Annotated in this window: 51 protein-coding genes and 1 tRNA gene (1 of these 52 only partly in view); 22 read left to right on the top strand and 30 right to left on the bottom strand. The window is 63.5% G+C overall.

What is annotated here, in order from left to right; translation table 11 throughout:
- The 5 genes from HWX09_RS25660 to HWX09_RS25640 form a co-directional block, all read left to right on the top strand.
- Positions 1–594, top strand: partial view of a glycosyltransferase gene (locus tag HWX09_RS25660; protein ID WP_027783718.1) — the 3' end only. Its footprint begins 1,797 nt before the window's first position; only the last 594 of its 2,391 coding nucleotides appear in the window; its start codon lies off the left edge, out of view; its stop codon occupies positions 592–594.
- Positions 595–1,197: 603 nt separating this feature from the next.
- Entirely contained in the window at positions 1,198–2,133 is a 936-nt protein-coding gene (locus HWX09_RS25655) for a GDP-L-fucose synthase (protein WP_027783719.1), read from the top strand.
- Between the two features lie 84 nt (positions 2,134–2,217).
- A complete protein-coding gene (locus HWX09_RS25650) occupies positions 2,218–3,639 on the top strand; it encodes an FkbM family methyltransferase (protein WP_034185405.1) in 1,422 nt (473 codons plus the stop codon).
- A gap of 2 nt (positions 3,640–3,641) precedes the next feature.
- Positions 3,642–5,852 (top strand): glycosyltransferase, encoded by a 2,211-nt coding sequence (locus HWX09_RS25645; RefSeq protein WP_027783720.1) that lies wholly within the window; start codon positions 3,642–3,644, stop codon positions 5,850–5,852.
- Between the two features lie 87 nt (positions 5,853–5,939).
- Positions 5,940–6,686 carry a sulfotransferase domain-containing protein gene (locus HWX09_RS25640; protein ID WP_155257342.1) on the top strand — a complete coding sequence of 249 codons (747 nt, stop codon included), beginning with the start codon at positions 5,940–5,942 and terminating at the stop codon, positions 6,684–6,686.
- 282 nt (positions 6,687–6,968) lie between these two features.
- Here the strand turns inward: HWX09_RS25640 and HWX09_RS25635 are convergent, their stop codons facing one another.
- The 3 genes from HWX09_RS25635 to gmd form a co-directional block, all read right to left on the bottom strand.
- Positions 6,969–8,093: an acyltransferase gene (locus HWX09_RS25635; RefSeq protein ID WP_080681319.1), complete on the bottom strand. Its 1,125-nt coding sequence runs from the start codon at positions 8,091–8,093 to the stop codon at positions 6,969–6,971.
- A 294-nt stretch (positions 8,094–8,387) separates the two neighbouring features.
- Positions 8,388–9,284 (bottom strand): NAD-dependent epimerase/dehydratase family protein, encoded by an 897-nt coding sequence (locus HWX09_RS25630; RefSeq protein WP_027783722.1) that lies wholly within the window; start codon positions 9,282–9,284, stop codon positions 8,388–8,390.
- 6 nt (positions 9,285–9,290) lie between these two features.
- Complete coding sequence (gene gmd / locus HWX09_RS25625) at positions 9,291–10,325, bottom strand: GDP-mannose 4,6-dehydratase (RefSeq protein ID WP_027783723.1); 1,035 nt, start codon at positions 10,323–10,325, stop codon at positions 9,291–9,293.
- Between the two features lie 319 nt (positions 10,326–10,644).
- On the opposite strand from gmd, the gene HWX09_RS25620 reads away from it, so the two are divergent.
- The 5 genes from HWX09_RS25620 to HWX09_RS25600 all read left to right on the top strand — a co-directional run bounded on the left by HWX09_RS25620 (position 10,645) and on the right by HWX09_RS25600 (position 18,082).
- Positions 10,645–11,490, top strand: coding sequence for a glycosyltransferase family 2 protein (locus tag HWX09_RS25620; protein WP_027783724.1), 846 nt, complete (start codon positions 10,645–10,647; stop codon positions 11,488–11,490).
- On the top strand, positions 11,487–12,452 hold the full coding sequence (locus HWX09_RS25615; protein WP_027783725.1) for an SDR family oxidoreductase: 966 nt from the start codon (positions 11,487–11,489) through the stop codon (positions 12,450–12,452). The genes HWX09_RS25620 and HWX09_RS25615 overlap by 4 nt, the downstream gene beginning before the upstream one ends.
- 5 nt (positions 12,453–12,457) lie before the next feature.
- Positions 12,458–13,474 carry a glycosyltransferase family 4 protein gene (locus tag HWX09_RS25610; protein ID WP_027783726.1) on the top strand — a complete coding sequence of 339 codons (1,017 nt, stop codon included), beginning with the start codon at positions 12,458–12,460 and terminating at the stop codon, positions 13,472–13,474.
- A 12-nt stretch (positions 13,475–13,486) separates the two neighbouring features.
- A complete protein-coding gene (locus tag HWX09_RS25605) occupies positions 13,487–15,367 on the top strand; it encodes a nucleoside-diphosphate sugar epimerase/dehydratase (protein WP_027783727.1) in 1,881 nt (626 codons plus the stop codon).
- A gap of 393 nt (positions 15,368–15,760) precedes the next feature.
- Positions 15,761–18,082: a protease pro-enzyme activation domain-containing protein gene (locus tag HWX09_RS25600; protein WP_027783728.1), complete on the top strand. Its 2,322-nt coding sequence runs from the start codon at positions 15,761–15,763 to the stop codon at positions 18,080–18,082.
- 93 nt (positions 18,083–18,175) lie between these two features.
- Here HWX09_RS25600 and HWX09_RS25595 read toward each other — a convergent pair whose 3' ends face one another.
- From HWX09_RS25595 to HWX09_RS25575, 5 genes are read right to left on the bottom strand one after another with little or no spacing between them, the layout of a single operon-like run.
- Complete coding sequence (locus HWX09_RS25595; protein WP_027783729.1) at positions 18,176–19,282, bottom strand: glycosyltransferase; 1,107 nt, start codon at positions 19,280–19,282, stop codon at positions 18,176–18,178.
- 27 nt (positions 19,283–19,309) lie between these two features.
- The gene (galE, locus tag HWX09_RS25590) at positions 19,310–20,332 is read right to left on the bottom strand and encodes a UDP-glucose 4-epimerase GalE (protein WP_027783730.1); all 1,023 of its coding nucleotides are present in this window, start codon (positions 20,330–20,332) and stop codon (positions 19,310–19,312) included.
- 14 nt (positions 20,333–20,346) lie between these two features.
- Entirely contained in the window at positions 20,347–21,483 is a 1,137-nt protein-coding gene (locus HWX09_RS25585; protein ID WP_027783731.1) for a glycosyltransferase family 4 protein, read from the bottom strand.
- Between the two features lie 52 nt (positions 21,484–21,535).
- Positions 21,536–22,360, bottom strand: a complete 825-nt coding sequence (locus tag HWX09_RS25580; RefSeq protein WP_027783732.1) for a glycosyltransferase — start codon at positions 22,358–22,360, stop codon at positions 21,536–21,538.
- On the bottom strand, positions 22,357–23,613 hold the full coding sequence (locus HWX09_RS25575; protein ID WP_027783733.1) for an oligosaccharide flippase family protein: 1,257 nt from the start codon (positions 23,611–23,613) through the stop codon (positions 22,357–22,359). The genes HWX09_RS25580 and HWX09_RS25575 overlap by 4 nt, the downstream gene beginning before the upstream one ends.
- Positions 23,614–23,857: 244 nt before the next feature.
- Here HWX09_RS25575 and HWX09_RS25570 point away from each other — a divergent pair, with 244 nt between their 5' ends.
- The 4 genes from HWX09_RS25570 (at position 23,858) to waaA (ending at position 28,718) form a co-directional block, all read left to right on the top strand.
- Positions 23,858–25,252: a phosphomannomutase/phosphoglucomutase gene (locus HWX09_RS25570; RefSeq protein WP_027783734.1), complete on the top strand. Its 1,395-nt coding sequence runs from the start codon at positions 23,858–23,860 to the stop codon at positions 25,250–25,252.
- Between the two features lie 175 nt (positions 25,253–25,427).
- Entirely contained in the window at positions 25,428–26,423 is a 996-nt protein-coding gene (waaC, locus tag HWX09_RS25565; protein WP_027783735.1) for a lipopolysaccharide heptosyltransferase I, read from the top strand.
- Between the two features lie 23 nt (positions 26,424–26,446).
- Positions 26,447–27,331, top strand: a complete 885-nt coding sequence (locus HWX09_RS25560; RefSeq protein WP_027783736.1) for a Kdo hydroxylase family protein — start codon at positions 26,447–26,449, stop codon at positions 27,329–27,331.
- A 37-nt stretch (positions 27,332–27,368) separates the two neighbouring features.
- The gene (gene waaA / locus HWX09_RS25555) at positions 27,369–28,718 is read left to right on the top strand and encodes a lipid IV(A) 3-deoxy-D-manno-octulosonic acid transferase (protein WP_027783737.1); all 1,350 of its coding nucleotides are present in this window, start codon (positions 27,369–27,371) and stop codon (positions 28,716–28,718) included.
- Positions 28,719–28,789: 71 nt separating this feature from the next.
- On the opposite strand, the gene ureG is transcribed toward waaA, so the two are convergent.
- The 16 genes from ureG to hemN form a co-directional block, all read right to left on the bottom strand.
- Positions 28,790–29,437 (bottom strand): urease accessory protein UreG, encoded by a 648-nt coding sequence (ureG, locus tag HWX09_RS25550; RefSeq protein ID WP_027783738.1) that lies wholly within the window; start codon positions 29,435–29,437, stop codon positions 28,790–28,792.
- Between the two features lie 16 nt (positions 29,438–29,453).
- Complete coding sequence (locus tag HWX09_RS25545) at positions 29,454–30,134, bottom strand: urease accessory UreF family protein (protein ID WP_027783739.1); 681 nt, start codon at positions 30,132–30,134, stop codon at positions 29,454–29,456.
- The gene (ureE, locus tag HWX09_RS25540; RefSeq protein ID WP_027783740.1) at positions 30,121–30,738 is read right to left on the bottom strand and encodes an urease accessory protein UreE; all 618 of its coding nucleotides are present in this window, start codon (positions 30,736–30,738) and stop codon (positions 30,121–30,123) included. The genes HWX09_RS25545 and ureE overlap by 14 nt, the downstream gene beginning before the upstream one ends.
- 18 nt (positions 30,739–30,756) lie before the next feature.
- Positions 30,757–32,463 (bottom strand): urease subunit alpha, encoded by a 1,707-nt coding sequence (gene ureC / locus HWX09_RS25535; protein ID WP_027783741.1) that lies wholly within the window; start codon positions 32,461–32,463, stop codon positions 30,757–30,759.
- 38 nt (positions 32,464–32,501) lie between these two features.
- Positions 32,502–32,807, bottom strand: coding sequence for an urease subunit beta (locus HWX09_RS25530; protein ID WP_027783742.1), 306 nt, complete (start codon positions 32,805–32,807; stop codon positions 32,502–32,504).
- A gap of 8 nt (positions 32,808–32,815) precedes the next feature.
- The gene (locus tag HWX09_RS25525; protein WP_006491064.1) at positions 32,816–33,118 is read right to left on the bottom strand and encodes an urease subunit gamma; all 303 of its coding nucleotides are present in this window, start codon (positions 33,116–33,118) and stop codon (positions 32,816–32,818) included.
- A 236-nt stretch (positions 33,119–33,354) separates the two neighbouring features.
- The gene (locus tag HWX09_RS25520; protein WP_027783743.1) at positions 33,355–34,230 is read right to left on the bottom strand and encodes an urease accessory protein UreD; all 876 of its coding nucleotides are present in this window, start codon (positions 34,228–34,230) and stop codon (positions 33,355–33,357) included.
- 190 nt (positions 34,231–34,420) lie between these two features.
- Positions 34,421–35,113 carry an urea ABC transporter ATP-binding subunit UrtE gene (gene urtE / locus HWX09_RS25515; protein WP_027783744.1) on the bottom strand — a complete coding sequence of 231 codons (693 nt, stop codon included), beginning with the start codon at positions 35,111–35,113 and terminating at the stop codon, positions 34,421–34,423.
- 4 nt (positions 35,114–35,117) lie between these two features.
- Positions 35,118–35,975 (bottom strand): urea ABC transporter ATP-binding protein UrtD, encoded by an 858-nt coding sequence (gene urtD / locus HWX09_RS25510; RefSeq protein ID WP_027783745.1) that lies wholly within the window; start codon positions 35,973–35,975, stop codon positions 35,118–35,120.
- A complete protein-coding gene (urtC, locus tag HWX09_RS25505; RefSeq protein ID WP_027783746.1) occupies positions 35,972–37,159 on the bottom strand; it encodes an urea ABC transporter permease subunit UrtC in 1,188 nt (395 codons plus the stop codon). Before urtC ends, urtD begins: the two co-directional genes overlap by 4 nt.
- A gap of 1 nt (position 37,160) precedes the next feature.
- Positions 37,161–38,780 carry an urea ABC transporter permease subunit UrtB gene (gene urtB / locus HWX09_RS25500; RefSeq protein ID WP_027783747.1) on the bottom strand — a complete coding sequence of 540 codons (1,620 nt, stop codon included), beginning with the start codon at positions 38,778–38,780 and terminating at the stop codon, positions 37,161–37,163.
- Between the two features lie 147 nt (positions 38,781–38,927).
- The gene (urtA, locus tag HWX09_RS25495; RefSeq protein ID WP_027783748.1) at positions 38,928–40,235 is read right to left on the bottom strand and encodes an urea ABC transporter substrate-binding protein; all 1,308 of its coding nucleotides are present in this window, start codon (positions 40,233–40,235) and stop codon (positions 38,928–38,930) included.
- Positions 40,236–40,582: 347 nt separating this feature from the next.
- A complete protein-coding gene (locus HWX09_RS25490; RefSeq protein WP_027783749.1) occupies positions 40,583–40,906 on the bottom strand; it encodes a rhodanese-like domain-containing protein in 324 nt (107 codons plus the stop codon).
- 14 nt (positions 40,907–40,920) lie between these two features.
- Positions 40,921–41,577 carry a protein-L-isoaspartate O-methyltransferase gene (locus tag HWX09_RS25485; protein ID WP_027783750.1) on the bottom strand — a complete coding sequence of 219 codons (657 nt, stop codon included), beginning with the start codon at positions 41,575–41,577 and terminating at the stop codon, positions 40,921–40,923.
- A gap of 104 nt (positions 41,578–41,681) precedes the next feature.
- Positions 41,682–41,939 carry a hypothetical protein gene (locus HWX09_RS25480; RefSeq protein WP_027783751.1) on the bottom strand — a complete coding sequence of 86 codons (258 nt, stop codon included), beginning with the start codon at positions 41,937–41,939 and terminating at the stop codon, positions 41,682–41,684.
- 88 nt (positions 41,940–42,027) lie between these two features.
- Positions 42,028–43,419 carry an oxygen-independent coproporphyrinogen III oxidase gene (gene hemN, locus HWX09_RS25475; protein ID WP_027783752.1) on the bottom strand — a complete coding sequence of 464 codons (1,392 nt, stop codon included), beginning with the start codon at positions 43,417–43,419 and terminating at the stop codon, positions 42,028–42,030.
- Positions 43,420–43,592: 173 nt separating this feature from the next.
- Here hemN and HWX09_RS25470 point away from each other — a divergent pair, with 173 nt between their 5' ends.
- The 3 genes from HWX09_RS25470 (at position 43,593) to HWX09_RS25460 (ending at position 45,398) form a co-directional block, all read left to right on the top strand.
- Entirely contained in the window at positions 43,593–43,910 is a 318-nt protein-coding gene (locus HWX09_RS25470) for a YkgJ family cysteine cluster protein (RefSeq protein ID WP_027783753.1), read from the top strand.
- Positions 43,907–44,488 carry a DUF1439 domain-containing protein gene (locus HWX09_RS25465; RefSeq protein WP_027783754.1) on the top strand — a complete coding sequence of 194 codons (582 nt, stop codon included), beginning with the start codon at positions 43,907–43,909 and terminating at the stop codon, positions 44,486–44,488. The genes HWX09_RS25470 and HWX09_RS25465 overlap by 4 nt, the downstream gene beginning before the upstream one ends.
- A 79-nt stretch (positions 44,489–44,567) precedes the next feature.
- Complete coding sequence (locus HWX09_RS25460) at positions 44,568–45,398, top strand: undecaprenyl-diphosphate phosphatase (protein ID WP_011544783.1); 831 nt, start codon at positions 44,568–44,570, stop codon at positions 45,396–45,398.
- 126 nt (positions 45,399–45,524) lie between these two features.
- Here HWX09_RS25460 and trmB read toward each other — a convergent pair whose 3' ends face one another.
- Both trmB and HWX09_RS25450 read right to left on the bottom strand, forming a co-directional pair.
- Positions 45,525–46,292 carry a tRNA (guanosine(46)-N7)-methyltransferase TrmB gene (gene trmB / locus HWX09_RS25455; RefSeq protein WP_027783755.1) on the bottom strand — a complete coding sequence of 256 codons (768 nt, stop codon included), beginning with the start codon at positions 46,290–46,292 and terminating at the stop codon, positions 45,525–45,527.
- A gap of 133 nt (positions 46,293–46,425) precedes the next feature.
- Positions 46,426–46,500: transfer RNA gene (locus HWX09_RS25450), tRNA-Gly, on the bottom strand.
- Positions 46,501–46,894: 394 nt separating this feature from the next.
- On the opposite strand from HWX09_RS25450, the gene HWX09_RS25445 reads away from it, so the two are divergent.
- The 5 genes from HWX09_RS25445 (at position 46,895) to HWX09_RS25425 (ending at position 53,618) form a co-directional block, all read left to right on the top strand.
- Positions 46,895–49,666, top strand: a complete 2,772-nt coding sequence (locus HWX09_RS25445) for a type VI secretion system Vgr family protein (RefSeq protein ID WP_027783756.1) — start codon at positions 46,895–46,897, stop codon at positions 49,664–49,666.
- Positions 49,663–51,120, top strand: a complete 1,458-nt coding sequence (locus tag HWX09_RS25440) for a hypothetical protein (protein WP_027783757.1) — start codon at positions 49,663–49,665, stop codon at positions 51,118–51,120. The genes HWX09_RS25445 and HWX09_RS25440 overlap by 4 nt, the downstream gene beginning before the upstream one ends.
- Positions 51,117–52,193, top strand: a complete 1,077-nt coding sequence (locus tag HWX09_RS25435) for an Imm71 family immunity protein (RefSeq protein WP_027783758.1) — start codon at positions 51,117–51,119, stop codon at positions 52,191–52,193. The genes HWX09_RS25440 and HWX09_RS25435 overlap by 4 nt, the downstream gene beginning before the upstream one ends.
- Before the next feature lie 75 nt (positions 52,194–52,268).
- Positions 52,269–53,219: an Imm72 family immunity protein gene (locus HWX09_RS25430; protein WP_230469124.1), complete on the top strand. Its 951-nt coding sequence runs from the start codon at positions 52,269–52,271 to the stop codon at positions 53,217–53,219.
- A gap of 54 nt (positions 53,220–53,273) precedes the next feature.
- Positions 53,274–53,618, top strand: a complete 345-nt coding sequence (locus HWX09_RS25425; RefSeq protein WP_027783759.1) for a cupin domain-containing protein — start codon at positions 53,274–53,276, stop codon at positions 53,616–53,618.
- Between the two features lie 310 nt (positions 53,619–53,928).
- On the opposite strand, the gene HWX09_RS25420 is transcribed toward HWX09_RS25425, so the two are convergent.
- The 4 genes from HWX09_RS25420 to HWX09_RS25405 are packed head-to-tail and all read right to left on the bottom strand — an operon-like array spanning position 53,929 to position 56,866.
- Entirely contained in the window at positions 53,929–54,525 is a 597-nt protein-coding gene (locus HWX09_RS25420; RefSeq protein ID WP_027782054.1) for a plasmid pRiA4b ORF-3 family protein, read from the bottom strand.
- A gap of 39 nt (positions 54,526–54,564) precedes the next feature.
- Positions 54,565–56,127 carry an IS66 family transposase gene (locus tag HWX09_RS25415; RefSeq protein ID WP_027782055.1) on the bottom strand — a complete coding sequence of 521 codons (1,563 nt, stop codon included), beginning with the start codon at positions 56,125–56,127 and terminating at the stop codon, positions 54,565–54,567.
- 29 nt (positions 56,128–56,156) lie between these two features.
- The gene (gene tnpB, locus HWX09_RS25410) at positions 56,157–56,504 is read right to left on the bottom strand and encodes an IS66 family insertion sequence element accessory protein TnpB (RefSeq protein ID WP_027782056.1); all 348 of its coding nucleotides are present in this window, start codon (positions 56,502–56,504) and stop codon (positions 56,157–56,159) included.
- Complete coding sequence (locus tag HWX09_RS25405; RefSeq protein ID WP_080410267.1) at positions 56,504–56,866, bottom strand: transposase; 363 nt, start codon at positions 56,864–56,866, stop codon at positions 56,504–56,506. The genes tnpB and HWX09_RS25405 overlap by 1 nt, the downstream gene beginning before the upstream one ends.
- Positions 56,867–56,952 lie beyond the last annotated feature (86 nt).

Raw genomic sequence — 56,952 nt, 5'->3', positions numbered from 1 at the left:
GGTGCCAGGCCGCGTGTGCAGGCATTTGCCGACGAGCCCGGTAATGGGGTACTGACGATCCTCTGTGTCTGCAGCATCGAACCGCGCAAGAATCACCGGACATTGGTGGAGGCCTATCGATTGCTGCGAGCGCGTCGCCCGGATCTACCGTTGCAACTCGTCCTGGTTGGTCATCGCTTCGCCGAAGCGGATGACCTGATTGCATGGCTCCAGTACATGATGGCGGAGGATCCAAGTATCCGATGGACCGGCTTGCTGACTGATGAAGCGCTCGCCGATGAGTTTCGTCGTGCCGCCTTCACCGTCTATCCGTCAATTGTCGAGGGATACGGGTTGCCGATCATGGAGAGTCTTTGGATGGGCACACCATGTCTGTGCCATTCCGAGGGAGTCATGGCCGAACTCGCGGAAAAGGGTGGTTGCATGACCGTGAACATGCTTGACGAACATGCGCTCGCAACGGCAATGGAGCAGTTGATCGTGCAGCCGGAGTTGCGTCGCCGCCTCACGCAAGATGCCCTTGATCGCAAGATATTCGATTGGGCGGATTACGGCTCGGAAATCGAGGCGCGAATCGCGGAATGCGTTGGCTAAGGCGTCAACCTGCTTTGATGGCTGCGGCCCGGGGCAAGCGGCGCTCGTCGCCGCTCCGCATCGACTATTGGCCAAGTGCTTTCAGATAATTCCTCTGGTCGCCCCGCGGACCGGAGAGAACTGATTCAACGCGGAAGAGGACCCTGTGCCGGGGGGATTTGACGCTCCAAATGCTCGTGCCGTTCTTGGCACGCCCTCGGCGGTTGGCGACTCACGCTCGAACTTCAATACGACCCCCTTAATCTCAATATATCCATTGCCTGTCAATCGGTAATCTGGCACGGATCGAGTGGCGAGATTTCCAGGTAGAGCGTTGCCGCATGATGGTCTGCAACGGAAGGAGCGCTGAGCAACAAGTTCAACCGCACGGCGTCATCTGAAAAATACGGCTTTCCGCAGCATCTGGACAACGGATTTGTCTGTTCGGACCGCCTCATCTCCGAAATGCCCTGGGATGCATAGTTCATTGATTTAAAATTTCTTTATAATTTCCGCTCGCTGTAAAGTTGTGAGGGTTGTCAGACAACCATCTTGTGTCGATTTATCCGATTTGTGGCAACTACATGAGTGCTCGGATCGGCGCGCTATAAAGAGAGGCTAGGCATGACCGTATCGGGCGAGCGAGTTTTGATCACCGGGGCAGGCGGCGTAATCGGCCACGCATTGAAGCAGGAGTTGAGCGATGCGGGTTACCAGAATGTTGTTGCAATTGCAAGCGGAGATGTTGATTTAAGGGATCAGAACGCGACGGAGCGCGCGTTCGACGAGTTGCGTCCTACGCTCGTGTTCCATTTGGCTGCGCGCGTCTACGGGATTATGGGAAACATGTCCAATCGCGGTGTTGCGTATCTCGACAACGTCCGTATCAACACTAACGTGATCGATGCAGCGCGCCAAGTTGGTTGCCGCAAGATTGTCGCAATGGGTTCCACGGCAATTTACTCCGATCGCGTCCGTTTGCCGATGTCCGAAGACGAAATCTGGGTTGGCGAGCCCCACCACTCCGAAGCACCGTATGCGCATAGTAAGCGGAGCATGCTTGCGCAGTTGGAGGCATACAAGGAGCAGTACGGTATGGACTACGCATTTTGCGTCTCCACCAACCTGTTTGGGCCTCACGACAAATTTGACGAAAAGTTCGGCCACGTCATCCCGTCGCTCATGTCGAAGTTTCAGCGGGCCGCAGACTTGGGCCAACCCCTAACGGTTTGGGGAACGGGGAAAGCCGAGCGCGATTTCCTGTTCAGTTCGGACGCTGCCTATGCCATGCGTCTCGTCGCGGAAAAACATAGCGGTGCGATCAATATCGCGACAGGCGAGTCGCACACGATCCGACATACGGTCGATACGCTGTGCCGTATCTCGGGCTACCAAGGCACCGTCGAGTGGGATGCTACGAAACCAGACGGACAGAAATTGCGTGCATACGACGTGTCGCGCCTGAAGGCCTTGGGATTCAAGCCCAGGGTGCCCTTCGAGGACGCCCTTGCAGCCACCTATGACTGGTATCGCAACAACGTTGCGACTGCCAGAAAGTAGGACGCTTCGCACGGCGTGGGGTCGTTGCTTCGCGCGCGAACCCGCTGTCCCCTCAATCCATCGTTGCCGAGCGTTGTCCAACAGATGAAATTTGTATCGTACGCACAGAACTTCGAAGACGTCATGCTGTGGCGCGCTCTTGCCAGGGTAGAACGTGGTTTTTACATAGACGTTGGCGCCTCGGAGCCGTATGCGGATTCAGTCACCGCGGCCTTTTATGAGCGTGGCTGGCGTGGCATAAATATCGAACCCATGAGCGGCCCCTTTGGTCGTCTCGTCGAAGCGCGACCGGAGGATGTCAATCTCGAAATCGCGATCGAGAATAAACGAACGGCTGCACGATATTTCGCCGTCGACGGTGGTAACGGAATTTCTACCGGCGTGAAGAGGCTGGCCGACTCGTATCGGGACTCAAATTGGGATGTCAGCCAGGTAACGGTTGCGGTTACGAAGCTGAGCGACATTTGCGAGAAATATGTTGGCGATCGATCGATTCACTTCCTGAAGATAGATGTCGAGGGGAGTGAGCGCGAGGTGCTGGCGAGCGCCGATTTCGGCAGGTTCCGCCCGTGGATCGTACTGGTAGAAGCAACGGAACCGAATTCGCCTGTTCCCTCTCATTACGATTGGGAGGAACTCCTGCTGAACGCGAAATATCGTTTCGTCTATTTCGACGGATTGAATCGATTTTACATTGCCGATGAGAAATTCGCAGAACTCGCACCGGCTTTTGCGACGCCGCCAAACTGGTTCGATGGCTTCGTTCGTTCTTCCGAGGCAAACGCCGTACGAAAAACGGCAGAATTGGAGGCGGATCTCTCGGACGTGACGCGTCAATTGAACGAGGCGCGAGATGGCTGGCTGATGGAAAGGGAAGGCCGCCTGAATATGGAGAATATGTTGGCCGAAGCACAAAAGGGACGAGCTCTGGAGAAGGGAACGCGCGAGAATCTGGAGTCAGGGCTGACCGCCATTGATTTTCAGACGGGCAATGGCACACACGAATCCAATGGCGAATCGACGCCGGAGGCAGACGATTCCGATCTGGACGCGAAGCGCTCCGTTAGCAATGAAGACCTCGGTGCATCTCTTCGGGGCGAAATCGAAGCATTGCGTGCACAGCTCGAGGACAGCGAGAAGCGGGTATCGGCGCTCGCTCGCGAAAGCGACAGTTGCTATCAGGAACTGTACGAGTCGTCGAGACACGCCGCATGGTTGAGTCACGAAAGGATTCGTCTCCTCTCGCGTGTCGAAGAGTCCGAAAGGCTCATTACGACGTTTCGGTCGCAAAAGGAAGAGTTCGAGCAACGAAGCGCGACTCTTCAATCGCGGAACGAAGAGCTGGAAGGGCTCGTGGCAGTTCTGCAATCGCGAAACCAACAGTTGTCAGCGGAAATTGCTGCCGAGGCGCGGAAAGCGGCGGACGCGCTTCGAGCAGTATTTGCCAGTACGTCGTGGCGGCTGACGAAACCGCTTCGTAGTATCAAGCTCGCAATTCGACGATAGTCATGGTTTCTACGGAGCAAGTTTTGGCAGCTGAATCAGATTCGATTTGCGTGATCGGGCGGTGCACGTTTGGGACGGGCATTGGCGCGGTCACCTTCGCCGCGTGTGAGTTGCTGAGTCGATATTATCCGATTTCCATTTTTCCGACCGAGCCCCACTTCCGTTCGGAGCGCGAGATCGTCCTGCCGAACGGCACTGCGATTCCCGTATGCACGGACCTGTCGAAGGTGAAGGTCGCTTTTTACACGGACGTGTTGTGGAACGGCGCATACGACTTCAACTACACGCTTGTTCCGAGCGATGCGTTGAGTTTTGCCCATGTGGCTTACGATTCCGACGAGTTGCCGCCGCAGTGGGTCAGGATTCTCAACGAGCACTTCGATTTCGCGCTATTCATGAGTCGACATCTGGAGGATGTCGCGTTGAAGTCGGGTGTCGAGATCGGCATCGGTACGCTGCCGCTCGCCTTGGACATCGAACGGCTATTGAGCCGACCCTTCAGAGCGCCGTCGGGCGGCAAGATCAAGTTTCGCTCGATCGCTGCGTTTCATGCACGCAAGGGCGTCGAGGCACTTGTCGAGGGGTTCATCAAGGCGTTCGGATCTCGCGATGATGTTGAACTGACCATTCATTCGAACCTGGCAATCGGCGACAGCCTCGAGCGTGTCAGACGACTGGTTGAGAGTCGGGATGCACGAAATATCGTGATCAGTTGTGCACCGCTCAGCGATCAGGAAAAGAACGCGCTGATCGAAGGTTGCGATATTTTTGTCAATTGCTCCCGTGGAGAAGGTTATTCCATCGGTCCGCGAGAGGCACTCGCGTTGGGCAAGGTGCTGGCAATCACCAACGTCGGCGGTCATAACGACCTGTCCTCGGCGCCAGGGGTATTCGCGATACCGGCGACGATCGCGATGCCTGCGCGGTATCCGGAAATCGATAATCTGGTTGCAGGACGGCAATATGCGGCTGATATTGCCGACATCGCGACTGGGCTGACGGATGCTTTCGAGTATGTGTCGTCCGGCCTGAGTGGACAGACGATGCGCGCGCGGCGCGAGCTTGCTGCCGAATTCAGCTTTACGAACTTGGCGGTGAACTATGCCGAATTGATTGACACCCGGCTCCGGTCCTTTCGCCCCCGCGAAAAAGGATCGCGTTTCGCCAGACCTCCGGCGCAATTGCTTGCCGCGGTCGAGCGTGCGATCGGTTCTCGTTCCGCCGCCTTGCCGGGTGTGGATCGCGTTGTCGTGCAAGCGCATGACGGCGGCTTCTTCTCGGTCTTCAATGCATTCATGAGCCATTTGGTGTGGGACCAAGGTGACAAGAGATGTCACATGGTGTTACCCGACTGGAATGTGGATCGCATGATCGATCGGCTGGGTACTGACAAGTTTACGAGCTTCTGCTATGGGCGCCCGGGCGATGGGAATGTCTGGTCCAAGCTTTTCCAGCCCCTTTACGGGCTCACCGAAGAGGAAATGGACGACGCAGATTTTCTGTACAAAAAAGGGCGTCCACCGCTTGCGACCTTCAATGAGCACCGTGAACCTCAGCTTACCTATATTCACGCCTATAAGCTGTATACAAGCGGACAATTTGCTCGATTTCGCCGGCAATATCATAAGGTCTTCAAGGATCACGTTCGTCTTCAGGAAAAGTATCAGAGGGAACTCGACGGATTTCGTGCCTGCCACTTCCAGGACAAGTTCGTCATTGCGGCGCACGTCAAGCATCCGAGTCACGTCATCGAACAGCCCGACGGCAAGATCGCACACGTGCAGGCATATATCGACAAGGTCCGATCTCTACTGAATGCGCATGGAATCGACGAGAGCTCGTCGGAATGGGCGGTATTTCTCGCGACGGATCAGGATCGTGTCGTCGATGCATTCCGGGCGGAGTTCGGTGACCGGTTGGCGTCCTATTCCGATGTCCGTCGAACGACGGATGCTGAAGATGCGCGCTACGACCAGCTCACGACCGAGCAGCGACGAGCAGAAGGATTCCAGGTGCAGCATCTTGTCGCTGCAAACCAGGCTAACTGGGACGCCAGAATGGCGTGGGAAGTAATCCGGGATGCAATGACGATGTCTTATTGCCACGTACTCCTGCACATCGTGAGTAACGTTTCAACCGCGGTGTCGTACATGAATCCCGACATCGAACTCGTCTTTTGTTCGGCAGACGAGCCCAGCAAGGCCGGCGTGTGACCGCTGCGTCCTTTTATTTGAGAAAGCGTGGCGTGGCCAAGGGCCATCGCCATACGACTTGAGACAGTTGAACCTGTGGAAACATCAATGGACGAAGTATCGCGCATCGCGGTTGTGAGCTCGCCAAGAAGTGGCAATTCGTGGATCCGCTCGACGCTCGCGGGAGCGCTTCGGATGGAGGAAATCGCGGTCCACAATTATCTCGATGCGCCATCCACATTGCCGACGAGATGTTTTCTGCAGATTCACTGGTATCGTGAACCGAATTTTCAGGCGTGGCTTCGCGCCAATCGATTTACCGTGCTTACGGTAGCAAGGCACCCGCTCGATGTCCTTATTTCGGCGTTGCACTACATCAAATACGAACCGGGAACATCGAGGTGGCTGGAGGGCAACACGAACCTGCCTGGTAACCTCGCGACTGCGAGCCCCACATCACGCGAGTTCCTTGAATACGCATTAAGTACGGGAGCCGAAGATCTGCTATCGATCACCTATCAATGGTGGAACGATGCGCAGGTGATGCGCTTGCGGTACGAGGATGCGGTTCGTGATCCCGAGCATATACTCGGCTCGCAGGTCGCCGCCCTGGGCGGGGATGCGCAGCGGGTTCGCCCGTTACTCGAAAGCCTCAGCATGGAGAAAATGCGCGCGACGCCGAACCGGCACGGCTGGCAGGGAAAGCCGGGTCTGTGGCGTCGCCTAATTGTGCCGCAGGATGCATTTCGGATATACAAGCGACATCAACGGGTATTCGATTGTCTCGGATATTCCGTAAAACCATATCTCCTGACTCGCGGATCCGCGCACAAGCACTGGTTGGAGTTGCTGTAGAGCGGTGTCACGCTGCGATGCCTCGCAGGCCATTTACAAATGAAAAAACCGCTTGCTGCGGTCGAGCATCATTGACTTCATCGCCTTTCAGTTTTTTCGGGGCGAGGCGGATTCGCTACGTCCTTGCAAGCGGCTCGGAACCACAAACGGCAGCATGGAGAACAGCGGGACTGGATTGGCATGCTCGTCGCCGTCGCGCACCTCCGCGTTCGAGGGCGTGTCCCCAGACTTACCGCATTGCGTTTTATTGACGAATCGATTCAGCGTGTTCCGTGGCTAGGGTTATTGCAAATTATTCGTTGCCTTGATGCTATTTCCGAACAAAGCTCCGCAAATCTTGTCCGAGACAATTTTTCCGAGACTTATGCTTGTCTTCTCGACGTATTTGTACATTAGTGCGGCAATCGGAATCGTGAGTATGGGAGTCAGGATTCCAATGACAATACCGGAGGTAAGATAGTGCTCCCTGAAGCCATTCCCGGTTAGTCGGTCGGCCCAATGCTCCAGTAGTTCGAGAGCGAGCGGGTGCAGCAGGTAGAGACTGAATGAAATATGTCCGAGGAATTGGGATATCGGTAGATTGAAGAGGCGCGTTGGCCAGGTGTCCTTGTCTTCAGAAATTATGGCGATAAGCAGGAGTGCAGTAATTCCCTGAAAGACGACTACATTAGGCGAATCGTATTGAGTAAACAGGGCGCCGTAGATCATTAGCAGCATGACAGCTGAGGCATTTACGCCGGGCACATCCTTGGCGAGTTGCTTTCCGAAATTGGTACACGTGAGAAAACCCAGCGCGAAGAGAAACGCATACGTCGAAAAATATGGAATAAATCCGAGAATCGGACTGTCTTTGAATAGCAGGAGCAGGGCAAGCAGAATGAAGAGCGCCTGAGCCCCATATTTTTTGTAAGACCATGCGGCGATCAAAATCAACGGAGCAGCTAGCAGTTCGACAATCAATGTCCAGGCGACGCCATACATCGTGATTTTGGTCAATGTCGCGTTGACCAGGACGAGGTGCAGGTCGGGTACGGCTCCCCATCCCGCGAATTTACGCATGACGAAGAACATGAGCACGTAGGCAGCGAGCGCGACCCAGAGCGGGGGATAGATACGAATGATTCGCTTGATCGTAAAATCGATCGAACTCTCCGGCATACTTTTCCGAGACCGCATTAGCGACTCAAGCAATACCTTACCGCTCAAGACAAAGAAGATGACGACTGCGAGGCTTCCGTTGAAAGTCGCGACCAGCAACTTGGTGGCGATGGCGTGCGCGGAGGTTTGAGCCTGCATGGGCAGCATCAGTGCTTCGTGAGCGGCTTTCGATGGAATATTGATGCCGTGATAAATCGCCACCGACAACGCTGCCCAACCTCGAAGACCATCAAGTTGTGTGTTTCTCATGTCGATCCTGCGGAATGCTGGGAGTTTTTGGGGCGTCGCATGTGTTGTCGCGACTGCGGTCACGAGATGCGCGGTCGGGGGAATCTGTCGTGCCTTTCGTAGCAGGCAAGCGCGCTGGCCGCGACGAACACTCGTCAAATCGCGGTGGATGCGCGACGCTTCCAGATTCGATGTTCATTGATCGCCCGCGTTTCACAGTCGACGGCGTCGACGCGCGAGTTCACGGACATAGCGCGCTGGGGCGAGGCACGAGATGCTGCCGACGCACTTGCCGAGGCCAGAGCCCTGACTGGATTATTCCGGTGAGTTCTCGAGCATCCATCCCAGCGTCGCCTTCAATGAAATGGACTGGACGCTTCCGATCGCTTGCTCGAGTTGCGCGCAATTTCCGATCAGCTTGAAAACCTCGTTTTCCCGCACGAACTGCGGATTGATGCATATTTCCGGTGCCTGCCCGGTCAACTCCTGCATGATGGACAGAACATCATGAAGTGAATGTCCGGCGCCGGAGCAAACGTTGAAGGTGCGGCCGGAAAAGTCGCCTTCAATCAGCCGGCGGTAGGCAGAAACCACCGAGCGAACGTCCGAGAAATCGCGCACAACGTGCAGATTGCCCAACTCGATTCGGGGCGCCTTGTCTCGGAAATGACGAACGATCTTCGGCAGCACGAATCTGTCGTCCTGCCCCGCACCCGTGTAATTGAATGGTCTTGCAACGACGATCGGAAGCTTTCCCGCCCACATCCGCGCAACCAACTCCATTGCGTACTTGCTGATCGCGTAATCGTTTACCGGCGCGGGCGGCACGCTTTCATCGATTATTTCACGTTCGCTATTGCCATAGACGTTCGCACTACTCGCAAGCAATACCGACCGGGGGCGGCACCCGGCGCGCTCAAGCGCATCGAGCACGTTGCGGGTGCCGACGACGTTGGTCTGATAGATCCCGCCGACGTCGCCATGTTGCACGAACGCGATCGCGGCAAGATGCACGACCGCATCGGGTTTTTCAGCAGATAGCGTATCGGTAAGGCCTTCGCGGTCGAGCAGATCACAAACGTGCGCTCGCCATGGAATATCTGCTTTCTTCGAGCGAACGACACCACACACGTCGTGACCGAATCGGCTCAACTCGTCCGCGAGATAGCGGCCGGTAAATCCGTCCAGCCCCGTTACGAAGACCTTTGCCATGCTTTTTTAAAAGGAGAACCCAGCTTCGTTCCGGCGAATATCCGCCTCGACCATCATCTGGCAAAGTTGTTCAAGCGTTGTTTTCGGCTCCCAGCCGAGTTCTTCGCGTGCCTTGGCCGGGTTACCGATCAGCAAATCGACTTCGGCGGGCCGGTAAAACTTCGGGCTGATCCTGACGATCGTCTTGCCCGACCGCGCGTCGACGCCGGTTTCCTGCTCGCCGCTACCTTGCCAAGCGAGCTCGAAGCCCGCCGCTTGGGCAGCCATGGACACGAAGTCGCGAACGGTTTCGGTGCGATTTGTGGCAAGCACGTATGTATCGGGGCGCTCGGCCTGAAGCATGCGCCACATACCTTCGACATATTCCTTCGCGAAACCCCAATCGCGCTTAGCGTCGAGGTTGCCGAGTTCCAGCACGTCGAGTTTGCCGAGGCGAATCTTTGCGAGGCTGTCCGTGATCTTGCGCGTGACGAATTCGCGTCCGCGCAGAGGCGATTCGTGGTTGAACAGGATCCCGCTGGCACCGAAGATGTTGTAGCTCTCGCGGTAATTGACCGTGAGCCAGTGCGCATAAAGCTTGGCGACGCCGTACGGGCTGCGGGGATAGAAGGGGGTGGTCTCCGTCTGGGGGACGGCCTGGACCTTACCGAACATCTCGGACGTGCTGGCCTGGTAGAAACGAATCGCAGGATTGACGATTCGAATGGCTTCGAGCAGGTTCAGCGCACCCAGACCGGTGATCTGCGCAGTGGTCGTGGGTTGGTCGAACGAGACGCCGACGAAACTTTGCGCCGCGAGGTTGTAGACTTCCGTCGCTTGCGTGGTTTGAAGCAGACGGATGCTGGATCCAAGATCAGTCAAATCGTATTCGACGAGGTGAAGCTGGGGATGGTCGGCAACGCCGATCTCCTCGATTCGCCAAGTGTTCACCGAACTCGTACGGCGATAAGTGCCATACACGGTATAGCCTTTCTCAAGGAGAAGCTGTGCGAGGTAAGCCCCATCCTGACCTGTAATGCCGGTGATAATTGCAACAGTCATTTGATATTCGGTTGGTTCGTGTATTAAGGTTTCGGTACACCGCTACATACTGGAGCACGTACCTGCTTCAGGAACGCGGCGAGTCGACCGTAGCGGTCGGCGCTCGCCTGCGTCAGGCCAGTGAGTATCTAGCTGGCAGCATCGGACGAATTCTATCACTCAAGAAGCGCTGTTCCGCAGGTATGGGCCAAGCGAAGGTTACAATTGGCGCACGCGTCCACGTCACCTGGGGCCGGAACCCGGGTCACTTCGGTCTGCAACAAATTCACGATACCTTTAACGTTGGCCAATCCAACGCCAGCGCGCAATCGAAGCCTGCATGAACCATACAAGCGAGTCGCCCCGCTCCATTTGCGGACTGTCGGTTTCCCTCGTCGTCTATAAACCCGATATGGCCCGGCTGGAGCAGACACTCGCGAGCCTGGGCGCCGCGTGTGAACGCATGCGTGCCATCTCGGCGGGGCGTTCCGTTGAATTGTTCCTGGTCGACAATGGCGGCCTTGGCGACGTGCACACGTTGATTGATCGGCTGCGTGAGCATGGTATCGATTGCCGGTTGCTGACGGGTCACGGCAACATAGGTTACGGCCGTGGTCACAATCTCGCCATCAGGCAAACTACCGGGCGCTTCCATTTGATACTGAACCCGGACATCGATCTGGACTTACAGGCACTTGCTATCGGCTGCGAGTTCTTCGACGCGCATCCCGAAACCGGTTTGGTGGCGCCGTGGATCGGCCACGACATGGGCGATCAGCAATATCTCTGTCGCCGCTATCCAACGGTGCTCGACCTGCTCGTCCGCGGCTTTCTGCCCGCGCGCATGCGCCAGTGGTTTGCCGGACGCCTCGCCAGCTACGAAATGCGCGACGTAATCAACGACCGCGACATCGTTTGGGGCCCCCCCATCGTCAGCGGCTGCTTCATGCTGTTCCGCACCGATGTCCTGAAGAAACTGGGCGGTTTCGACCCACGCTACTTCCTGTACTTCGAAGACTACGATCTCAGCCTGCGCACCCATGATGTCGCACGCGTCGCCTACGTCCCGTCGGTCCGCGTGATTCATCACGGTGGCGGCGCATCCCGCAAGGGCTTCACGCACATCCGCATGTTCGCGGCATCGGCCTTCAAGTTCTACAACCGCTTCGGCTGGAGGTTTTGGTGACTCACCTCGTCATCACCGGCGCGAACGGATTCGTCGGCCGTACAGTCTGCCGCCGCGCGCTGCAAGTCGGGCACACCGTCACCGCACTGGTCCGCCGTCCTGGCGGCTGCATCGACGGCGTGCGCGAATGGGTGCACGGCACCGCCGATTTCTCTGGCCTAGATGAAGGATGGCCGGCCGATGTGGCAGCCGATTGCGTGATCCATCTCGCCGCCCGCGTGCACGTGATGCGCGACGAGTCGCCGGATCCCGACACCGCGTTCGACGCCACCAACGTCGCCGGCACCCTGCGCCTCGCCGAGGCGGCGCGCAATCACGGCGTACGCCGCATCGTATTCGCGAGCAGCATCAAGGCGGTCGGCGAGGGTGACGGCGGTGTACCGCTGTCGGAAGCAACCCACCCCGATCCGCAGGATGCATACGGCCGTTCGAAGTTGCGTGCGGAGCGACAACTCGCGCAGTTCGGTACATCGGCGGGGCTCGACGTCGTCGTCGTCCGTCCACCGCTCGTCTATGGCCCGACCGTCCGTGCCAACTTCCTGAGGATGATGGATGCGGTCGCGCACGGGATGCCGTTGCCGCTCGGCGCCGTTGCCGCACGCCGCAGTATCGTCTACGTCGACAATCTCGCTGACGCGCTGCTGCGTTGCGCAATCGACCCGCGCGCGGCCGGCGAATGCTTCCACGTCGCCGACGACGACGCGCCGTCGGTCGCGGGCCTGCTGCGTCTCGTCGGCGACGCGCTCGGCAAGCCGGCGCGGCTGATCGCGGTGCCACCTGCGGCGCTGCGGGTGCTCGGGAAGCTGACCGGCCGCCGCGCGGCCGTCGATCGCCTGACGGGCAGCCTTCAACTCGATACCGGCCGGATCAAGCGCGTGCTCGACTGGCATCCGCCCTATACGACCCGCCAGGGCCTCGAAGCGACCGCCGCATGGTATCGTTCGCGCGATACACAACAATAGTCGACATGCTTTCCCCGATCTCCACATGGCCTGCTGCGGTCATGGTGGCGCTGGTCGCCGCCATCGCATCGACGGCCATCCTGCGCGTGCTGCTTGCGACTGGCCTCGCATGGCGCCTCGCCACGGATATTCCGAACGACCGTTCGCTCCATACGTTGCCGACACCGCGCGTCGGCGGATGGGGGATCGTGCCGGTGAGCATCGTTGCGCTCCTGGCGCTGGCGCCGCGACTGTGGCTGGTCGCCATCGCCGCCGCGGGGCTGGCCGCGATGTCGCAAATCGATGACCGGCGCGGGCTGCCGGCCCGCGTGCGGTTCTCGGCGCACCTCGCGGCAGTCGTCGCGCTGATCGTCGTCTTTCCGGCCGACGCGCCCTGGTGGCTGCTCGCCGGCGTGGGTTTCGCAATGGTCTGGCTGACGAACCTGTACAACTTCATGGACGGCGCCGACGGTCTTGCGGGCGGCATGGCGCTGTTTGGCTTTGGCGGCTATGCAGTCGCGGCGCTTGGGGGCGCACCAGCGTCGCCCGAGCTCGTCGTGGCGGGCGCGGCGGTCGCCGGCGCGGCGCTGGGCTTTCTTCTGCTCAATTTCCACCCGGCGAGATTGTTCCTCGGCGATGCCGGTTCGATTCCGCTCGGATTCCTGGCCGGCGCGCTGGGCTACTGTGGTTGGCGTACCGATGTCTGGCCGATCTGGTTTCCTGCAATGGTCTTTGCCCCCTTTATTGCTGACGCATCTGTAACACTTCTGAGACGTTTGTTACGCGGAGAAAAGTTTTGGCAGGCGCACCGTGAGCACTATTATCAAAGGATGGTCCGATCTGGCGTAGGTCACGGTCGGACCGCTCTTTATTGGTACCTCATCATGCTCGCAGGCATAATTCTGGCCATGTGGGCAAAGGGCCGCCCGGAACTGCAGCAGTGGCTGTCGTTCGTCGCGTGGTACGGCGTCCTGGCATGGTTCGGATGGTTGATCGACATGCGTTGGCGCCGGTTTCAGTCGGCCGCCGAAAACAATTCTTGAGGTTTCCCGCCGATGTTGCGATCCAAAGCATCGTGGCTGTCGCTGAGTGCTTTCCTGTTCGACCTGACGGCGGTTGTTGCCGCGTGGTTGTTCGCTTATCTCGTTCGTTTCAACGGCAGTATTCCGCATGATTTCCTGAACGGCGCGCTGATGGCGCTGACATGGGTGCTGCCTGTCTACGCGCTGATGTTCCTGGGGTTCGGCCTGTACCGCGGGCTGTGGGTGTTCGCGAGCCTGCCTGACCTGATGCGCATCTCGAAGGCGGTTGCCGGCGGCGGCGTGATCGTGATGATCGGCGCCGTGATGTTCCAGCCGGCGCCGATCATTCCGCGCTCGGTGCTGCTCGTGTCGCCGTTGATGCTGTTCCTGGCGATGGGCGGCGCGCGCGCGCTGTATCGCGCGACGAAAGAGTACTACCTGTACGGCGGCCTGGTCGGAAAGGGCAAGCCGGTGCTGGTGCTCGGCGCCGGGACGGCCGGTGCGAGTCTCGCGCGCGAACTGTCGCGCTCCGGTGAATGGCGGCTCGTCGGCCTGCTTGACGACGACGTCACGAAGCAGGGGCGCGAGATCTACGGCTACAAGGTGCTGGGTTCGTTCAACGACCTTAAGCACTGGACCGACGCGATGAAGGTCGAATACGCGATCATCGCGATTCCGTCGGCGTCAGTCGAGATGCAGCGTCGTGTCGCGACATTGTGCGTGCGGGCCGGCGTCAAGGCGATGGTATTGCCTTCGCTGACCGCGCTGATGCCGGGGCAGGGCTTCCTGTCGCAGGTGCGGAACATCGATCTCGAAGATTTGCTCGGCCGCGATGCCGTGACGATCGACACGCCGCACGTCGAGGCGCTGCTGCGCGGTCGCGTGGTGATGGTGACGGGCGCGGGCGGCTCGATCGGCTCCGAGCTGTGCCGGCAGATCCTGCGCTTCGCGCCGGCGCAACTCGTCGCGTTCGACCTGTCCGAGTACGCGATGTACCGGCTGACCGAGGAGTTGCGTGAGCGCTTCCCCGATCTGCCCGTCTTGCCGATCATCGGCGATGCGAAGGATTCGCTGCTGCTTGACCAGGTGATGTCGCGCCACGCACCGCACATCGTGTTCCACGCGGCCGCCTACAAGCACGTGCCGCTGATGGAGGAGCACAACGCATGGCAGGCGCTGCGCAACAACGTACTCGGCACCTATCGTGTGGCCCGCGCGGCGATCCGCCACGATGTGCGCCACTTCGTGCTGATCTCGACCGACAAGGCCGTCAATCCGACCAACGTGATGGGCGCGAGCAAGCGTCTGGCCGAAATGGCCTGCCAGGCGTTGCAGCAAACGAGCGGGCGCACGCAGTTCGAGACGGTACGGTTCGGCAATGTGCTCGGGAGCGCGGGCAGCGTGATCCCGAAGTTCCAGCAGCAGATCGCGAAGGGCGGCCCGGTGACGGTCACGCACCCGGAAATCACGCGGTTCTTCATGACGATCCCGGAAGCGTCGCAACTCGTGCTGCAGGCGTCGAGCATGGGGCATGGCGGCGAGATCTTCATTCTCGACATGGGCGAGCCGGTGAAGATCGTCGATCTCGCGCGCGACCTGATCCGCTTGTACGGTTTCTCGGAAGAACAGATCCGCATCGAGTTCACCGGGCTGCGGCCCGGCGAGAAGCTCTACGAGGAACTGCTCGCGGACGACGAGGCGACGACGCGCACGCCGCACCCGAAACTGCGGATCGCACGTGCGCGGGAAGTGCCGGACAACCTTCTTGACGAACTGCTGCCTTGGCTGATGCAGCATCGCGTGCTCAGCGACGACGAAGTTCGACGCGATCTGCGGCGCTGGGTGCCGGAATATCAGACGACGGTGACTCCGGTGCTTCAGAGCGTGCCGAGAAGGGCGATCGCCACCGAGTGATCGCGCCGTAATCGGTCGCGGTGAAATAACATGCAATCGCGGAATCCATGCCGTTCAGTAGCGAACTGAACGGCATTTTTATTGATGGGTTCGCCGCAAACACAGCCGGATTGGCGCGTGACGAGTCGCGGAGGTAATGCTTCCAGTCGTGCAACATCCGAGGCTCGTGCGACGTCTATTGGGGCGTGACCGCAGAGGCAAATTGCGCTGCCCGAAGCTCGGCTTCGATACATCGGAGTATTTGACTACCAACCGATTCCTTCCTATGTTTTCCTCAAGATAGCCGTGCGATTGCCGTAAAGAAAAAAGGCGAAAAGCCAAATACGAGGCTCTACGGTCCATACCAATTCGATGAGAACGGAACAACTTGTCAGGGGAATAGGCGCGGCACTCATGGTGCTCGCGCTTGCAGGCTGCGGCGGCGACGACGCAAGTCCTCCGGTGGCCACGGCGCAGGCCGGCAAACTGTCGGCGCTGCGAGCCACAGGCAACGCGGTGAGCGCCGCGCCGATGAGCGCAACGGCGCCGGTCCATGTTGTGCTGGTGCTCAAGCTGAATGACGAAGCCGGGTTGACCCGATTTCTGCAGCAAGCGCGAACGCCCGGTAGCGCCAGCTTCGGGGCCGTGCTGACGTCCGCGCAGATTGCCGCGCAGTACGCGCCCACCGCAGGCCAGGTCGCCACCGTGAAGACTTACTTGGCAAGTAAGGGCTTCACGAACGTCAGCGTGGCCGACAACAACATGATCGTCGAAGCCGATGCCCCGGCCGGCGTGATATCGGGCGTGTTCCAGACGACGCTCGTACCGGTCGCGATGGCGGACGGCACCAGCACGCATATCAATACCGCGCCGGAGAAGGTGCCCGATGCGATCGGCGGTGTTGTCCAAGGGGTTCTAGGACTCGATACCGCGACTCGCCTGCGCCCGAATTTCGTACGCGCTTCCAATGCCGCCGCTGCGCCGACTGCGAACGCATCGCCGACGACTTCCGCCGTCACGGTGGGTCACAATCCGACGGATTTTCCCCGCATCTATTCCGTCGGCAGTGCCCCGACGGCAAGCAACACCACGGTCGGCATCATTGCCGAAGGAGACGTGACACAGTCCGTCATCGACCTGGCGACGTTCGAAAGCAACAACCAGTTGCCGGCCGTACCCGTTTCGGTGATCCATGCCGGCACGCCGGGCACCGACACGAGCGGGGACACGGAATGGTCGCTCGATAGCCAGACCATCGTCGGGATGTCCGGTGGCCTCAAGCAACTCAATTTCTACGTTGCGCGGTCGTTTGCTTGGAGCGATATAGCGCTTGCGATCAATCGCGCCGTGACCGACAACACCGCTCGGGCCATCAACATGTCGATGGGGGGGTGCGAGAACTGGGCGCCGACGGCGGTCATCGATACGCTGTTCCAACTCGCCGTCGCGCAGGGGCAGACTTTTTCGGTCAGCTCAGGCGATTCAGGCAGCGTGGCGTACGGCTGCTCTGGCACATCGGTGCAATACCCCGCAACGTCACCGTATGTGGTGGCCGTCGGCGGCACGACGCTCTATACGAACGGGAACGGCAGCTACGCAGGCGAGACGGCCTGGGATTCCAGTGGGGGCGGTATCAGTGGCATCGAGCCGATTCCATCGTGGCAGTCGAATGTTCCGGCGCTCAAGGGGCGCGCTTTTCGCGGCATGCCGGACATCGCGTTCGACGCCGATCCGAACAGTGGCGAAGCGGTCGTCGCGGGCGGACAACTCGTGATAATGGGTGGGACAAGCCTGTCCGCGCCGCTGTTTGCTGCGACTTGGGCGCGCATGCTGTCGGGGGCCTGCGCGACGAAACTCGGTTTTGCGGCGCCCACGCTGTACAGCGCCCAGGCCACGACGCCATCGATCTTTCGCGATGTCACGTACGGGTCGAACGGCGCATACGGTGCAGGTTCGGGATGGGATTTCGTGACCGGCTGGGGCACGCCGAACGTCAGCGCGATGTATTCCGCGATATGTGTTCCGACGGCGATTTACAGCGGTGTGCTCAATCAAGGTACGACGCTCAGGCCGGGGCAAATCGTGTATTCGGGTTCCGGAAGCCATCAGTTGGTTATGCAGAATGACGGCAACCTCGTGCTTTACAACACGACCAATGGTGCTGCGGTGTGGAATTCAGGCACTTACGGAAATCCCGGAGCGTACGCTGTCTTCCAGGACGATGGCAACTTCGTGGTGTACGGCGCAAGCGGCTACGCGCTGTGGAACTCGGCGACCAGCAGCACGTCCTACAGCCAGTTTCTTGCCGTGCAGGACGACGGCAACCTGGTGATCTACCGATCGTTCGTCCCGGTATTCGCCACATCGACCGCTTCCGGCGAATATGCGAACTCCACGACCGGCCCGGCCGTCTGGAAGGGCGGCGTTGCCCTCGGTAGTGGCCAAAGTTTTACTTCAGGCAATGGTGCGAACGTGCTGGTCATGCAGGGAGACGGAAATCTCGTGCTGCTTCGCCAGGGCGTTGCGCAATGGAGTTCGGGTACTTATAGTCATCCGGGCGCATTCGCGGCGATGCAAGCGGATGGCAATCTGGTCGTCTACAGTTCGACGGGTGTCCCGCTCTGGTATTCCGGCACCAGCGGCAATTCAGGCGCGGCGACTTATGTTCAGGACGACGGTAACGTCGTGATCTATGCGCCACTGCCGCGCTGGAGCACGAATACAGCAGGTGCCTAGCAGTTTCACTCGTCGCTTCGCGGCCGAATATCGTACGGCCCCCGTCACCGGCGGCGGGCCGTACGAGCCGGGCAACACGCTGGCCGCCGCTCCTCAATGCCCCCGCTTCTCCTTCCTCACCACCATCCACCTCGGCGCCCTGAACCTCACGATGCTGAGATAAAGCCACACATACGTCAGCGCGAACAGCACGACAAAAACGAACAGATGCACGGTATGCCGCCAGAACAGTGTCGCTGGAATCACGGCAACGAGGCACAGGAGCCAAAGATAAGGCGAAGTGAGCGAATTCCGCCGCGTCAGATCGTGCGCATGCTTCGTCCCCACGGCCCACCGCATCAACCGCTTGTACACGAGCATGTGCAGATGCACACCGTCCGGAATCCCCGGCGACATCCCGCGGATGAACTTCTTCCGATAGATCGAGAAGCAGGTCTCGAAGATCGGATACATGAACAGCAGCACCGGATACCAAGCGGAAACTTCGCGATTACGCATCACGAGCATGATCGCAAGCTCGGCCAGCATGAAGCCGATGAAATACGCGCCGCCGTCACCGAGAAAGATCAGCCCCGCCGGGAAATTCCACAGGAAGAACCCGAGCACCGCGCCCATCATGATGATCGACGCGGACATCACCACCGGGTCGTTGACGTGGAAAGCGACGTACGCGAGCGACGCGAACATCATGAAGCTGACCATCGACGCGAGCCCGTTGAAGCCGTCGATGATGTTGATCGCGTTCGCGAGCGCCGCAACCGCGAGCACCGTGATGAACGCCGAGATGGCGACGTAGTGGAGCAGGAAATCGAGCGGCGGCACGCTGATGCGCGTGACGGCGATGCCCATCAGCCAGAACGCCAGCGCGGCCGCGCCCATCGTGCAGAGCAGCCGTGCGCGCGGCGACACGCGCTTGGTCAGGTCCTCGACGAGCCCTGACAGGAACGCCGGCATTCCGCAGGCGGCGATCCCGAGAATGCTGCCGGCGATCGTCGGGTAGCGCCGCGACAGGAGCAGCGCGGCAACGACGACCCCGGCGAGGATCCCGATGCCCCCGACCCGCGGCACGGGCCGCACGTGGAATTTCTGCACGCCGGCCAGATCGCTGTCGACCGAGAATTTCTCGTGAAGGTGCGCGTAGCGCACGATGAACAGCGTGACGAGCAGGGAGACGATGAAGCCGGACGCGAAGCTGAGCATGGGATCGCTCGAAAAATGGACAGCGGATTATACAAAACCGCGCGGGTTGCCCTCCTGCCATCGCCAGTGGTCGGCACACATTTCCTCGATGCCGAGCGTTGCACGCCAGCCGATGATGTCGGCCGCGGCCTGCGGGTTCGCATAGCATTCGGCGATATCGCCCGGGCGGCGCGCGACGAGTTCGTACGGCACCGGGCGGCCAGACGCCTTCTCGAACGCACGCACGACTTCCAGCACGCTGTAGCCCTGGCCCGTGCCGAGGTTCACGACGAAGCTCGCGTCGCGCTTCGCCAGCGCGTCGAGCGCGGCGATGTGCCCCTTCGCGAGATCGACCACGTGGATGTAGTCGCGCACGCCCGTGCCGTCCGGCGTCGGGTAATCCGAACCGAATACGCGCAGCTTCTCCAGCTTGCCGACCGCGACCTGCGCGACGTAAGGCATCAGGTTGTTCGGAATGCCGGCCGGATCCTCGCCGATCAGCCCGCTCGCATGCGCGCCGACCGGGTTGAAGTAGCGCAGCGTCGCGATCCGCCACGACGGGTCCGATACCTCGAGATCGCGCAGGATCTGCTCGGCGATCAGCTTCGACTGGCCGTACGGGTTGGTCGCGGACAGCGGGAACGATTCGTCGATCGGCGAGCGCTCGGGCACGCCGTACACGGTCGCGGACGAACTGAACACGAACTGCCTGACGTTGCGCTCGCGCATGACCTTGAGCACGGCGAGCAGGCCGCCGATGTTGTTCTGGTAGTACTCGAGCGGCTTCGCGACCGATTCGCCGACGGCCTTGAGCGCCGCGAAGTGAATCGTGCCTGTGATCGGGTGCGCGTCGAACACCTTCGCGAGCGCGGCTTCGTCGCACACGTCGACCTGGTGGAACGCGGGCGTCTTGCCCGTGATCCGCTCGATGCGTCGCACGGACTCGGCCTTGCTGTTGACGAGGTTGTCGACGATCACGACGTCGTAGCCGTTGTCGAGCAGCTCGACGGCCGTGTGCGAGCCGATATAGCCCGCACCGCCGGTGACGAGGATGGTGCCTTTAGCGGTCATTGCTGTTGCGCTCCTTAGAGTGTGAATCCTGTCAACGAATGGATGGTCTCCCGGTAGCGTTCGACGACCTGCTGTTCGTCGAATTCCGCCGCGACCTTGTGCCGGCCGCGTGCGCCCATCGCCGCACGGCCTTGCGGCCCGAGCGCGATCATGCGATTCAGTTGTTCGGCGAGGCTCGCGCCGTCGCGCACGCGGCACAGAAAGCCCGTTTCGCCGTCGGCGACGACGTCGCGGCAGCCCGGCACGTCGGTCGCCACGATCGGCCGGCCCATCGCCGATGCCTCCATCAGCGTGCGTGGCACGCCTTCGCGGTACGACGGCAGCACGACGCAATCGGCCGCCGCGATGTGCGGGCGCACGTCGTGCGCTTCGCCGAGATACTCGACGATGCCTTCGTCGACCCACGCATCGACGTCCGTGCGACCGATCGCGCTCGGATTGTCGACGCCGAGCGGCCCGAGCAGCTGGAAGCGCGCGTTCGGAAAGCGCTCGCGCACGAGACGCGCGGCCTCGACGTATTCGCGCACGCCCTTGTCCCACAGCAGCCGGCCGATCAGGATGAAGACGGGCGCGTCGCCGGCCGGCAGCGGCACGGGCGCGAACTGTTCGAGATCGACGCCTTCGCCGTGCAGCAGCCGCGCGCGGTCGGGATGCGCGAGCAAGCGCTCGTCGGTGAAGGTCGCGAGATCGTCGCGGTTCAGGAACCACACTTCACGCGGGAAGCGGAACGCGAACCGGTACAGTCGCTTCGCGACGCTCGCCGCGCGGCTCTTCTGGATGAACACGTAGCCGAGGCCCGTCGTCACCGCGATCGACGGCACGCGCGCGAGCCATGCGGCCACCGAGCCGTAGATGTTCGGCTTGATCGTGTAATGGAACACGAGATCGGGCCGCAGCGCGCGGTAGTGGCGCACCAGCGCGGCGAGCGTGCCGAGATCCTCGCGCGGGCTCGTGCCTTTCGACGCGACGGCGAGCGCCACGTAGCGGCAGCCCATCTGCTCGAGCAACGGCACCGTGCGGTCGTGCGGCGCGATCACGACGACCTCGGCGCCGCGCGCGACGAGTGCACGGATCAAACCGTGGCGGTACGTGTAGATCGCCCAGGCCGTGTTGCAGACGAGCGCGATGCGCAGCGGGGAGGTGGCGGACATGAAAAAAGAAAAAAATAAAGCGTCGAAAATGCCGAAGGGGCCGGATCCGCGCTCAAGCGGACGGCCGCGCGGCGAATAGCGTCTGCTTGATCCGCTGCAGCGTGCGGTACGGCGTCACGAAATGCAGCAGGTTCTTGGCGAGGCCAGCCCAGTCGTACGGGTTCAGCACGTTGAAGTGGCGCAGCAGCAGCGTGAGCGTCGACACCAGCTGGCGCCGGCGTTTGGTCGCACTGATCCCGCCCTCGTTAAGCTCGTAATACAGGCCGAGTTCCGGCAGGTTCGCGCAATCGTAGCGTTGCATTAACCGTAAAAAAAGATCGAGATCCTCGGCCGCGCGGTACTTCGCACGATAGTTGCCCACTTCGCGCACGGCGTCGATGCGCAACATGACCGACGGATGCACGAGCGGCGAGCGCAGGAAGCGCGTGCGGCGCAGCGTGCGCGGATCGGCGGGCGGGGTCAACATGAAGCGCGGTTCGCCGGCGCGCGACACGACCTGCGTCCACATGCCGACGCAGGCCACGCGCGGGTGGGCGCCGAGATAGGCGCGCTCCTTCGCGAGGCGCTGCGGCGCGGCGAGATCGCCCGCATCGATGCGGGCCGCGTAGCAGAAACCGCGCGCCGCGAGCGCGTCGATGCCGGCCGCGAGCGCGCGTTCGATGCCGCCGTTTTGCGGCATGCGCAGGACGTCGATCGACAGGCCCGGCAAGTCGGGCGCGACGATCGGCGGCGTGCTGCCGTCGTCGACGATCAGCACGTGCACGGGCGCATCCTCGCGAAACGACGCGAGGGTCCGGACGACGTCGTCGTGCCCGTTGTAGGCCGGCATCAGCACGGCCACGTCGTCGAGCGGGGGCGGGCAGTCAGGGGGCGTCATGTTCGCAGCTTGAAACGGATGTAATAAAAGTTGACGGCGGCCGCGGCCAGGTAGCCGGCCGCCAGCCCGACGAGCGCGCCGTACAGGCCGAGCCGCGGGATCGCGAACAGGTTGACGAGCGCGGCGATCGCCAGCGCGAGCAGCCATTTCGTCAGCAACACGAATTTTGCTTGATATTTGAGAACGATAAGATTGCCTATCGCCTCGATGCCGGCCGGCACGGACAGCCAGACGGCCCAGCGGAAGATGTCGACCGACGCCTCGTAGCCGCGGCCGAACACCTTGCCGACGATCAGCGGGGCGGCCGCGTCGAGCACGAGCGCACCGGCGGTCATCAGGCCGGCCGTCATCGCGATCAACCGGACGATGTTGCGGCGCAGCCGTGCGACGTCCTGCACGCGGTAGACGAAGGCTGGCGCGATCGTCTGCGCGAGCATCAGCGCGAGCGTGATCCAGTTCTCGTTGAGCTGCTGCGCGGCCGAATAGCGGCCGAGATCGGCGAACGACACGTGACGCTCGAGCATCAGGCGGTCGAGCTTCAGGAACAGGTACATGCAGATGAGACCGAGCCAGAACACGGTGCCGGCCGTCGCAAAGTGCCGGAACAGCGGTGTGTCGAACGTCCAGCCGAGCGCACCGCCGTTACGATGGCGGTAGTACAGCAGCAGGGCGAAGCCGATCGCGGCGGCTTCCAGCGCCCACAGCCACGCGAAGCGGGCGGGGCCGGCGGCCGCGCGCACCAGCAGCCAGACGAGCAGCGCCTTGGCGAGCGCGGTGACCATGCTGGTGACGAGCTGCGGCTTGCTGTAGGTCATGCTCTGCAGCCATGCGTTGATCACGCCGACGAACGGCTCGCGGAACACCATGGTGACCGCGAGGCCCGCGAGCATCGCGCCGACCAGCGGGTCGAAGGCGCCCGCGGCGATCGCGAGCCAGGTCGCGACGAGCGCGGCGACCGACACGGCGATGCGCAGCACGAACGCGCTGCCGAGCACCGCACCGAGCTGGGCGGGCGGGCGTTGGACGATGGTCGGGACGAGGATTTCCGCGCCGCACACCCAGGTGAGCGGCGCCAGTACGAGGAGAAGCGTATTCGCATACTGCCATTTGCCGAACACATCTGGCCCGAAATAACGGGCCAGCAGGCCGCTGATCGCGATCGCGACGCCGATCTGCGTGAGCCGTTCGAGCCCCAGCCAGACGAGGTTCGCGACGGCCTTCGCGACGTCCGGGTTGCCGAAGCGCTTCAGCATGCGCGGCAGCGGCGGCGCGCGCGGAGGGCGGCCGGAAACGGCGGGTGGGCGGCGGCGGAACGGCTAGGCATTAAAATGGGCGACATGCGCGTCATCAAAACCCGCGATTATAAGTGGGATCGCGGCCGCTCCAGCCGTTGCTCGCCGTGTTGTGCCGGCAGGCACGTATCGTGTGCGGCCCCCGCGAGCGGTGGCCGCGCAAGCCAGACAATTTTCCATGCACGCAACCGAGAGAAGAGAATCGATGATCTCCCAATCCATCTTCAAGGCATATGACATTCGTGGCGTGGTCGGCAAGACACTCGACGTCGACACGGCGCGCGGGATCGGCCGGGCATTCGGCAGCGAAGTGCGTGCGCAGGGCGGCGATGCGGTCGTCGTCGCGCGCGACGGCCGCCTGTCCGGGCCGGAGCTGGTCGGCGCGCTGGCCGACGGCCTGCGTGCGGCCGGTGTCGACGTCGTCGACGTCGGCATGGTGCCGACGCCGGTCGGTTATTTCGCGGCGAACGTGCCGCTGGCGCTGAAGGGCGGCGAGCGCCGCGTCGATTCGTGCATCGTCGTCACGGGCAGCCACAACCCGCCCGACTACAACGGCTTCAAGATGGTGCTGCGCGGCGCCGCGATCTACGGCGAGCAGATCCAGGCGCTGTACCGCCGCATCGTCGACGAGCGGTTCGAGACGGGCAGCGGCACGTTTGAAGAAATCGACGTCGCGGATCAATACATCGCACGCATCGTCGGCGACGTGAAGCTCGCCCGGCCGCTGAAGCTCGTGGTCGACGCCGGCAACGGCGTCGCGGGCCCGCTCGCGACGCGCCTGTTCAAGGCGCTCGGCTGCGAACTCGTCGAGCGCTTCACCGACATCGACGGCACGTTCCCGAACCACCACCCCGATCCCGCTCACCCGGAAAACCTGCAGGACGTGATCCAGGCGCTGAAGGACACCGATGCGGAGCTCGGCTTCGCGTTCGACGGCGACGGCGACCGCCTGGGCGTCGTCACGAAGGACGGCCAGATCATCTATCCGGACCGCCAGCTGATGCTGTTCGCGGAAGAAGTGCTGTCGCGCAACCCGGGCGCCCAGATCATCTACGACGTGAAGTGCACGCGCCACCTCGCGCAGTGGGTGAAGTCGAAGGGCGGCGAGCCGCTGATGTGGAAGACGGGCCACTCGCTCGTGAAGGCGAAGCTGCGCGAGACGGGTGCGCCGCTCGCCGGCGAAATGAGTGGCCACGTATTCTTCAAGGATCGCTGGTACGGCTTCGACGACGGCCTGTACACCGGCGCACGGCTGCTCGAGATCCTCGCGAAGACGGCCGATCCGAGCGCGCTGCTCAACGGCCTGCCGGACGCGATGAGCACGCCCGAACTGCAGCTCTGGCTCGACGAAGGCGAGAATTTCCGCCTGATCGACAAGCTTCAGAAAGAGGCGAAGTTCGACGGCGCCGAGGAAGTCGTGACGATCGACGGCCTGCGTGTCGAGTATCCGGACGGCTTCGGCCTCGCGCGTTCGTCGAACACGACGCCGGTCGTCGTGATGCGTTTCGAGGCCGAGACGCAGGAAGGGCTCAAGCGCATCCAGGAAGACTTCCGCCGCGTGCTGACGGCCGCGAAGCCGGACGTCAAGCTGCCGTTCTGAGCGCCGGCGGCCGGTGAGCCGCCTACGGCGCGACGGCCGATACACCGGTCGCGCCATCCCCGAAAAGCGGCGCGCGCCTCAGGCGCGCGGCCGCTTTTTGTCTGTCCGGCCCTCCGGGCGGGATAAAATCCCTCCTTTATGTCTGTCGCCGGCTGCCAGCCGGCGTTTTTTCAGCGTGCAAAAGATCCTGATCGTGCGCGTGTCGTCGCTGGGCGACGTCGTGCACAACATGCCGGTGATCGCCGATATCCGGCGCCGCCACCCCGATGCGCAGATCGACTGGCTCGTCGAGGAAAGCTTCGTCGACCTCGTGCGGCTCGTCGACGGCGTGCGCAACGTGCTGCCGTTCTCGCTGCGCCGCTGGCGCAAGAAGCCGTTCTCGGGCGCGACGTGGCGCGAAATTCGCGCATTCCGTCGGCGCCTCGCGGCCGAGCAGTACGACCTCGTGATCGACTGCCAGGGCCTCATCAAGACGGCGTGGGTCGCGAGCTGGGCGCGCGGCCCGCTCGTCGGGCTCGGCAACCGCACCGACGGCGCCGGCTACGAATGGCCGGTGCGTTTCTTCTACCGCAAGCGCGTGCCGATCGCGCCGCGCACGCACGTCGTCGAGCGCTCGCGCCAGCTCGTCGCGGCCGCGCTGGACGACCCGGCGCCGACCCCGGCCGATCCGGTCGAATTCGGCCTCGACACGCGTGCGGCGGCGCTCGCGGTGGCCGCGCTCGGTCTGAACCTGCCGGTGCCGTACGTCGTGTTCGTGCATGCGACGTCGCGCGCCGACAAGCAGTGGCCGGACGCCGCCTGGATCGAGCTCGGCCAGGCGCTCGTGCGGCGCGGGGCGTCGCTCGTGCTGCCGTGGGGCAACGATGCGGAACGGGCGACCAGCGAGCGGCTCGCGAAGGAATTCGGCGCGGCGGCGATCGTGCCGCCGAAGCTGTCGCTGCCGGCCGTGGTCGGGCTGATCGACGGCGCCGCCGCGACGGTGGGGGTTGATACAGGTCTGGTTCACATCGCGGCCGCGCTGAAGCGTCCGACGATCGAACTGTACAATTTCGCGACGGCCTGGCGGACCGGCGGCTACTGGTCGCCGAACGTCGTCAATCTCGGCACGGCGGGGCAGCCCCCGTCGATCGCGCAGGTGAAGTCGGCGCTCGCGGGCTTCGGTCTCCTGTAACGCTGTCCACACGCGAACCGATCATGAGCGAATCCCAGATCATCGAAGTCCCGTCCGCCGACTGGAGCGGACACAACCTGTCGGCGCCGCGCGAGCAGTTGCTGGCCGCGGTCGAGGAAGGCAAGGTGCTGTATTTTCCGCACCTGCGCTTCGCGATCGAAGGCGGCGAGGAAGCGCTGCTCGATCCGGCGCTCGCCGATCCGAAACGCAAGAACATCAGCCTCGCGCCGAACGGCGGCGCGCTCGCCGGCGTGCTCGGCGACAGCGTCACGCAATCGGCCGTGCGCGCGCTGGTCGCGCGCTTCCAGCAGCAGGCCGGCACGCTCGTCGACGGCCTTTTTCCCGAATACCGCGGCAAGCTGCGCGTCGCGCCGACGAGCCTGCGGCTGATGCAGGTCGAGACGCGCCAGACGTCGTGGCGCAAGGACGACAGCCGGCTGCACGTCGACGCGTTCCCGTCGCGGCCGAACTACGGAGAGCGCATCCTGCGCGTGTTCACGAACGTGAATCCGGCCGGCGTACCGCGCGTGTGGCGTGTCGGCGAGCCGTTCGAGGACGTCGCGAAGCGTTTCCTGCCGACGATCCGGCCGCAGTTCCCGGGCTCGGCGTGGCTGCTGAACCTGCTGCACGTGACGAAATCGCCGCGCAGCGCGTACGACCACCTGATGCTGAACCTGCACGACGGGATGAAGGCCGATCTCGACTACCAGAAGACTTGTCCACAGCAAACGATGCCGTTTCCGCCGGGCAGCGTGTGGATATGTTTCTCGGATCAGACTTCGCACGCTGTGATGTCCGGCCAGTTCATGCTCGAGCAGACCTTCTTCCTGCCGGTCGATGCGATGGTTCGCCGCGAATGCGCGCCGCTCGGCATTCTCGAGCGCCTGACGGGCAGGGCGCTGGTTTGAGCGCGCACCTGCTTCGACGCAACCTCCGGGCGGCCGCATGCTGAGGGCGATCTATCGCGCGCTGTGGTGGCTCGTCGCGCCGGCCGCTGTCATCCGGCTCTACGTGCGCTCACGCAAGGAGCGCGGCTATCGCGAACATATCGGCGAGCGCTTCGGTCACGTCGCGGGCCGCTCGCGCGACGACCGCGCGCCGCTGATCTGGGTGCATGCGGTGTCGGTCGGCGAGACGCGCGCCGCGCAGCCGCTGATCGATGCGCTGCTGCGCGCGCGCCCCGATGCGCGCATCCTGCTCACGCACATGACGCCGAGCGGCCGTGCGACCGGCGAACAGATCTTCGGCGATCGCGTGCTGCGCTGCTACCTGCCGTACGACATGCCGGGCGCGGTGCGGCGCTTTCTGCACGCATGGCGGCCGACGCTCGGCCTCGTGATGGAAACCGAGGTGTGGCCGACGCTGATCGACGAGTGCCGCCGCGCGGACGTGCCGCTCGTGCTGACCAATGCGCGGATGTCCGCGCGTTCGTTCCGGCGCGCGGCGAAGTTCGGCGCGGCGACGCGCGACGTGTTCGGCGGCTTCTCGCGCGTGCTCGCGCAGAGCCCGGCCGATGCGGAGCGGCTGACCACGCTCGGCGCACGCAACGTGACCGTGCTCGGCAACCTGAAGTTCGACATGACGACGCCGCCGGAACTCGCGGCGCGCGGCCATGCGTGGCGCGATGCGATCGGCGCGCGGCCGGTGTGGGTCGCCGCCAGCACGCGCGAGAACGAAGAGGCGCTGGTGCTGCAGGCGTTCGCGGAAATGCGCACGCCCGGCGCGCTGCTGGTGCTCGTGCCGCGTCATCCGCAGCGCTTCGCCGAAGTCGAGGCGCTCGTCGCGCGCGGCGGGCTCAAGTGCGTGCGACGCTCCGTCTGGGCCGCCGATGCGGCCGCGCTCGCGGCGGGCCGCCCGGCCGCCGAGCCGCTGTCGGACGACGTGACGGTGTTGCTCGGTGATTCGATGGGCGAGCTCGGCGCGTACTACGCGGCGGCCGATATCGCGTTCATCGGCGGCAGCTTGCTGCCGCTCGGCGGGCAGAACCTGATCGAGGCATGCGCGGTCGGCGTGCCGGTGCTGATCGGGCCGCACGTGTTCAACTTCACGCAGGCGACCGCCGATGCGGTCGCGGCAGGCGCCGCGATGCAGGTCGAGGATCCGCTCGATCTCGCGCACGTGCTCGACGCGCTGTTCGCCGACAAGGCGCGGCGCATCGCGATGGGTGCGGCCGGTGCGGCCTTCGCGTCGCGTCACCGCGGCGCGACCGCGCGCACGGTCGACGTGCTCGCCGCGCTGTTGCCGCCCGCCGAGGCCGGCGCGCGTGCGTTGCCGGACGCTGCCGACGACGCATAGACGACGCATAGACGGGCGGCGCGATGCCGCCCGAACACGCGTGGCGGCGTCGCAGGGCGCCGCCACGCCATTCACACCGTCAGCAGGCCCTTCTTCTCGATGAATGCGATCACGTCCGCGACGCCGTCGAGCGCCTTCAGGTTCGTCATCACGTAAGGCCGCTCGCCGCGCATCTTCTTCGTGTCGGACGCCATCACATCGAGGTTCGCGCCGACCAGCGGCGCGAGGTCGGTCTTGTTGATCACGAGCAGGTCGGACTTCGTGATGCCGGGGCCGCCCTTGCGCGGAATCTTCTCGCCGCCGGCGACGTCGATCACGTAGATCGTCAGGTCCGACAGCTCGGGGCTGAAGGTTGCCGCGAGATTGTCGCCGCCCGACTCGATGAACACGATGTCGGCATCGGGAAAGCGCGCGAGCATCCGGTCGACGGCTTCGAGGTTGATCGACGCATCCTCGCGGATCGCCGTGTGCGGGCAGCCGCCCGTCTCGACACCCATGATGCGTTCCTCGGGCAGCGCACCCGCGACCGTCAGCAGCCGCTGATCTTCCTTCGTATAGATGTCGTTCGTGATCGCGACGAGGTCGTACCGGTCGCGCATCGCCTTGCACAGCATTTCGAGCAGCGTGGTCTTGCCGGAGCCGACGGGGCCGCCGATGCCGACGCGCAGCGGCGGCAGTTTCTTCGTGCGGCGGGCGGAGGAGAGGGCAGGTGCGTTCATGGTCTGGCGATGAGGTTCAGGAGCGGAACAACCGCGAATACTGGGTTTCGTGCCGCGCGGACAGGATGCCGAGCTGCGGCGCGAACGTGTTGACGGCGTCGGGCGGCGTCGCGAGCGCGCGGCGCACGGCGGCGTCGATCGCGCCGCGCAGCGCGACGATGATGCGTTGCCCGGCGAGCTGGCCGAGCGGCACGGCCTTCAGCGCGGCGGACGTCTGGTTCTCGACCCAGCCGAATGCGTACGCGGCGAGCGTCGCGTCGGCGCTCGCGTCGTGCGCGGCGGCTGCATACGCGAACACGGTCGGCAGCGCGACCGGCGATAGCGACGCGAGCGTCGCGCGGCGTGCGGCGTCGCCCCATTCGAGCGACGCGCAGAGTTGCGCGAGCGACCAGCCCATCTGTTCGGTTTCGCGGCGCAGTTCGGCCGATTCCCGGCTCGCGACGAACCAGGCGTTTTCGGCGGCGAGCGCGTGCGCGTCGTGCGTCTGCCAGCGGGCGAGCTGGTGCGCGAGGAACGGCAATTCGCCGTGCGCGAGCACGTCGGTCAGGCCGCTGGCGATCCAATCGCGCGCGGAATCGGCATCGCGGATCAGGTTCGCGTCGAGCGCGGCTTCGAGGCCCTGCGAATAGCTGTACGCGCCGATCGGCAGCGCGGGCGACGCCAGGTGCAGCAGCGCGACGAGTTCAGTGGTGGTCATGGCCGTGGCCGTGCGTGCATCCCGGACCATGCTGATGATCGTGATCGTGATCGTGATCGTGATCGTGATCGTGCGAATGCGAATGCCCGTGGTGTTCGCCGAACACCTGCTGCGCGAGCGCGTAGTCCTCGGCGAACGTCGCGTCGTGCCCGTGCTTGTGGCCGCCGCCGTACGCGCCGGCTTCCGGCTGGAACGGCGCGCGTGCCTCTTCGACCTGCGTGCCGAGCCGGCGCAGCATGTCCGCGAGCACCGGATCGGCCTCGAGCTTCAGGTAGCCGTCGCCGATCTCGACCGGCGTGTGGCGGTTGCCGAGATGGTACGCGGCGCGCATCAGCGTGAGCGGGTCGGCCGCGCGCACGAGCAGCACGGTTTCGGGCGCCGCGGCGATGCGCACGAGCGCGCCGTCGTCGGCGACGAGCACGTCGCCGTCGCGCAGCACGGTGCCGCGCGGCAGCAGGACCGCGACGTCCTCGCCGGTGTCGAGCGTCGCCGCGAGGCGGCTCTTGCAGCGGGCGTCATAGGCGAGCGTGAGCGTCGGCGCGCGTGCGACGAGCGACGCGGCGAGTTTCACGTTCGGGGCAATGCGTTTGTCGAGGGTGCGCATGAAACGAAGGATTCCGAATCAGAACAGGAAGTAGCGCTGCGCCATCGGCAGCACCGTTGCCGGTTCGCAGGTGAGCAACTGGCCGTCGGCGATCACGTCGTAGGTTTCCGGATCGACGCTGATCGACGGACGCCAGGCGTTGTGGATCATGTCGGCTTTCGTCACGTTGCGGCAGTTGCGCACGGGCACGATTTGCTTCGAGAGGCCGTAGCGTTCCGCGATGCCCGCATCGGCCGCCATCTGCGACACGAAGGTCAGCGACGTGCGCGCGAGCGCACCGCCGCGCGTCGCGAACATCTCGCGATAGTGAACCGGCTGCGGCGTCGGGATCGATGCGTTCGGGTCGCCCATCTGCGCGACGGCGATCATCCCGCCCTTCAGGATCATCGACGGCTTGATCCCGAAGAACGCCGGTTCCCACAGCACGAGGTCGGCCCACTTGCCGGGCTCGATCGAGCCGACTTCGTGCGCGATGCCGTGCGTGAGCGCCGGGTTGATCGTGTACTTCGCGACGTAGCGCTTCGCGCGGAAGTTGTCGTTGCGCGCACCGTCTTCCGGCAGCGCGCCGCGCTGCACCTTCATCTTGTGCGCGGTCTGCCACGTGCGGATGATCACTTCGCCGACGCGGCCCATCGCCTGCGAATCGGACGACAGCATCGACAGCGCGCCGAGATCGTGCAGGATGTCCTCGGCCGCGATCGTCTCGCGGCGAATGCGCGATTCGGCGAACGCGAGATCCTCCGCGATCGACGGATCGAGGTGATGGCACACCATCAGCATGTCGAGGTGCTCGTCGAGCGTGTTGATCGTGTACGGGCGCGTCGGGTTGGTCGACGACGGCAGCACGTTCGCCTCGCCGCACACCTTCAGGATGTCGGGTGCATGGCCGCCGCCCGCGCCTTCGGTGTGGTACGTGTGGATCGTGCGGCCCTTGAACGCGGCGACCGTCGATTCGACGAAACCGGCTTCGTTCAGCGTGTCGGTGTGGATCGCCACCTGCGTATCGGTGTCGTCCGCCACGGAAAGACAGTTGTCGATCGCGGCGGGCGTCGTGCCCCAGTCCTCGTGCAGCTTCAGCCCGATCGCGCCGGCCGCGATCTGCTCGACGAGCGGCTGCGGCAGGCTCGCATTGCCCTTGCCGAGAAAGCCGAGGTTGATCGGCCAGCCGTCCGCGGCCTGCAGCATCCGCTCCATGTGCCACGGGCCCGGCGTGCAGGTCGTCGCGTTGGTGCCGGTGGCCGGCCCCGTGCCGCCGCCGAGCATCGTCGTGACGCCCGATGCGAGCGCCTCGTCGATCTGCTGCGGGCTGATGAAGTGGATGTGCGTATCGATGCCGCCCGCCGTCACGATCAGCCCTTCGCCGGCGATCACTTCGGTCGCAGCGCCGATCGCGATCGTCACGCCCGGCTGGATGTCCGGGTTGCCGGCCTTGCCGATCGCGGCGATGCGGCCGTGCTTGATCGCGATGTCGGCCTTCACGATGCCCCAGTGATCGAGGATCACCGCGTTCGTGATCACCGTATCGGGCACCTCGGCAGACACCCGCTGCGACTGGCCCATCCCGTCGCGAATCACTTTCCCGCCGCCGAATTTCACTTCCTCGCCGTAGGTCGTGAAGTCGCGCTCGATCTCGATCAGCAGTTCGGTATCGGCGAGCCGGACGCGGTCGCCCGTCGTCGGCCCGAACATTTCCGCGTACGCGCGGCGGCTCAAGCGTAGTGTCATGTCGTGCTGTTCCTGAAGAGACGGACGTGAGGCGTCGCTCAGAGCGGCCCCATCACCTTGCCCTGAAAACCGTAGACGGCGCGCTCGCCCGCGAGGGCGACGAGCTCGACGGTGCGCGTCTGGCCCGGCTCGAAGCGCACGGCCGTGCCGGCCGCGATGTTGAGCCGGAAGCCGCGCGCGGCCGCGCGGTCGAACGACAGTGCGTCGTTGACTTCGAAGAAGTGGTAATGCGAGCCGACCTGCACCGGGCGGTCGCCGGTGTTCGCGACGACGAGCGTCACTGTTTCGCGGCCCGCGTTCAGTTCGTGCTCGCCGTCGTCGGTGAGGATTTCGCCGGGGATCATGCGTGGCCTCACGGAATCGGGTGGTGGACGGTCACGAGCTTCGTGCCGTCGGGGAAGGTCGCTTCGACCTGGATGTCGGGAATCATCTCCGGCACGCCGTCCATCACGTCGTCGCGCGTGAGCAGCGTCGTGCCGTAGTGCATCACCTCGGCAACCGTCCTGCCGTCGCGCGCGGCTTCCATCAGCGCGGCGGTGATGAACGCGACCGCCTCCGGATAGTTGAGCTTCAGGCCGCGCGCGCGACGGCGTTCGGCCAGCAGCGCCGCCGTGAAGATCAGCAGCTTGTCCTTTTCTCGGGGAGTCAGTTTCATGAAGGCAAACGTTCAGGAAAACGTAATTTTTATCGGTGCACCCGTAACCGGGCGGATGTGCGGGTCATCGTAGCATCACGCTGTCTGGCGCGCGCCGTGTATCGCTTATGTAAGCAGCAAGGCGCGTGCCATGTGCATGGAAGGCGGTGCGATGCGCATTCGTGGTGCGCGATGCATGGATAACGTGCGGCGCCCCATGTGGGAATGCGCCGAAACGGTGCGCGGCGCGAGCGTGCTCAGGTTTGCCAGAGGCGCAGCGGCCGTGCGTCGACGCCGTGCACGATCGGCCGCAACTGCAGCCAGCAGTCGGTGAAGTGGCGCTGCAGCGCTTCCATCGACGTCGACAACGCACGCACGAGCACGACGCCGGGCGTCACGCAGGTCGCGCCCGCGCGCAGCGTGTCGTCGAACGGCATCCGCGCGGCGAGCGATTCGGCGAGCGCGGCGTCGCATGCGGCGCCGGCGGCCCACAGCGTGCCGTAGGCGGGAAAACCTGCGAGGCCCTGCAGCGCGCCGCGCAGCGGATCGGGCGCGTCGAGCCGCGCGCGTTCGGTCCAAAGCGGCCGGCCATCGGCATCGACGAGCGCGGCGGTCGATACGATCCGGCCCGCCGACCAAGTTTCGCCGGCCGCTTGCCGGCCGAGCTGGGTCGCGTCCCAGCCGATCGCGCTAGCGCCTGCGCCGAGCGTCACCGTGAAGTCGAGTGACGCATGCGCCGAGTCGAAGAACAGGTTGTTCTGCGGCAGCCAGTCGAGCTTCGCGTCGCGGCCGAGCGCGATGTCGATCCGCTGCGTCGCATCGAGGCCGTTCGACTTGTACCACTTGGTCGCGCCGGGCGTCGTCAGCACCGCGTGCGTGCCGTCGCCGAGCGCGATATCGATGTCGAGCCGGTCGCCGCCCGCGACGCCGCCCGGCGGGTGGACGATCACCGCGTGGCAGATCGCGTCGCCTTCCGGGTACAGCGGCCGCTGCACGCGCAACGGGCCGTCGTGCAGGCGGTGCGCCAGTGTCGTGCGCGGGCCGTGCCGCTCGAAGCCGAGTTCGAGGCGGCCGCGCCACGACTTGGCGACGGCGGGGCGGGACAGCGGGGCATGCGAATCGGGGGCGGACATCGGCGGCGAACGGGAAACGAAAGAAACGAGCGCGAAGAACGTGGATGCTACCGGAACAATAATGCAGATGCCGCGTTTGCTGAAAGCGCCGCGTGCGGACGCTTCGCGAGCCGGCCGCCCGTGTCACCTGCTTTGTCATCCACCGTGCCTACCCCGGTGCCTACCGCCGTGCCTACCGCCGTGCCGCGTGTCACACCGCGATCAGCTCGCGCACGCCGTTCGTTTCCATGTCGCGCGCATCGCCCCCCGCGATGATCTCGCCGCGGCTCATCACCCAGTAGCGATCGGCGATCGAGCGCGCGAAATCGTAATACTGCTCGACGAGCAACACCGTCATCTTCGATTCGTCGACGAGTTGCCGCAGCGTGCGGCCGATGTCCTGGATGATCGACGGCTGAATGCCTTCGGTCGGCTCGTCGAGGATCAGCAACTGCGGCTCGCTCATCAACGCGCGGCCGATCGCGAGCTGCTGCTGCTGGCCGCCCGACAGGTCGCCGCCGCGCCGCGCGCGCATGTCCTTCAGCACCGGGAACAGGTCGTAGATACGGTCGGGCACCTTCGACGGCGCCTTGCGGCTCGCCGCGCCGACGAGCAGGTTCTCCTCGACGGTCAGCCGCGGAAAGATGTCGCGGCCCTGCGGTACGTACGCGAGCCCCGCCGCGACACGCGCATACGGCGGCAGCGCGCCGAGCGCGGTGCCGTGCCACGACACGCTGCCGCTCTTCGCGGCGACCACCCCCATCAGGCAGCGCAGCAGCGTGCTCTTGCCGACGCCGTTGCGGCCGAGCAGCACGGTGAGCTTGCCGTCGTCGGCGGAAAGGTTCACGTTGCGCAGGATATGGCTGCCGCCGTAGTACTGGTTCAGTGCATCGATTTTCAGCATCGCATCATCGTCCGAGGTAAGACTCGATCACCGCGTCGTCGCGCTTGACCTGGTCGAGCGTGCCGTGCGCGAGCACCGCGCCTTCGGCCATCACCGTCACGCGGCCCGTGTCGCCCGCGAGCGCCGCGACGAATTCCATGTCGTGCTCGACGACCATCATCGAGCAGGTGCCGCGCAGCGTGTTCAGCAACTCGGCGAGTTCCATCGTCTCGTGGTCGGTCATCCCGGCCGCCGGCTCGTCGAGCAGCAGCAGCGCGGGGCGCTGCATCAGCAGCATGCCGATTTCGAGCCGCTGCTTCTGCCCGTGCGACAGCTCGCCGGCCGCGCGATACGCATGGCTTTCGAGGCCGATCAGCGCGAGCGTCTCCTCGATCTTCGCCTGAGCGGTGCGGTCGAGCCGCGCGCGCAGCGACGCGAGCCAGCCCTTGTCGGTCTGCATCGCGAGTTCGAGGTTTTCCCACACCGGATGCTGTTCGAATACGGTCGGCTTCTGAAACTTGCGACCGATGCCCGCACGCGCGATCTCGGGCTCGCTCATCCGCGCGAGGTCGATCGTCTGGCCGAGAAACACGTTGCCCGCATCGGGCCGCGTCTTGCCGGTGATCACGTCCATCATCGTCGTCTTGCCCGCGCCGTTCGGGCCGATCACGCAGCGCAGCTCGCCCGCGTCGATCGCGAGCGACAGCTTCTTCAGCGCACGAAAGCCGTCGAAGCTCACCTCGATATCCTCGAGATAGAGGATCGTGCCGTGCGACGTGTCGATACCGGGCGGCACGACGCGACCCATCGAAGCCGTGCCGCTGACGGCGAGCAATTCGTCTTCCGGCGGCGGCGTGAACTGGTAGAGAGCCGTTCCGTTCATGCACGTTTCCCCTTCGCGAGCACGGTTTCGACGAGGCCCATGATTCCGCGCGGCAGCAGCAGCGGCACGAGCACGAAGATCAGGCCGAGGAAGAACAGCCAGTATTCGGCGAAGTACGCGGTGAAGAAACTCTTCGCACCGTTCACCGCGAACGCGCCGACGATCGGTCCGATCAGCGTGCCGCGCCCGCCCACCGCGACCCAGATCGCCATTTCGATCGAGTTGCCCGGCGACATCTCGCCGGGATTGATGATGCCGACCTGCGGCACGTACAGCGCGCCGGCGATGCCGCACAGCACGGCCGACACGGTCCACACGAACAGCTTGTACGCGAGCGGGCTGTAGCCGAGGAACATCAGCCGCGTCTCGCCGTCGCGCACCGCGGTCACCACGCGCCCGAGCTTGCTCGTGACGATCGCGCGCGCGGCGATGAACGCGAGCACGAGCGTTGCGAACGTCAGCAGCAACAGCACCGTGCGCGTGCCCGGCGACGTGATCGCGAAGCTGGCGATGCGCTTGAAATCGGTGAAGCCGTTGTTGCCGCCGAAGCCCGTCTCGTTGCGATAGAACAGCAGCATCGCGGCGAACGTCAGCGCCTGCGTGATGATCGACAGGTACACGCCTTTCACGCGCGAGCGGAACGTGAAGAAGCCGAACACCCACGCGAGCACGGCCGGCACGAGCACGACGAGCGCGAGCGCCCACGCGAGATGCTGCGTGCCGCTCCAGTACCACGGCAACTGGTGCCAGTCGAGAAACACCATGAAATCGGGCAGGTCGCTGCCGTATTTGCCGTCGCGGCCGATCTCGCGCATCAGGTACATGCCGATCGCATAGCCGCCGAGCGCGAAGAACAATCCGTGGCCGAGGCTCAGGATGCCGCAGTAGCCCCACACGAGATCGAGCGCGAGCGCGGCGATCGCGTAGCACATCAGCTTGCCGGCGAGCGTCATCGTGTACGCGGACAGGTGGAACGCGCTGGCTTCCGGCGCGACGAGCGCGGCGAGCGGCACGCCGATGCCGATCGCCACGCACAGCGCGATGAGCGCGAGCCACGCGCGACGCGACAGCAGCGCAGGGCGGGGCGGCAGGCCGAGCGCGAAACCGTCGGCCGCGCGCACGCCGGCGGCGGGCTTCGACGTATCGGCGACCGGGTTCGAGATCGAATCGGTGAATGAAGTCACGTCAAGCCTCCGCGCTGCGGCCCTTCGGGGCGAACATGCCCTGCGGGCGTTTCTGGATGAACAGCACGATCATCACGAGCACCGCGATCTTCGCGAGCACGGCGCCCCAGAACGGTTCGATCGCCTTGCTCGCGAGGCCGAGCCCGAAGCCGCCGAGCACGGTGCCGGCGATCTGCCCGACGCCGCCGAGCACGACCGCCATGAACGAATCGATGATGTAGTTCTGGCCGAGATCGGGGCCCACGTTGCCGATCTGCGACAGCGCGCAGCCGCCGAGGCCCGCGATGCCCGCGCCGAACGCGAACGCATACGCGTCGACGCGTGCGGTCTTCACGCCGACGCAGGCTGCCATCCGGCGGTTCTGCGTGACCGCGCGCACGAACAGGCCGAGCCGCGTCTTCGTCAGCACGGCCCACGCAACGAACACCACGGCGAGTGCGAACGCGAGGATCGCGAGCCGGTTGTACGGCAGGATCAGGCTCTGCATCACCGTCACGCCGCCGCTCATCCACGATGGGTTCACGACCTGCACGTTCTGCGCGCCGAACACCATGCGCGTGGCCTGGATCAGGATCAGGCTCACGCCGAAGGTCGCGAGCAGCGTTTCGAGGGGGCGGCCGTACAGGTGCCGCAGCACGAGCCGCTCGAGCACGATGCCGACGAGCGCGGCCACCGCGAACGAAACGGGCACGGCGACGAGCGGATACCAGTCGAATGCGGCCGGCGCGTAGCGCTGGATCAGCGTCTGCACGACATAGGTTGCGTACGCACCGATCATCAGGAATTCGCCGTGCGCCATGTTGATCACGCCGATCAGCCCGTACGTGATCGCGAGGCCGAGCGCGGCGAGCAGCAGCACGCTGCCGAGCGACAGGCCCGCGAACAACGTGCCGACGATTTCCCCGCGGCGCTGCAGCGCATGGAGCGCGTCGAGCCCTTGTTGCGCGGCGGCGCGCACGCGCGCATCGGGTTCCGCGTAGCTACCGTCGGCGCTCTTCGCGACGAGCGGGCGCAGTGGTTCGATCATGTCGAGATCGCTGCGGGCGGCCACCACTTGCACGGCTTCGAGACGCTTCGCCGGATCGGCGTCATGCAGCGCGGCGATCGCCCACAGCGCGTCGAGACGACGTTTCAATGACGGATCGGTTTCCTTGGCACGGGCGCGGTCGATCATCGGCTTGAGTGCGGGGTCGGGCGATTTCAGCAGTGCGTCGATCGCGTCGCGTCGCGCGGCCACGTCGGGCGACGCGAGCGCGAGGCCCGACAGCGCGCCGGCGATCTTCGTGCGCAGCAGGTTGTTCAGCATCACCGGCTGCGCGTCGCCGGCCGGCGTCGCGGCCTGCGTGAGCGCGTCGTGCGCGGTGTCGCCGGCCTGGATCAGCAGGCGGCCGTCGCCGGTCGCGAGCGCATCGCCGCTCGACAGCGCGTTGAGCACCGCAACGGCGCGCGGATCGGTGTCGGCGGCGAGCCGTTCGATCGCGGTCGTCTTCGCGTCGAAGTCGTCGCCGGCGAGCGCGGCGGTATCGGCCGCCGTCAGCGCGAACGCGGCGTGCGGCAGCATGCCCGCGAGGGCGGCGCATGCCGCGATCGCGCGGGCGGCTCGGCGAAAGCGTGTAGGCATCGGGAAGTCCTGTCGGGCGTGGGGAAGCGGATTCAGGCAGTGCTGCACCGGCGCGTGGGGATCGTTACGGCACGCTCGGCCAGGGCGGCGGGTGCATCGGCATGCTTGGCGGCACGTCGCACACGAAGCGCGCCGTGCCGCGGGGCATCAGGCAAGCGCCGCGCGCTGCCGGCGCAGGAACGCCGGGATCGACGTGACGATGTCCGGCTTACTCTGATTGCCCGCGATGAACGGGCTCCACGGCTGCGCGCGCACGGCTGTCTTCGTCTTCCACACGACGTTGAACTGCCCGTCGCCGCGGATCTCGCCGATCATCACCGGCTTGTGCAGGTGATGGTTGCCGTCCATCGCGAGCGCGAAGCCCGACGGCGCGGCAACCGTCTGGCCGATCATCGCGACGCGCACCTTGTCGACGTCGGTGCTCTTCGCTTTCTCGACGGCCTGCTTCCACATGTGGATGCCGACGTAGGTCGCTTCCATCGGATCGTTGGTCACGCGCTTCGCGCCGCCCGGCAGGTTGTTCGCCTTCACCCACGCGGCGAACTGGTCCTTGAACTTCGTGTTGGTCGGGTTCTTCACCGACATGAAGTAGTTCCACGCGGCGAGGTGGCCGACGAGCGGCTTCGTGTCGATCCCGCGCAGCTCTTCCTCGCCGACCGAGAACGCGACGACCGGCACGTCGGTCGCCTTGATCCCCTGGTTGCCCAGCTCCTTGTAGAACGGCACGTTCGAGTCGCCGTTGATCGTCGAGATCACGGTCGTCTTGCCGCCCTGCGAGAAGGTCTTGATGTTCGCGACGATGGTCTGGTAATCGCTGTGGCCGAACGGCGTGTAGACCTCCTGAATGTCGGCGTCCTTCACGCCCTTCGATTTCAGGAACGCGCGCAGGATCTTGTTGGTCGTGCGCGGATACACGTAGTCGGTGCCGAGCAGGAAGAAGCGCTTCGCGCCGCCGCCTTCCGCGCTCATCAGGTACTCGACGGCCGGAATCGCCTGCTGGTTCGGCGCGGCGCCCGTGTAGAACACGTTGCGCGACATTTCCTCGCCCTCGTACTGCACCGGGTAATAGAGCAGTCCGTTCAGTTCCTCGAACACCGGCAGCACGGACTTGCGCGACACCGACGTCCAGCAGCCGAACACGCATGCGACCTTGTCCTGCGTGAGCAGCTGGCGCGCCTTCTCGGCGAACAGCGGCCAGTTCGACGCGGGATCGACCACCACCGGTTCGAGCTTGCGGCCCATCACGCCGCCGCTCTTGTTGATGTCGGCGATCGTCATCAGCGCGGTGTCCTTCAGCGACGTCTCCGAGATGGCCATCGTGCCCGACAGCGAATGCAGGATGCCGACCTTGATCGGGCCGGTGCCCGCATCGGCCGCTTGCGCGAACGGGCTCTTGCCCGCCAGCGCGAGCGCGCCGGCCATCGAACCGAACTTCAACAGACTGCGACGTTTCATCGGGATCCCCTTGTCGTGTTGGATGCGCGTGCGCCGTGGCGGCGCCGGCCATCGTGTAACGCAAGGCATGTGCCAGTCGCGCGGGTGCACGCCCGGCGTGCCTGTGCGGGGTGCCGGCGGGCATCGGGGTGGTGCGGATGACGCGCCGTGCAGCATGCGCGGTCCGTTGCGGTGCACACGCGCGGGCGCAAATGGTGCACGGCGGTGCCGTGGCGTCGCAACGCAGGAAACGGGGGAGACGAAAAGAGAAACGGGCGCGCAGTGCGCGCCCGTTCGGCGGATCGGTGTGGCCGGCGGCAGGGTGCCGGGCGGCGCAGCGGCGCAGGACGCGCCGCCGGAAGGATCGATCAGTAGCGCGGCACGGACGGATCGACGTCGCGCGACCACGCGTCGATCCCGCCTTGCAGGTTGTACAGCTTCGTGAAGCCGCGCGATTCGAGGAACATCGCGACCTGCGCGCTGCGCATCCCGTGATGGCACACGCAGACGATTTCCGCTTCGTCGTCGAGCTCTTCGCTGCGCGCGGGAATCTGCTGCATCGGAATCGCCACGCTGCCGGCGATCTGCGCGGTCGCGATTTCCCACGGCTCGCGCACGTCGAGCACGACCGGTGCGGGGCGCGCCGTGTCGCCGAGCCATTGCGCGAGCATTGCGGGCGTCAGGATCTGCATGGAGGCTCCGCCGCTCAGAATTTGAAGCGCGACGGCTCGATCGCGTTGACGAGGTGGCTGATGTAGGTTTCGAACACGTCGGCGACGCGGTACTGCTTGTCGTCGATGCGCGTGATGATCTGCGCCTTCATCACCGGACGGCCGCCGACGAACGCCGACAGGCGGCCGCCGATCTTCAGCTGTTCGAGCATTTCCTGCGGCACGACCGGCAGGCCGCCCGCGACGCAGATCACGTCGTACGGCGCCTTCGCGGCCCAGCCGCGCGAACCGTCGCCGAGCACGACTTCGGCGTTGGTCACGCCGTCGTTGCGCAGGTTGTCTTCCGCGAACTTCGCGATCGTCGGATCGATCTCGACGGCCGTCACGTGCTGCGCGCGATGCGCGAACAGCGCGGCCAGGTAACCCGAGCCCGCGCCGATCAGGAGCACGTTCTCGTGCTTCTTGACCGTCAGTTCCTGCAGCACGCGCGCTTCGACGCGCGGGAACAGCATCTTGCTGGCGCCGCCGGGCAGCGGCAGTTCGAGATCGGCGAACGCGAGATCGCGGTATTCGGCCGGCACGTAGTTTTCACGCTTGACGATCGACAGCAGGCCCAGGACATCCAGATCCAGCACGTCCCACGGACGGATCTGCTGTTCGATCATGTTGAAACGCGCGTTTTCGATATTCATGGTGTGGTCACGCAGCCTGGTCGGCCATCAGCGGGGATAGAGAAACTTCGTGATTGTACCAAACGGCACGGCCGCGAGGCCTTCAGGCGGCCTGCAACAGACCTTTACCCTTTGCTCTTCTTGATCTGCGCCTCGAATGCGAGGTCGAGCTTGCTCGCCTTGCGCGGCTTTTGGGGGCCGAATGCATCGACGAACTTGACGAATTCGTCGAGCGGCAGCGGCTCGCAGCGCTTCTCGGCGGTGCCGCCCGAGCGGTCGACGAGATAGAACAGGCCGCCCGCCATCGAGACGGCCGCGAATTGCGGGTTGCCGGAGCGGGTCTTCAGGCGTTCGACCGCGTAGGTCGCTTTGGTGGTGCGCATCTTTGGGGGCAGGCGAAGCGGATGTAAGCCTCACACTCTATCAAACCGGCCGGACCGGCGCCCGCCCGGTGCCCGCGCGAACCGCTCCCTAGACCGTGCGCGAGTAGCGCTGCCGCGGCGTCTGGCCGAGGTACGCGTCGAACGCCATCGCGATGTTGCGCACGACCATCCGGCCGGCCGGATGGATCGTCAGCCGGTCGCGCGCGATCGTCAGCAGCCCGTCGCGCTCGAACGGGCGCAGTGCGTCGAGCTCGCGCGCGAAATGATCGGCGAAGCGGATGCCGTGCGCGGCCTCGACATGCGAGAACGGCAGTTCGAGGTTGCACATCAGTTGCGTGATCACGTCGCGGCGCAGCCGGTCGTCCGGCGTGAGCCGTACGCCGCGCGTGATCGGCAGCCGGCCCGCGTCGAGCGCGGCGCCGTATGCGGGCAGGTCCTTCGCGTTCTGCGCGTAGACGTCGCCGACCTTGCCGATCGACGACACGCCGAAGCCGATCAGGTCGGTATCCGCGCGCGTGCTGTAGCCCTGGAAATTACGCTGCAGCGTGCCGTTGCGCTGCGCGCGCACGAGTTCGTCGGACGGCCGCGCGAAGTGGTCCATCCCGATGTACACGTAGCCGGCCGACGTCAGCATGTCGATCGCGAGGCCGAGCAGCGCGATGCGCGTTTCCGGCGGCGGCAGCGCCGCATCGTCGATCTGCCGCTGCATCTTGAACAGGTGCGGCATGTGCGCGTAGCCGAACACCGACAGGCGATCGGGCGCGAGCTCGATCATCGTCTCGAGCGTACGCGCGAACACGGCGACCGTCTGGTGCGGCAAGCCGTAGATCAGGTCGACGCTCACCGAATGGAAGCCCGTCGCGCGCGCGGCGGCGAGCAGGTCGGCCGTCATCGCGCGCGGCTGGATGCGGTTGATCGCCTGCTGCACGACCGGGTCGAAATCCTGCACGCCGAGGCTCAACCGGTTGAAGCCGATCGTGCGCAGGTGGACGAGCGTCGCCGGCGTGACCGTACGCGGATCGATCTCGATCGAGAATTCGGCGTCGGCGTCCGGCGCGAGCGCGAAATGCTCGCGCGTGGCCGCCATCAGCTCGGCCGTTTCGTCGTCGGAAAGAAAGGTGGGCGTGCCGCCGCCCCAGTGCAGTTGCGTGACCGGGCGGGACGGATCGAACAGCGCGGCCTGCAGCGCCATTTCGCGCTTGAGCTGCTCGAGATATGGGCGCGCGCGGCGGCGGTTGTTGGTCGCGATCTTGTTGCAGCCGCAGTAGAAGCACGCGGTGTTGCAGAACGGGATGTGGAAGTACAGCGACAGGTCGCTCGACGATGCGCCGGGGTCGCCGGCCGCGCGCACGTAGTCGGCCGGATCGAAATCGTCGCGGAATTGCAGCGCGGTCGGGTACGACGTATAGCGCGGCCCGTTCGCGCCGTATTTCGCGAGCAAATCGGGACGGAACATCGAGTCGGCAGAACCAGAACGCATGACGGTCTCGCGCGTTTTTAGATGTTTTCGAGTATATGGACGCGCGATCGGGCTGCATTGTGTAATAACGTCGCAGCCGGCGATGGCACAATGCGGGGTGGGGCTGCCGGACGCCGCGTCCGGTTGCCGCACCGTTTTTCGTTGTTCGTCGAGAGAGCCGAGTGTCCGTCGAAATGCCTGTCCGCCCGGCGCCCGCCGAAGTCCCGCCGCCGCACGCGTGCCGCGAGGGCTGCGGCGCGTGCTGCATCGCGCCGTCGATTTCCAGCCCGATTCCGGGCATGCCCGACGGCAAGCCGGCCGGCGTGCGCTGCGTGCAGCTCGGCGACGACCTGCGCTGCATGATTTTCGGCCGGCCCGAGCGCCCCGCGTGCTGTTCCGGGCTGCAGCCGTCCGCCGACATGTGCGGCGCGTCGCGCGACGACGCGCTCGCGTGGCTCACGCGCCTCGAGGCCGCGACGCGGCCGGCGCATCCAGGAGAGAGTTCAGCATGACCGTTCCTCGCGCGCCCGGCCGGCGCCGTTTTCTCGCTGGCGCTATCGGCGCCGTCGGCGTGTGCGTATCGCTTGCCGCGTGCGCGTCGACCTTCCCGTTCATCCCCGATCACTACACGTTCTCGCGCGGCGACGTGCAGAAGGCCGTCGCGCGCAAGTTTCCTTACCAGAAGACGGTCGCGCAGGTGGTCGACGTGTCGCTCGCGAACCCGGCCGTCAACCTGCTGCCCGACCAGAACCGCGTCGCCGTGCAGCTCGACGCCCATTTCGCGAGCCCGTTCCTGCGCGGGCCCGTTAGCGGCAAGTTCACCGTGTCGGGCCAGCTCGCGTACGACGCGCCGAGCCGCTCGGTCGTGCTGAAGGCGCCGGCCGTCGACAGCCTCGTGCTCGACGGCGACGCGCAGATGTACGCGCAGCAGGTCGGCGCGGCCGCCGGCCTGCTCGCGACGCAGCTGCTGACCAACTATCCGATCTACACGTTCAAGCCGGAACAACTGCAATTTGCCGGGGTGAACTACGAACCCGGTACAATTACGATCCTTACAAACGGCATACGCGTGGCGATCGTCGAAAAGTGACGACGGGGCGCGCACGGCCGGGCGGGCCGCGCGCGCAAGAGTGGCCTTTTCTTTCGACCATTTCGGAGTTGGGCCACGGATGGACTGGATCCTGATCTGCAAGGCATTGATCCTCGGCGTCGTCGAGGGGCTGACGGAATTCCTGCCGGTGTCGAGCACCGGTCACCTGATCGTCGCGGGCAGCTTCCTGAATTTCAACGATTCGCACGCGAAGACGTTCGACGTCGTGATCCAGTTCGGCGCGATCCTCGCGGTCTGCTGGGAATACCGGCAACGGATCGTGTCCGTCGTGTCCGGGCTGCCGAGCCGGCCCGACGCGCAGCGCTTCACGCTGAACGTCGTGATCGCGACGATTCCCGCGATCGCGCTCGGCCTCCTGTTCGAGAAGAAGATCAAGGCCGTGCTGTTCTCGCCGGTGCCCGTCGCGTTCGCGCTCGTCGTCGGCGGTGCGATCATCCTGTGGGCCGAGGCGCGGCAGCGCGAACGCAGCGAGCCGCCGCGCGTGATGTCGGTCGATGCGCTGACGCCGCTCGACGCGCTCAAGGTCGGTATCGCGCAGTGCTTCGCGCTCGTGCCCGGCATGTCGCGTTCGGGCTCGACGATCATCGGCGGGATGCTGTTCGGTCTCGACCGGCGCGTGGCCACCGAATTCTCGTTCTTCCTCGCGATTCCGATCATCTTCGGTGCGACGCTCTATGAAACCGTCAAGGACTGGCAGGCGTTCACCGTCGATTCACTCGGGCTGTTCGCGCTCGGGCTCGTCGCGGCGTTCGTCAGCGCGTTCGTGTGCGTGCGCTGGCTGCTGCGTTACGTCGCGACACACGACTTCACGGTGTTCGCGTGGTACCGGATCGCGTTCGGGCTGTTCGTGCTGCTGGTGGGTTACAGCGGATGGCTGAACTGGGCGTGATGCCTGGCAGACACGCCGGGCGGGTCCGGCGCGCGTCGCGGGCATCATGAAAAACGGCTTGATCGGCATTTGCCGATCAAGCCGTTTTATTTGGCGGGGGCGCCGAGTAGGGCGCCGGCCCGCCGCTCAGTCTGCGCGCTTGCGGAACACCAGGTCCCACACGCCGTGGCCGAGCCGCAGCCCGCGTCGCTCGAACTTCGTCACCGGGCGGTAGTCGGGGCGGGGCGCGTAGTCGGTGGCCGTGTTTTCGAGCGTCGGTTCCGCGCCGAGCACTTCCAGCATCTGTTCCGCGTAGTTCTGCCAGTCGGTCGCGCAGTGAATGTACGCGCCGGGTTTCAGGCGCGACGCGAGATGCGCGACGAGCGGCGGCTGGATCAGCCGGCGCTTGTGGTGGCGCGCCTTGTGCCACGGATCGGGGAAGAAGATGTGCACGCCGTCGAGGCTTTCCGGCGCGAGCATGTGCTCGAGCACCTCGACCGCGTCGTGCTGGATGATGCGGATGTTCGTCAGATCCTGCTCGCCGATCAGCTTCAGCAGCGCGCCGACGCCCGGCTCGTGCACTTCGACTCCGAGGAAATCGTCGCCGGGGCGGTTCGCGGCGATCTCCGCGGTCGATGCGCCCATCCCGAAGCCGATCTCGAGGATGCGCGGCGCGCTGCGGCCGAAGATCGCATTCCAGTCGGGCATCTCCGGCGCATACGGGACGACGAAGCGCGGGCCGAATTCGTCGAGCGCGCGGCGCTGGCCGGTCGACACGCGGCCGGCGCGCGTCACGAAGCTGCGGATGCGGCGGTGGTGCAGCGGGTTGACTTCGTCGGCGCCTTCGGCCGCTTCGTCGGGAATGGCGTCGTCGTGCGGCGGCAGGCCGGCTTCGTTCGGATCGTCGTGCATCATCGGTACAGAGAAAGGCGTTGTTGCGGGCGAGGGGCCCGTTGCGCGCAGCAGTGCGCCGGGGAACCGGCACATGGTACAAAAAAGCCGCCTTCGACGAGGCGGCTTTTGCGCAGGCTGCCGTGCAGCCGGAAAGTGGAGCGGGCGATGGGAATCGAACCCACGTCATCAGCTTGGGAAGCTGAGGTAATGGCCATTATACGACGCCCGCAGAACGGGTGATTGTACAGGGGTTTGGGTGGGGATGGCAAGCGGGTGATGTCGGCCGGTGGCGTTGACGCTGGCATGGCGGCGGAGTGGCGCCATCGCTGGCAGTGTCGGGTGAGCCACCAACCATTCACGGGATCTACCAATTCAAGCGCAAGGCACATCCTTCGTCGGGCTGTAGCGTCGAGACCGAATTTCAATGGTCCAGCGGGTGTGTCGAATGCGTTTCTTAGGCGATTCGTGTTTAAACTCCCGATTCGATATATTTGCTGGCTTCAGCGAGCTACATTCTCACGACTTGTCGGCTCCGCTAGAATTCGGGCGATATAACCGGGGAGCCGTCCCTGTGAGAGCGCGAGCCACCGTGGGCTTGCAACCAATAAGAAGATGGATAACGCATGAACATGACCGAATTAGCTCAGGCAATTCGTGGTGGCCTGATCCAACAAGATCGCTTGCTCAAGACAGACATTCCGTCGTTGCCGGACAATGCGCTCATACCGTGCCGGGCCGTGACCTATTCCGAGCTCGGCCGCGACTTCTGCGTCACGCTCGACATGGTATCCACGGCAGGCGACATCGAACTCAAGGCATTGATCGCTCAACCGATGACGCTGTGGATTCAGCAGGCGAGCAAGTCTTATCTGCCGGTCAACGGATATATCCACACGGCGCGCAGGCTGGGTTATGACGGTAGCCTTTCCAGCTATCAACTTGTCGTCGCGTCGTGGATGTATTTCCTCAAATTCCGTCGCGATATGCGGTATTGGCAGGACAAGAGCGCCGACGGCATCATCGCTGACGTATTCGATGCGCATCCGCAGGCTCGTGGACAGTATGAGTTTGCGTTGTCGAAGCCGCTGCCCTCGCGCTCGTACTGTCGTCAGAGCGAAACCGACTGGAATTTTGTCCATCGACTGATGGAAGAGGAGGGCTTGTACGGCTTCTGGCGCCAAGGCAAGGACGGCAAGTCACATACGCTCGTCGTGATCGACGACATTTATGTGCTGGACGAGATGTCGCCGAAGCCGGTCGGATTCAACAGATCGGGCACAGGCAGCGACACGGATGCGTTCACGCAGTGGGCGGGTTCGAGGACTTTGCAAAGCACGGTCCATACGACGCGCACGTTCGACTACAAGGCACCTTCATCCGCCGATAGTCCGAATGGAACGACGTTGCCCACGAAGGCCGGCCAGGGGAATTTGCCGGAACGGGCCGAAGTCTACGAGTACACGGGCGCCTATACCTATGGACGTCAGGACCGAGGTGAGCAGCTCTCGAAAATCCATCTGGAAGAATGGGAGTCGCGGGCCAAGCGGTTCGTCGGGATGGGAGGGGTGCGAGGTATCGACGTTGGCCTGCGCTTCGAATTGAATGGCCATCCGGAACACGATCGCGATTCTGCCGAGCAGCGAGAGTTTGCTGCGATCAAGGTCCGGCGCTACATCGAAAACAATCTACCGCTGTCGAATCAGGAAACCGGCTTTCCGCATAGCGTGCAATCCGACCTGAAGTGGGCGAAAGCGCGGTACGCGGGCGTGTCCGTCCACCATGATGACGGTTCTGCAGGCTTCTATTTGGTCGAAGTCGAGGCGCAACGCACCACGGTTCCGTATCGCAGCCCGTTCGAACACTTGAAGCCGGAGATGCATCTCGAGACGGCGATCGTTGTCGGTCCACAGGGGGAAGAGGTCCATACCGATGAACTGAACCGTGTGAAGGTGATGTTCGTCTGGGACCGGCAGAATCCGGGAGATGCCGGCGCCTCGTGTTGGGTCAGAGTTGCACAATCGGATACCGGCGCGGGCTACGGGGGAGTACATATTCCGCGAGTCGGTGAGGAAGTCATCGTTGGTTACGTCGGCGGCGACTGCGACCGGCCGATCGTGCTGCATCGCGTCTACAACGGTGCAGTCAACCCGCACTGGCATAGCAACGGAATCCTGTCGGGCCATCGCTCGAAAGAGTACGGCGGCAGTGGTTACAACCAGATGGTAATGGACGACGCGACGGGCCAGAACCGCGTCCAGTTGATGAGCAGCAGTGCGAATAGCTTGCTGCATCTGGGCTACCTCATCGATCAGAGCGGCAATACTCGCGGTACGTATCTTGGATCGGGTTTCGATCTGAGGACAGATGCGTACGGCGCCGTGCGTGCTTCGCAGGGGCTGTATGTTTCGACGTATCCAAAATCGGCGAACAGCCAGCCCCTCGACGTTCGCGAAGCGCAACAGCAACTCGTCAATGCCGAGAGCATGATCGAGGCAATGTCGCAGGTAAGCCAAGCGCATCAGGCGGAAAGCCTGGGAGAGGGGCATGACGCGCTGAGGACGTTTACCGATGCGACGCAAAGCAGCGTGCAAGGCTCGCAGTCCGGAGGACGGACGGCGGGAGGTGGTGCCGGCAGTGTGAACGCGTTCAAGACACCAGTCATGCTGGTAGCGAGTCCTTCCGGTATCGCGCTGTCGACGCAGGAATCCGTGCATGTGTCGAGCGATCAGCAAACGAATCTGGTCAGTGGTCAGAGCACGTTCATCGCCAGCGGGAAGTCATTGGTAGCGAGTGTTGCGGAGAAGATTAGCCTGTTTGTGCAAAACACCGGAATGAAGCTGTTTGCGGCCAAGGGAAAGGTGGAGGTTCAGGCGCATTCGGACAATATCGAAATAACGGCCCAGAAAACTGTCAAGGTCCTGTCGGCTACCGAGAATATCGAGGTGGCGGCGCAGCAGGAGATTCTGCTTACCTCGGGTGGCGCCTATATCCGGCTCAAGGGCGGCGACATCGAGATTCACGCGCCCGGAAAGATCGACGTGAAGGGTGGGCAGCACGCATTCAGCGGGCCGACGCGAATTGACTATCCGCTGTCGCCTGTGCCGACGTCCCGCGGTGCTGCAGCGTTGCAATACCATTACCACGACGACACTCCCGTGCAGGGCGCCAAGTTCACCATCCACTACGACAGCGGCGCTACCTTCTCTGGCACCGTCGACAGCAAAGGCATGGCTGATCTGACAGATGCTCCGCAAGGACCGGGGCGCATCGAGTTGGGTGAGGACAGCCGACCCTACGAAATCAAGGCTACCGAAAAAAATCCTAGTTATAAAGCTCATTGGGACGAATTCGACATGCAAGCCTCCCTGGACCGGATGCAAGGAGGCCGGGCATGAGCAGCAGCTGGGTCAGCCAAGCGGCATCCGAGGTCGGCGACTATCTTTGGCGCGGCGCCGCCACAGTAGGCGATACCGTCGCCGGTGCGGTAGCGGGGGAGTTCTCGCAAAAGCGCAATACCGGCGCCATCATCATCGATGCGGTCATCAGCATGTTCCCTGTCGCCGGAGAGGTCACGGCCGCGCGCGACGCAATCGCCATCACGCTTCGCATGAGCGACGACCCGAAGGTTAGGGACGACGAGTGGGAGTGGGTGGCGCTCGTGCTTTGCCTTGTCGCGGTCGTTCCGGTGGCCGGAGGTTTGCTCAAGGGCATAGGTAAGTTGCTGATGCGAGCTGTCAACAAATCCGAAGATCTGGTCAAGCTATGCCAGGAAATCGTGGCCTTAATCCGCAAGGCTGGCTTCGGCGATGCTGTGCAGTGGTTCAGGCAACTGGACTTCACCAAGTATCAACTTGTGGTGAGCAACGCATTCGGCATGATGCTGGATCGCATCGGTAAGGCGCTGAATTTTATTCTCGACAGGCTCGGTACGGTCATTCCGGCGCGGGTGGAGAGTTATATCCGGAGGCTGCTGCCGATGCTGGAGGAACTGCGCAAGCTGGGGGACACGAGAATCGCACTGGCCTTCAAGGATCTGATGCGCTTGCTGGAGCATGTGCGAGGCCATCTGGTGGAGGGCACCTGGGCGGACGTGAAGGTGGGGGGCGGGACCACTCGGACGATGACGGAGGAGGCGCGGTTGGCTCATCTGGCCGAGGACACGAAGAGCCTGGGGCATAAGCCGATGAGCAAGGAAGACTATGTGCACAAGGACGGATGGCCGGATCTCAGGGAATTCAGGGTGGGCGATGCGATCGGCACCTTTAGTGTAAAGACGCCCATCAAGGCAATTACACGAAAGCCAGGCGAGGTAATGATACGCGTTGTCGATAGCCGAAGATTGGATAACCCGTGGACGATCGCTGGCAAGTTCTGGGCTGATAAACTTGCTTCAAACGGATTTTGGTGGCGTATCCGGAGCGCGATCAAGCACGCTTGGAGCATGAATGGCAGCTATGCGAAGATGAACGTGCCAACGCGAGAAGCCATGGAAAAGCTTGGTATCAAGGTGCCTGCTGATTGGGATGGGATGCGCCTATGGGAGGGGCGCATTGCCGAGCAATGGGACGATGAGGGGGCGGAGGCGACCATGCGCTTGTTAGTCGGAGGCGATCTTCAGTTTTTCGTGGACTTTAAGCATCCGTCCAACGCTCCTGTGGCAGAGTGGATAAAAACCCAGGTCAAGGCGCAACGGACGAATTGGACGGACTTGAGGTTGCCCGATCAAGCAGAAGCTCGGGCACTCTTCCTGGTAGAGCGCGAACGATCGGCCAAGATCAGACAGGAAGGCTATGCGCGGCGAGCCCTCGCCGATGTCGGAAAACAAGCGACGGAAGAACAGAATCAATGATGCTGAATACTCTGACCATGACTCCTGAGCAGGAGTCGGACGCGCGCGCTAAAGCGTTTTACCTGCTCAAGAAATGGACAAGCGTTACGTTCCTGGATCATGCAGTTAGTCTGTTCAGGGATTTCCTTCACGCGTACGCCAAGCAATTGGACACGCCGAGCCCAAATCAGGCGGAGTTAGAGGCAGCGTATGTCAGCGATTTCCTGAGTGCGTTGGTGAGGATGGATCAAGGCATTGAGATATTGCGACAAGGTGCCGACAAGCGATCGGCTTACGATGCGCTCATAACGGGTAGCGAGAAGGGGGGCGAGCTTTTGTTCGGGCGGAGTGCGCACGAGGTTGGTCGAACATATGACCCGTTTTTCCACGCGCTTGGCGTGAGGGACACGAAATTTTCGGATTTCGAATATGCAACAGGGTATGCGGAAGGGGCATGGATTGAAGAGTTGAGCTGTCAGGCGCTCAAGTGCACTGTCGGGCTCGATTTTTCCGAATACCTTACCTATGGCAAGCGTGCCGACGGTGGCACTCGTGTGTTCAAGCATTGGACCTATGAATCGTTGTTTCAGGATCCGTTATTTCCTGCATGGCGATATTGGCCGCCGGGTCGCAGCTATCCCGCAGAACTTCCTCCTTGTCCGCCCAAGAACGAATCCGGGGCCGGCGAGGTCTACAGCGATCAGGAGATTCCTGTCGAGGGTATCTGGGAGCCATGGTTTCCGGCTGGCAAGGTTGGATGTCCGAGCTACTTCCTCAAGGGCAGTATCGCCCACAAGTATCTGCTGGAAGGTACCAACGACGAACATGTTGTGCGCTGGCGGCTGTTGTGGGAAGACAAGCGTTACCGGGACGGTGGCATTCCGACAGAAGAGGAAACTTACTTCCCCAAGCCTGCCGCGCAACCGAGGCTACGAGTTCTGCCCGGGGAGCCTTGTCCGCGCACCGGTTACTGGCAAAGCCCGGCCATGAAAGATTCGGTTTATGTCGAGGCCGGAGCGTCTATGCCGGGGCCGCAGCGCACAGCATGGGGAATGGTCATTTGGCATTACGGAGATCCTCAACCGGACAACTGAACAGCTGCTGAGGCAAGAGGTAACGGCGCGAGCGGTAGCCGATGCCGGCAAACAATCCACGGGCGGACAGGCTCCATGATGTTGAATACTTTGACCATCACTCCCGAGCAGGAACAGGGGGCGCGGGCGAAGGCGTTTCATCTTCTCAAGAAATGGACGAGTTTCACGTTCCTGGAGTCCGCTGTTGGACTATATCGGGATTTCCTCGGCGCGTACGCCAAACAGTTGGACGCGCCGAGCCCAAATCAGGTGGAGTTGGAGGCGGCGTATTCGCATGATTTCATGGGGGCGCTAGTGCAAATGGATCTGGGCGTTGACGCATTACGCCGAGGTCTTGATAAACGAGCAGCATACGACGCGCTGGTTATGGGAAGTCAGCAAGGTGGCGACTTGTTGTTCGGGCGGAGTGCACTGGAAATCGGTCGGAAACACGATCCGTTTTTCCATTCGCTGGGACTGAGGGACACCAACTTCAGGGACCCGGTGTATGCCACCGGGTTCGTAGAGGGCGTGTGGATCGAGAGATTGATTTGCTACACGCTCGCGTGCACGGTCGGATCCGGTTTTACCGGGATGCTTGCATACGGGACACGTGCAGATGGAGGAGACCGTGTATTTGAGCATTGGACCTATGAATCAATGTTCCAAGATGCCCTCCTTCCTGCATGGCGATATTGGCCGCCCGGTCGCAGCTATCCCGCAGAACTTCCTCCCTGTCCGCCCAAGAACGAATCCGGAAGCGGCGAGATTTACAGTGATCAGGAGATCCCTGTCGAGGGTATCTGGGAGCCATGGTTTCCGGCTGGCGAGGTTGGATGTCCGAACTACTTCCTCAAGGGCAGTATTGCCCACAAGTACCTGTTGGAAGGTACCAACGACGAGCATGTGGTGCGCTGGCGGCTGCTGTGGGAAGACAAGCGTTATCGGGATGGCAGTATTCCGCCAGAGGAGGAAACCTACCTCCTGGCACGCCAGCCGATGTCGAAAATAGACGAGTCGGTGTCGGAAGCATACAAGCCCCGGTAACGCATCCGAACTAACGTGACGGATCACTTACCCGATCGTTAGCTTGGAGCCGACATGTCCGATTTCATCACCGTTCTGCGCAAAACCTGCCCGACGCCTGTCCTTGACGCGACCAAGTGGAAGCGCATTGGCGGCGATCCGCACACCGTGAACCTCAACGCGTACGTCTCGAAGGACGGCAGCAAGATCATGGGCACCTGGATCTGCACGCCGGGCAAGTTCGAGGTGAATTACGAAAAATGGGAGTACTGCCACTTCCTCGACGGTTACTGCATCATCACGCCGGAAGGCGAGGAACCGGTGCACCTGAAGGCCGGCGACGTGTTCGTGATCGAACCCGGCATGAAAGGGACGTGGGAAGTGGTGGAGACGGTGCGCAAGTACTTCGTCTTCGCCTGAGCGGGCGGTCGATTCGACCCGACCCAGGCATACCGTCGTCGTCTCACATCCTCCCGGTTCGCGAAGCCACGAGGCACAAACGAGGATTCCGGTTCAACAAAAGTCGACTGGTTCGGAAATAGCGCGCCGAGCGTGGTTACTAGCTCGGCGCGCTCCGCTATCCGCCTGCAACCCGTGACGTAACGTAAGTGACACGCGGTTGTTCGGTGACAACCGGATGACGTTCGCCGCCGGTCCTGCACGCTGTCACGCAAACCCCTAAGATGCAGCGATCGTAAGCGTGGAGCCGATACCATCTTGACGGGGTGAGTTACCGGTTTCCCCAACGATTGGATGCCATACGTAGCAGCGTGGCATTGGCAGCACGTAGATCGAACCGTTCGGCATCGAATCCGGGGCCAACCCAGTTTCGGTAATGTTCTGCCTCTTCGCTATTCGGATCGTTAGATAGCGTGTTCAGGAACGCGTTGTAGCCAGGCGGGCCGCCCACATCTTCTGGCGGGCAGGCACGAGCACCATCGATGACCTGGGCCGCGCCCCTCGGTTCGCTTTCAACGATTTCCACTTTCTCAACGACGATGGCGTGATCCCACCCGTCCCCGAAGTCGTACCGGTAGAGGAAGCGTGAGCCAGGTTTCAGGACCTTCTGCAGTCGAACCTTGCGGTCATCGGCGGTCGTGCCCGGATCGGCGAAGTCCAGCACGTCATCGACCTCGAACATGGCGTAGGTCATGCCGTCGATCAGGAAGTCGTGCAGGTGGGAGTCTTCCCAGCCGAAGGCCGCCTGCAGGATATGGTGCAGCTTGCGCAGTGACTCGGTTCCTTCGACCTCGAGCCGGCGCCAGATGGGCGGCTCGATGTGTTGAAGCTGCACGTGCAGGGTAAAGCGCTGGAACGATTTCGCCATCTGATCTCCGGGGAACGGGAAGCCAGCGGCATTATCGCCTTACGATGCCGGGGTGGTCATTTTCCAGGGCAGCAGGCCTTCGACCTGGTTGATCGGATGGTCTGCAATGCGCGCAAGCACGACGCGCAGATACGCCTCGGGATCGATGCCGTTGAGCTTGGCCGTCCCGATCAGGCTGTAGATCGCGGCAGCACGCTCCCCACCTGAGTCCGCGCCGGCGAACAGGTAGTTTCGGCGCCCGATAGCCACTCCGCGCAACGCGCGCTCGACCGGCAGGTTATCGATTTCGAGATGCCCGTCGTCGCAGTAGCGCGTGAGCGCTTCCCACCGGTTCAACGCGTAGAGGATCGCCCGACTCGTGTCGGATTTGCGCGAGAGCGTCTCCAGTGTGGCGCTCAGCCACGCATGGAGTTGATCGAGCAAGGGCCTGGCGCGTGCTTGTCGGTGCGCTCGCCGCTCATCGGGCGGTTTGCTACGGATCTGCTCTTCGACCTTGTAGAGCGCGCCGATACGTTCCAGCGCCTCGGTGTTCAATGCATTTGGGCGAGCCGCATGCAATTCGTAGAACTGCCGCCGTGCATGGGCCCAGCATGCTGCTTCGGCAACGCGTCCCGTTTCGTAAATCGCTTGGTAGCCGCCGTAGGCGTCGGCCTGCAACGTGCCATTGAACGATTCGAGATGCTGCTGCGGATGGATGCCCTTACGGTCCGGCGTATAGGCAAACCAGACGGCCGGCGGAGTGGCGTCGCTGGACGCCCGATCGTCACGCACATACACCCACAGGCGTCCGGTTTTGGTCTTGCCGTTCCCTGGCGCAAGCACAGGCACTGGCGTATCGTCGGCATGGAGCTTCGTCGCCGCCATGACGTGGCGACGCAGTGCGTCGACGAGCGGTTGCAGCAGCGCCGCAGTGTGACCAACCCACTTCGCCAGCAGCGAGCGATCCAGCTCGACACCTTCCCGCGCATAGATCACCGACTGCCGGTAGAGCGGCAGGTGATCCGCGAACTTCGCGACCAGTACATGAGCCAGCAGTCCCGGGCCAGCCATGCCTCGCTCGATGGGACGGCTCGGCGCAGCAGCCTGGGCGATGTGATCGCAGCATGAACATGCCAGCTTCGGCCGCACATGGCGGATGACCCGGAAGCTCGCCGGCACATACTCGAGTTGTTCGGCGACGTCCTCGCCAAGCTGCTTCATCGGCGCACCGCACGCCGTGCAGGTTTCACGTGATTCGGGCCAATGGATCTGGATCTCGCGCGGCAGGTGATCCGGCAACGGCTTGCGTTGTACCTGTTCCGGTGCCGTGCGTGGCGTCCTGGGAATCTCGATGGGGGCAGCGCCTTCGTCGGCCTCGAGTTCTTCCAGACGCAGCTCGAGCTGCTCGATCTGGCGGTCCAGTTTCTCCGAGCGGCGGCCGAACTGCATGCGGCGCAGCTTTGCGATCAGCAGCTTGAGATGCTCGATCTCCGCCTTGTCGGTCGCCGTCGCCGCCTTGTGCGATTCGACCACGTCTTCCAGATGCCCGATGCGGGCATCGCGCTCGAGCAGTAGAGCCTTGAGCGCTTCGATGTCGTCCGGGTACGCGTTCGCCGTCGTCATGCCCGCAGTCTACGCGCCGGTGGGCGGGTTTACAACGCTGAGGTCGGCGCCGCCGTGCGCACCGGCTGCCGCCAGTCGATGCCTTCCAGCAACATGGACAACTGCGCCTGGCTCAAGCTGACGACGCCCCCATCCGCACGCGGCCAGACAAAGCGGCCGCGTTCAAGCCGTTTCATCAGCAGACACATGCCGTCACCGCTCCACCACAGCACCTTGACCAGATCGCCGCGTCGGCCGCGGAACACAAACACGTGTCCGCTGAACGGGTCCCGCTCGAGCACGGTCTGCACCTTCGCGGCCAGGCTATTGAAGCCGGAACGCATATCTGTCACACCAGCAGCCAGCCACACCCGCGTCCCAGCGGGAAGGCTCAGCATCACGAACCCACCTCCAGCAAGCTTGTCAGCACAAGCCGCAGGACATCAGACTCCGGCTTGCCTTCGAAACACACGCGCACGCCACGACATTCGATGACCAGCCCGGATGATCTGACCGGTTCCGGTATCGGCGGTGATGCCATCTGAACAGGCAGGAATAATTCAACTGGCGCGGATGCGGACGTCGCCTCTTGCTCCTGATCCCGACGCCACTTCGACACGAGATTCGCGTTCAACCCATGCGCGCGTGCAACTTCCGCCAGTGAACGGGTCGGGTCTCGTGTTTCCGCCACGACCTGCGTGCGAAACTCATTCGTGTAATTCTTGGAGCCTCGTCGGCGGCCCTGCGCCTTGATTTCCATTTTTTCTGGTTCCCACTACATTCTGATGGGAACCAGATTGCCGCCTATGAACCTTCATGAACAGACGGTGCTGGCGAAGCGCTTAC

The organism is Burkholderia sp. BCC1208, from assembly GCF_902833095.1.
Taxonomy (GTDB): domain Bacteria; phylum Pseudomonadota; class Gammaproteobacteria; order Burkholderiales; family Burkholderiaceae; genus Burkholderia.
Note: the sequence above shows the minus strand (reverse complement) of the source record. Positions and strands in the feature narration are given on the sequence as shown.

Excerpts from the sequence above, each read along its gene's own strand:
- HWX09_RS25655 (WP_027783719.1), top strand. The coding sequence starts at position 1,198 with ATGACCGTATCGGGCGAGCGAGTTTTGATCACCGGGGCAGGCGGCGTA.
- HWX09_RS25650 (WP_034185405.1), top strand. The coding sequence starts at position 2,218 with ATGAAATTTGTATCGTACGCACAGAACTTCGAAGACGTCATGCTGTGG.
- HWX09_RS25645 (WP_027783720.1), top strand. The coding sequence starts at position 3,642 with ATGGTTTCTACGGAGCAAGTTTTGGCAGCTGAATCAGATTCGATTTGC.
- HWX09_RS25640 (WP_155257342.1), top strand. The coding sequence starts at position 5,940 with ATGGACGAAGTATCGCGCATCGCGGTTGTGAGCTCGCCAAGAAGTGGC.
- HWX09_RS25635 (WP_080681319.1), bottom strand. The coding sequence starts at position 8,093 with ATGAGAAACACACAACTTGATGGTCTTCGAGGTTGGGCAGCGTTGTCG.
- HWX09_RS25630 (WP_027783722.1), bottom strand. The coding sequence starts at position 9,284 with ATGGCAAAGGTCTTCGTAACGGGGCTGGACGGATTTACCGGCCGCTAT.
- gmd (WP_027783723.1), bottom strand. The coding sequence starts at position 10,325 with ATGACTGTTGCAATTATCACCGGCATTACAGGTCAGGATGGGGCTTAC.
- HWX09_RS25620 (WP_027783724.1), top strand. The coding sequence starts at position 10,645 with ATGAACCATACAAGCGAGTCGCCCCGCTCCATTTGCGGACTGTCGGTT.
- HWX09_RS25610 (WP_027783726.1), top strand. The coding sequence starts at position 12,458 with ATGCTTTCCCCGATCTCCACATGGCCTGCTGCGGTCATGGTGGCGCTG.
- HWX09_RS25605 (WP_027783727.1), top strand. The coding sequence starts at position 13,487 with ATGTTGCGATCCAAAGCATCGTGGCTGTCGCTGAGTGCTTTCCTGTTC.
- HWX09_RS25600 (WP_027783728.1), top strand. The coding sequence starts at position 15,761 with ATGGTGCTCGCGCTTGCAGGCTGCGGCGGCGACGACGCAAGTCCTCCG.
- HWX09_RS25595 (WP_027783729.1), bottom strand. The coding sequence starts at position 19,282 with ATGCTCAGCTTCGCGTCCGGCTTCATCGTCTCCCTGCTCGTCACGCTG.
- galE (WP_027783730.1), bottom strand. The coding sequence starts at position 20,332 with ATGACCGCTAAAGGCACCATCCTCGTCACCGGCGGTGCGGGCTATATC.
- HWX09_RS25585 (WP_027783731.1), bottom strand. The coding sequence starts at position 21,483 with ATGTCCGCCACCTCCCCGCTGCGCATCGCGCTCGTCTGCAACACGGCC.
- HWX09_RS25580 (WP_027783732.1), bottom strand. The coding sequence starts at position 22,360 with ATGACGCCCCCTGACTGCCCGCCCCCGCTCGACGACGTGGCCGTGCTG.
- HWX09_RS25575 (WP_027783733.1), bottom strand. The coding sequence starts at position 23,613 with ATGCTGAAGCGCTTCGGCAACCCGGACGTCGCGAAGGCCGTCGCGAAC.
- HWX09_RS25570 (WP_027783734.1), top strand. The coding sequence starts at position 23,858 with ATGATCTCCCAATCCATCTTCAAGGCATATGACATTCGTGGCGTGGTC.
- HWX09_RS25560 (WP_027783736.1), top strand. The coding sequence starts at position 26,447 with ATGAGCGAATCCCAGATCATCGAAGTCCCGTCCGCCGACTGGAGCGGA.
- waaA (WP_027783737.1), top strand. The coding sequence starts at position 27,369 with ATGCTGAGGGCGATCTATCGCGCGCTGTGGTGGCTCGTCGCGCCGGCC.
- ureG (WP_027783738.1), bottom strand. The coding sequence starts at position 29,437 with ATGAACGCACCTGCCCTCTCCTCCGCCCGCCGCACGAAGAAACTGCCG.
- HWX09_RS25545 (WP_027783739.1), bottom strand. The coding sequence starts at position 30,134 with ATGACCACCACTGAACTCGTCGCGCTGCTGCACCTGGCGTCGCCCGCG.
- ureE (WP_027783740.1), bottom strand. The coding sequence starts at position 30,738 with ATGCGCACCCTCGACAAACGCATTGCCCCGAACGTGAAACTCGCCGCG.
- ureC (WP_027783741.1), bottom strand. The coding sequence starts at position 32,463 with ATGACACTACGCTTGAGCCGCCGCGCGTACGCGGAAATGTTCGGGCCG.
- HWX09_RS25530 (WP_027783742.1), bottom strand. The coding sequence starts at position 32,807 with ATGATCCCCGGCGAAATCCTCACCGACGACGGCGAGCACGAACTGAAC.
- HWX09_RS25525 (WP_006491064.1), bottom strand. The coding sequence starts at position 33,118 with ATGAAACTGACTCCCCGAGAAAAGGACAAGCTGCTGATCTTCACGGCG.
- HWX09_RS25520 (WP_027783743.1), bottom strand. The coding sequence starts at position 34,230 with ATGTCCGCCCCCGATTCGCATGCCCCGCTGTCCCGCCCCGCCGTCGCC.
- urtE (WP_027783744.1), bottom strand. The coding sequence starts at position 35,113 with ATGCTGAAAATCGATGCACTGAACCAGTACTACGGCGGCAGCCATATC.
- urtD (WP_027783745.1), bottom strand. The coding sequence starts at position 35,975 with ATGAACGGAACGGCTCTCTACCAGTTCACGCCGCCGCCGGAAGACGAA.
- urtB (WP_027783747.1), bottom strand. The coding sequence starts at position 38,780 with ATGCCTACACGCTTTCGCCGAGCCGCCCGCGCGATCGCGGCATGCGCC.
- urtA (WP_027783748.1), bottom strand. The coding sequence starts at position 40,235 with ATGAAACGTCGCAGTCTGTTGAAGTTCGGTTCGATGGCCGGCGCGCTC.
- HWX09_RS25490 (WP_027783749.1), bottom strand. The coding sequence starts at position 40,906 with ATGCAGATCCTGACGCCCGCAATGCTCGCGCAATGGCTCGGCGACACG.
- HWX09_RS25485 (WP_027783750.1), bottom strand. The coding sequence starts at position 41,577 with ATGAATATCGAAAACGCGCGTTTCAACATGATCGAACAGCAGATCCGT.
- HWX09_RS25480 (WP_027783751.1), bottom strand. The coding sequence starts at position 41,939 with ATGCGCACCACCAAAGCGACCTACGCGGTCGAACGCCTGAAGACCCGC.
- hemN (WP_027783752.1), bottom strand. The coding sequence starts at position 43,419 with ATGCGTTCTGGTTCTGCCGACTCGATGTTCCGTCCCGATTTGCTCGCG.
- HWX09_RS25470 (WP_027783753.1), top strand. The coding sequence starts at position 43,593 with ATGCCTGTCCGCCCGGCGCCCGCCGAAGTCCCGCCGCCGCACGCGTGC.
- HWX09_RS25465 (WP_027783754.1), top strand. The coding sequence starts at position 43,907 with ATGACCGTTCCTCGCGCGCCCGGCCGGCGCCGTTTTCTCGCTGGCGCT.
- HWX09_RS25460 (WP_011544783.1), top strand. The coding sequence starts at position 44,568 with ATGGACTGGATCCTGATCTGCAAGGCATTGATCCTCGGCGTCGTCGAG.
- trmB (WP_027783755.1), bottom strand. The coding sequence starts at position 46,292 with ATGATGCACGACGATCCGAACGAAGCCGGCCTGCCGCCGCACGACGAC.
- HWX09_RS25445 (WP_027783756.1), top strand. The coding sequence starts at position 46,895 with ATGAACATGACCGAATTAGCTCAGGCAATTCGTGGTGGCCTGATCCAA.
- HWX09_RS25440 (WP_027783757.1), top strand. The coding sequence starts at position 49,663 with ATGAGCAGCAGCTGGGTCAGCCAAGCGGCATCCGAGGTCGGCGACTAT.
- HWX09_RS25435 (WP_027783758.1), top strand. The coding sequence starts at position 51,117 with ATGATGCTGAATACTCTGACCATGACTCCTGAGCAGGAGTCGGACGCG.
- HWX09_RS25430 (WP_230469124.1), top strand. The coding sequence starts at position 52,269 with ATGATGTTGAATACTTTGACCATCACTCCCGAGCAGGAACAGGGGGCG.
- HWX09_RS25425 (WP_027783759.1), top strand. The coding sequence starts at position 53,274 with ATGTCCGATTTCATCACCGTTCTGCGCAAAACCTGCCCGACGCCTGTC.
- HWX09_RS25420 (WP_027782054.1), bottom strand. The coding sequence starts at position 54,525 with ATGGCGAAATCGTTCCAGCGCTTTACCCTGCACGTGCAGCTTCAACAC.
- HWX09_RS25415 (WP_027782055.1), bottom strand. The coding sequence starts at position 56,127 with ATGACGACGGCGAACGCGTACCCGGACGACATCGAAGCGCTCAAGGCT.
- tnpB (WP_027782056.1), bottom strand. The coding sequence starts at position 56,504 with ATGCTGAGCCTTCCCGCTGGGACGCGGGTGTGGCTGGCTGCTGGTGTG.
- HWX09_RS25405 (WP_080410267.1), bottom strand. The coding sequence starts at position 56,866 with ATGGAAATCAAGGCGCAGGGCCGCCGACGAGGCTCCAAGAATTACACG.